This is a genomic window from Aquabacterium sp. (assembly GCF_036279655.1).
GTDB lineage: Bacteria > Pseudomonadota > Gammaproteobacteria > Burkholderiales > Burkholderiaceae_C > Aquabacterium.
In genome coordinates, this window is record NZ_DASUIT010000060.1 from 57672 (window position 1) to 114908 (window position 57237).

The following is a 57237-nucleotide window of genomic DNA, read 5'->3' on the forward strand; positions in this document are numbered from 1 at the left end:
GTTCCCGGCCTGGGCTGGGCGGCACACCGTGCGGCCACCCTGCGCCAGACGCAAAAAGCCCAGCGCAGCGCGCTCCAGGAGGCCCTGACCACCCTGGACGCCCTGGCCACCCAGGATGAACTGACAGGCCTGGCCAACCAGCGACACATGCAGGCAGTGCTGCAGGCCGAATGCAAGCGGCACGCGCGCAGCGGCCGCCCCTTCTGCATCGCCCTGCTGGACATCGATCAACTGCAGGCCGTCAATGAACGACATGGTCTGGCCCAGGGCGACGAGGTCATCCGCCAACTGGCCCGCGTGGGCAGCAGCCACCTCAGAGCGTCGGACATGATGGCCCGCTGGTCGGGCGAGGAGTTCATGATCCTGATGCCCGAAACCCCGCTGGACGGGGGCATGCGCTCCCTGGAGCGCCTGCGCGAACATCTGCGCACCCGCTGGGGCTACTACCACGATGGTCGCTGGGTGCCCATGAACTGCACCGCAGGCCTGACCCGTTACCGCACCGGCGAGACCCTGCAGCAGATGCTGCACCGGGTGGATCAGGCGCTGCGAGAGGCCCGCGCCAGTGGCCAGGATCAGGTCGTCAACTCATGAACCTTGCCCCCACCCACCCCAAAGCCACGACCGCGCTGCTGGCGCTGGCCATCATCGGCCTGGTCGGGCTGTACACGGCGGTGCCCGATCTGCGTGATGCTGCCCTGCCCCTGCTCACCCTGGTGCTGATGGGCGGACTGTTCAGCCTGCGGCCGCGCGAAGTCCGGATCCTGGCGGGCGCCACCATGGTCCTGCTGGCACTGGCCGTGATCGCGCTCTGGCGGCTGGACAGCAGCCGCTTCGACCCGATCCAAGAGGGCTTGTCGGCGCTCATGGTCCTGGCCATGATCCCCGCCGTGGGCTTTGCCGTGCAGGGCTTTGCCCAGCGCATGGCGCATGCCGAAGCAGAGCGCCAGGCCTTGACCAGCGCTCTGGCCGACATGAGCATGGCCGTCACCTGCGACCCGCTGACCGGGCTCTACAACGATCGGCACATGCGGGAATGCATGGCCCAGGAGGCACGACGTTGCCAACGCGCGGGCACGCCTTTGAGCGTGGGGGTGATGGACATCGACGGCCTGCGTCGCTTCAACGAGCAACTGGGCTTTGATGTGGGCGATCAAGCCTTGCGGCTGTGGTCACAGACCGCGCGCGAGGTGTTCCGTCAGACCGACGTGGTGGGCCGCTGGCGTGCCGAGCAATTCATCGTGCTCTTTGCTGACAGCAGCACCGAGCAAGCCGCACTGGGCATCGAGCGCCTGCGGGAGTCACTGAGTCAACGCCATGTCGGGCACCTGCCCTGCCCGGCCTTCTCGGCTGGCCTGGTGGACTGGCCCGCCGAGGAGCCGATCGACGCCGTCATCGAACGCGCCTGTGCCGCCCTGCGTCAGGCCAAGTCCGAAGGGGGCGCCCGTTGCGTGGTGGGCAGCCGGGATGCGGCCCTGCCCACCTGATCGCCCCCAGGCTCACAAGCCCATCAGGTGCTTGCGAAAGAACGCCGTCTGACGCGTGACCACCTGCTCGAACAGGGGCCCGGTATAGGGCGCAAAGTGATCGGCCCCCGGCAGTTCGACGTAGTCCACGCGCTTGATCTCCTTGACCATGTCACGCACGCCGTCGATGGGGATGAGGCCATCTTTTTCGGCCGCCATCACCAGGGTCGGCGCCTGGATGTTCTTGGCCGAGTTGGCGGGCGTGAACCAGGGCAGGGTCATGAAGATGCGGGCCGCCACCTTGTTCTCGGCCTCCTGCCCCGGGGGTACCAGCTTCTTGTAGCCCTCCTCGCACTCGTCGCAGATCAGGGCCGAGAAAGCATCCTTGGCGATGATGGGCACATAGATGGGTTCCTCCTTGTCCGAGCGCATCAGGTCGCGCAGGCCATACCAGGCCGCCAGTGGCTGGTACTTCAGAGGAAAGCGCAAACCACTTTGCAGGCCGCTGACAAACGGCACCTGCGCGCTGACGGCCTTGACGATGTCGGGCCGCTGCGCCCCCACCACCAGCACCTGACCGCCGCTGTAGGACGTGCCCCAGATGCCCACACGCTGCGCATCGACATCGGTGCGCGCACGCACCGCGTCCAGCGCAGATGACCAGTCCTTGACATGGGCCTGCCCGTCCACCACGCGGCGGGGCTGCCCGCCACTCTTGCCAAAACCTCGGTAATCAAACCGCAGCACGGCAAAACCGGCCTTCACGAAGCGATCGGCAAACGGCAGCAGTCCCCAGTCCTTGTGGGCACCGAAACCATGCGCCATGACGATGACGGGCGGCTTGCTCACCCCCTTGGGCAGCCACCACTCCGCATCGCAGGTCGTGGCCTGGCAAGGGAAGGTCGCGGGCACCACCGTGTGCGTGGCTGCCACAGGCGCCGTGGCCGGGCTCTGCGCCAGGGCGCTGGACGATGCCAGCAGGAAAGCACCGGCCCAACCAGCCACTCGTGTCGTGTTCATCTTGGAGACTCCTCGATACAAAAGCATTGGTACCAATCAGTACCAACAAGGTACGCCACAGTACCAACACCGAGGCGGTACTGTCAAGTACCATTGACGACAATGACTGTCGCCGCCGAAGCCTCTTTGCCCGCACGCCAGCGCCTGATCGAGGCCCTGGCGCAGACGCTGGCCACCAAACCCTATGCCGACACCACGGTGGCGGACGTGGTGGCCCAGGCGCGGGTGTCCAAACGCACTTTCTACGAGCAGTTTGAGAGCAAGGAAGCCTGTCTGCTGGCCCTGTGCGACACCCTCAGCCAGGAGATCATGGCGCGGATCGCCGCCAGCTACGACCACGAGGCCGACTGGGTGGAGCAACTGCGGCAGGTCACGCACGACTATCTGGCGCATCTGCAAAGCCACCGCGCGCTGCTGCGCCTGTTCTTCATCGAGCTCTACAGCCTGGGACCGGCGGGCCTGCAGGTGCGTCGGCGCATCCAGGGCACCTTTGCGGATTTCCTGAGGATGCAGGTGGACATCGCCCGCCTGAAAGAGCCCTACAAGCGCCCGCTGGAGGCCGACATGGCCCTGGCCGTGGTCGGCGGCATCACCGAACTGATCCTGCACGCCATCGAAACCGATCAGACCGACCAGTTGACGGCACTGACCCCGACCATCACCAGCTTCGTGCAGGCCGTGCTGGAATCGCTGGTGCCGCTGGAGCACCGGCTCGCCCCACCGGCTGCCTGAACTCTCTCAGCTCTCGTTCACACACCGGGCCTCGATGGCCCCCAGGCGCTCGATCTCGATGCGCACGGTGTCACCTTCCCGCAGGAACTTCGGGGGCTTGAAGGCCGCGCCTACGCCACTGCAGGTGCCCGTGAAGATCATGTCGCCCGGCTCCAGCGTCATCACGGCGCTGAGCTGTGCAATCTGGTCCCAAACGCTGTGGATCATCAGGCGGGTGTGGCTGTGCTGGCGCAACTCGCCATTGACCCAGCAGCGCATCTCCAGCCCATGCGGATCGCCCCCCAACTCATCGGCCGTGGTGATCCAGGGCCCCACCGGGGCATGGGTGTCGAAGCTCTTGCCCAGGGTCCACTGCGAGGTGCGCTTCTGGATGTCACGCACCGACACATCGTTGCCCACCGCGTAGCCGAAGACGACCTCATGGGCGCGCTCGACCGGCACATGGCGACAGCGCTGCCCGATGATGACCACCATCTCGGCCTCGTAGTCCGTCATGGTCGAGATGCGCGGCAACACGATGGGATCGAAGGGGCCGTGGATGGCATTGGCCAGCTTGGGAAACCAGATCTGGTGCTCGGGCACGGTGCGCGATTCGCCAATGATGGACTCCTGGACATGCTCCAGATAATTGAGGCCAATGGCCAGGGTCTTGCCCGGGCGCGGCACCGGCGCCTGCAGGTGCACCTCGGCCAGGCGGTGATCGGCAGGTGCACCCTGCAGCGCCACCACACGCGCCTTGAGCTCCGGCCAGCGCGTGATCAGATCGATCATGGGCTGATGCGGCGCCAGCGTGCCCCCCAGGGCACGGCCCAGCGAGACGATCTCGTCCCCACGGACCAGGCCGACATCGCTGCGGCCCGCCAGGTCATATGTACACAGATGCATCACAGGTCTCCGTTTGAGAAGCGAACACGCGAGGTTTCAGGCCTCACGCAAGCAGTCCACGATCTTGAGCCGCGCCGCGCGCCAGGCCGGCACAAAGCCCCCCACCAGCCCCATGGCCAGGGCAAACAGCAAGGTCTGTACGGCGATCGCCGGGGTCAGCGTGAACTGGAAGGCCAGCTCCGAAAAGGTCTGAAAGTTGACGGTGGAGATGTTCACGGTCTGCATCAGAGACGCCGCCGCCAGCCCGATGACACCCCCCACCAGGGACAGCAGCAGCGACTCCCCCATGAAGGCCATCAGCACGGCCGAGCGCCGAAACCCCAGCGCCCTGAGGGTGCCGATCTCGCCCACGCGCGAGGCCACCGAGCCGAACATGGTGATCATGGCGCCCACCACGGCCCCGATCGAAAAGATGATGGACAAGGACAGGCCCAGCACGCGAATGAAGGTGGCCAGCATCTCGGACTGATCGGCATAGAAGCGCACCTCGGGCTTGGCCTCCAGCAGCAGGCGCGGGTCACGGTCGATGCGATCACGCACGGCCTCGAAGCCCGCCGGATCGGCCAACTTGAACACCACGCTGGAAAACATCTGGCGTCTGAAGGCCGGCATCATCTGATCGGCATCGCCCCAGATCTCCGAATCAAAGGCGCTGCGACCGGCATCGAACACTCCCACCACATGCCAATCCCGCCCGGCAAAACGCAGCGTCTCGCCCAGGCCCGCCCCCTCGAAACCCTGCGCCACCGCGCGGCCCGTGACGATCTCGCTGGTGCCCGGGCGGAACATGCGCCCTTCGATGAAGCGCACCTGCGGCCGCAAGGCCAGCCCCTGCACCGAGGTGCCCCGCACCGTGACATTGCTCAACTTGCCCGAGCCCCGCTTGGGCAAGCTGTTGAGCACCACCGGCTCGCGCGACAGCAGCTTGCGCCCCAGGCCATCGGTGGCGATGCCCGGCAGGCTCTCGATCACAGCAGCCTGCTCGCGCGCGATGCCCGAGTTGATCTCGGCCCCCGCGCCCTTGCGCAGCACCATGACGTTGTCGTCCTGCCCGGTGGCCACCAGCGTGGCCTCGATGCCCTGCCCCATCATCAACACCGTGGCAAAGACGTAGACCACCAGGGCCATGCCCAGGGCCGTGAGCAGGGTCGTGACCCGGCGCACCCACAGATTGCGGATGATGTAGCTCAGGGGGACAGGGCGCGCGCGCATGATGGGCAGCAGTCTAAGGGACAGCCCCCACCTCCGCGCGCACGGCGGCTCACGCCGCGCCGGTCATCAGTTCCAGCTGCTGGCCAGCACCTTGCTCAGTGCCGCCTGGGTGGACGGTGGCAAGGTGGTGACGCCATCGGCCGGCACTTCGAACTTGGCCATGGCCGTGACCAGGGCATTGACCTTGCTGGCCGTCAAGGTCTGTTTATCGCTGGCGGTGATCTTTTCGATCCGGTTGGCCGAGCTGGCATACCAGCCCTCGACCGTCACCGCATCGTCGGTCCCGATGATGGCGATGTTCAAGTCATCGCCAGTGCGCGTCAGCCACAGTTGATCGGAGCGGGCATCCTGGACCTGAAGGACATCGGTGGTGAACCAGCTGCTGTCCTGATCGACGATCACGTCCTGACCATCGCCCCGGGCGAAGCGGTAGGTGTCTCCGCCCTTGCCACCGATGACCCGGTCCGCGCCCAAACCACCCGTCAGCGTGTCTGCACCCGCGCCGCCGTCCAGCAGGTCATCACCCGCAGCGCCCTGCAACTGGTCATTGCCGCCCAGACCGGTGAGGGTGTCGTCCAGCCTGTCGCCCACCAGCAGGTCCCGGCCACTCGTGCCGGTCAGTGTGAGCCCCTGAGTCACGGTGAAACCGGACCACTGGGTGCCGTCGGCAAACCGCACCAGCTCGATCTGACCGCCGCCCACCTCCAGGGTGTCGGAGCTCACGGTGGAGGTGACCAGCAGGCGTGAGGGGTCGGCAGCCATCTGTCGCACGATCAGATCCTGCGCACGGATGCCCACGCCAAACTCGACCACGTCCCCGCCCGAAGACGGGATCATGCCGGGCACCTCCTCGATGCGGTCCTGACCAAAGCCCTGCTCGAATACATAGGTGTCCGCACCACCGGTGACGAAGCTGCCGTAGCCATAGATCACCGGATCCCGCATGTAGTAGCCGTTGTCGATCAGGACGTCGTTGCCCGCCCCGCCCACATAACGGTCCTGGCCCCAACTGCCGACCAGGGTGTCATCGCCCGCCAGACCGGTGAGCGTGTCATTGCCACTGCTGCCCACCAGCGAATCGGCCGCATCTGTCCCGACCACGGCGCGGTTGGTCACCGCCAGCAGGTCCGCCGCCCCCAGGGCCGAGCCATCGGCAAACTCGATGCGCTCGATCACCCCGACCTTGAGCTGACCGTTGTCGGTGTAGGCGCCATGCACCCGGATCGTGCCCTGACCGTTGCGCTGCGCGATGACCAGGTCGCCCAGGTTCTCGCTCAACACGAGGCTGCTGGCACTCGTGTCGTCCGTGAAGCGAATCACATCGCTGCCGGCACGGTCGTCGATGAGAATGGCGCCAGGGCCTGCCACCGCCTGGAAGCTCTCCCCCGGGCCGTAGCTGGTCTGGGTGTAACTGGCCTGCACATGGGCCGACAGATCGCTGCCCCAGCCCTGCCCGAACACATAACTGTCATCACCCGACTGATCCACGAAAGCGTCGCTGCGCGTGCCCGCCACATAGGTATCGTTGCCCGATGCGCCCACGAACACATGCACGCCATCGTTGCGCGACACCAGGGTGGCATCACCGGAGGTGCCGCCGATCACCAGGCCCGTCTGTTCGGCCGTCAGGGTCTGGGCGATGAAGTCGGCACGCGTCCACACCACGCCATCACCAAAGGTCAGCGAATCGGGAATGGGCGAGCGGGTGATCTCGCCGGGCAGGTCAATGTAGGCCAGGGACTGAGGGCCGCTGGTGTTGACCACGCCAGCAAACACGATCTGATCGTCCTGCCCTTCGAAGGACAAGGTCCAGACCGATCCGTTCACGCCATCGTTGTGCAGGCTCAAGCGTGCATTGGCCGAGGTATAGGCCGGGCTCAAGGTGATGGCATACGGGGCGGGCGACTGGGGCCCGTAGGCGTAGCGAATGGTGTCGGTGCCAAAGTCATCGTCCAGTGCAATGACGGGGGCGCCCACGGGGGAGATCGAAAACGTGTCGTCGGCAGGGGTGCCGGTCAAGGTGTCAGCCATGGTCTAGGGTCCCGGATTTGATGTAAGTGGTGTGGACGCGCTGCATCACAACGCGCACTCCAGCAGCCTATCGGGCCCATCGCCGCATCGCCCTCGGGACATACGCCTCCCCTCTTTTGGGGGATGGCGCATCCAGGACGCTCAGGCCACGTGCCTGAGCCCCTGCACGATGTCGATGCGCGACATCTTCCAGGCCGGCCATGCTGCAGCCACCAGCCCCACCAGCAAGGCCGCCAGCACCTGCAAGAGCATCGTCCCCATCGACACGTTGAACACGGGGAACAGCGACCCGGTGGCCTGCATGAACGCCTTCGCCACCGGGATGGTCACCGCCAGGCCGATGGCCCCACCGATCAGCGCGATCAACAGGCTCTCGCCAAACAGCAGCTTGACCACAAAACCCGGCCCGAAGCCCAGCGCACGCAAGGTGGCGTACTCGGCCAGGCGCTCGCGCGCGGTCATCGTCATGGTGTTGGCCATCACCACCATGATGATGACGATGATGATGAAGCTGACCGCCTGCAGGGCCAGCAAGATGGTCTCGCTCATGGACACGAAGCTGAGCTGGAAGGCCTTCTCCGTCTCGGTCAGCGTCTCGGCGTTCGAGTTGCGAAACAAGGCATCGATGCGGTGCGACACCAGCGGTGCGTCATCCGGGTCCTTCAAACCCGCCACAAACACCCCGGCATGGTCGGCCATGCTGCCCCCGCCAGGCAGCTTGCGGATGCCCTCGGCCAGGCGCTTCCAGTGCACGAACATCTGTTGCTCGTCGGTCTTGTTGTCCCGGCCCTGGTAGATGCCTCGGATCGTGAAACGCCAGTTGCCGGGGTAGATGGTGCCGCGCAGCGTGATGCTGTCGCCCAGCTTCCAGCCGTACTTGGCCGCCAGCTTGCGCCCCACCACACAGCCCTGCAGATCCCGCATGAAGTCCTGCCGCTGTGCCTCGGGGATCACGAACTCCGGGTAGAGCGCCAGGTAGCTGGGCGCATCCACGGCAAACTGCGCAAAGAAATTGGACTCGGTGATGTAGACCCCGCCAAACCAGTTGGCCCAGGACACCCCGCGCACCCCATCGACCGCCTTGATGCGCTCGGCATAGTGCATGGGCAACGGGAAGGTCAGCGAAATGGCACTGCGGGTGACCAGGCGTGCACTCGACGAGGCATCGACCCCCGCATACCAGGCATCCACCGTGGTGCGCAGCAGGCCAAAGGCACAGATGGCCACCACCAGGCCCACCAGGGTCAGCGAGGTGCGCAGCCGATGCCGAAAGGCGTTCTTGAGCAGCAGGCGCAGCAGGAACACGTCAGTGCTCCCGAGCCGCCGATGCCATGGCCTCTTCGGGCACCAGCACGCCTTTTTCCAGATGGATCAGGCGCCCGGCACAGGCCGCCGCCTTGGGGTCGTGCGTCACCATCACGATGGTCTTGCCCAGCGTGCGCTGCAGATCCTGCAGCAGCTTGAGGATCTCCTCGCCGGTGTGCCGATCCAGGTCGCCCGTGGGCTCGTCGGCCACGATCAGGGTCGGGTCGGTCACCAAGGCGCGGGCGATGGCCACACGCTGCTGCTGCCCCCCTGACAGCTCGTTGGGACGGTGGTCCAGGCGGTCGCTCAGGTGCACCATCTCCAAGGCAGCGTGTACATGCGCATGGCGCTGCTTGCGCGACAACCCCGTCAGCAACAAAGGCAGCTCCACGTTCTCGAAAGCCGTCAGCACCGGCATGAGGTTGTAGAACTGAAAAATGAAGCCCACATGGCTGGCACGCCAATCGGCCAGGGCGCCTTCGCCCAGGGTGGCAATGTCCACGCCGGCGATCTCGATGCGCCCCGAGCTGGGTTGGTCGATGCCCGCGATCAGATTGAGCAAGGTGCTCTTGCCGGAGCCACTGGGCCCCATCAAGGCCACGAACTCGCCACGCAGCACGTCCAGCTGAATGTCGACCAGCACGTCGATGCGCTGGCCACCCCGCTGATAGGACTTGCTCAGATCACGGATGCGGATGAGGGACTCGGCCATGGCGGGCCTCAGGGCTTGGCGGCAGTGAGCCGGCCCCCGGGCTGGAGCCGATCGGTCGGACCGCTCACCACCTTGTCACCCGACTGGATCGCGCCGGCCACCACAGGGATGATCTCGACCACCTCCCCCAGGGTGCGACCTCGCCTGACCGCCACGGCTTGCGCCGTCCAGGTGGCAGCATCGCCCGCGCCATCGACCTGGATGCGCCAGACCACCTGCCCCCCATCGCGCGCCTGCAGGGCTTGCGGGTTCACGGCCAGCACCGGACGCTGGTCTGCCTCGGTGATGGCCCGGGACAGGAAGCTGACCTTGGCGCTCATCTCGGGCAGGATGCGGGCATCCAGTTGATCAAAACGGATCTTGGTCATCACCGTGGCCTTGGCGCGGTCCACCGTGGGCACAATGCCCCCCACCTGGCCGCGGAAACGCGCGTCGGGCAGGGCATCGAGCACGATCTCCACCGGCTGGCCCACGCGGGCCTTGCCCACACTGCTTTCGGACACATCGGCCTCGACTTCCAGCGTGCTCATGTCGGCCATGGTGACCACCGCCCCTTGCGACCCGGCCGCATTGGAAAATGGCGTGATGATGTCGCCCACATTGGCGTTCTTGACCAGCACCACCCCATCGAAGGGGGCGCGGATGGCCGTGAAGTCTTCGTTGACCTGCTGCACCTTGACCTGGGCCTGAGCCGCGCGCACCGCCGCCTGAGCCGCCTGCACAGATGCACGGGCCGCCTGGGCACGGGTCTGCACGGCATCCACCGCCTGCGGCGAGATGAAGCCCTGCGCCTGCAGGCCCTGGCTGCGCTTGAGTTCGGCCAAGGCGTTGGTGAGCTCCACCTCGGCCTGGCGCACCCCGGCTTCGGCCTGGCGCACGCTGGCCTCGGCAGCGGCCATGGAGGCCTGCACATCGCTGGCATCCAGGCGAGCGATCACCTCGCCCTTGCGCACCGTACTGCCTTCACGCACATGGAGCTCGACCAGTCGGCCTGTGGCCTTGGACGCCACCGCGGCACGCCGCTGGGCCACCACATAGCCCGAGGCCGTCAGGTCCACATACTGCTGGGAGGGCGTGCTGGTGACCACGGCAGTGATCTGCACAGGGATGGCACGCGGCGACAGCCACCACGCCACCGCAGCGATGAGCAGCACGACACCCAGCACGATCCAGCCCACGGGCCAAGGCCTCCGGCCTGAAGCGGTGGGCCCTCGGTCGATGCTCAATCGGTTCAGGGGAGACGCGCCATCGGCTGGAGTGGTCATGGGGCTGTGCCTCAGGTCTCAGGTAGGGTTCGTGCGCGCAGCAGCAGCGTTCAGAAGCTGTCGCGTCTCCTGCGCCACCCGACGTGCGGCGCTCGCGTAATCATCGCCGCTGCTGGCGTACAAGACGGCGCGCGAGCTGTTGACAACGATCGGCCCGGTGACCTCACCGGCCGCATTGCGGCGCAAGCCCGCCTTCACGGTGGCCTCGGCATCACCGCCCTGCGCACCCACACCGGGGATCAGCAAAGGCAGCGTGGGGGCCAGCTCGCGCACCCGTGCGATCTCTTCAGGGAAGGTGGCACCCACCACCAGGCCCAACTGGCCCGTCGTGTTCCAGGGGCCCGCCGCCTGGGCGGCCAGGTGCTCATACACACGGGGCTGGCCCGGCACATCGGCCAGGCGCAGGTTCTGCAGATCGGAGCCCCCGGGGTTGGACGTGCGGCACAACAGGATCACGCCCTTGCCTTGGAACTTCAGGAAAGGCTCGATGGTGTCAAATCCCATGAAGGGCGACAGGGTCACCGCATCGGCCTGGTAACGCACAAAGGCCTCGCGGGCGTACTGCTCGGCCGTGCTGCCGATGTCCCCGCGCTTGGCATCCAGGATCACGGGCACCTGGGGCGCCACGCGCTGCATGTGCGCCATCAGGCGCTCCAACTGGTCCTCGGCCCGGTGGGCGGCAAAGTAGGCGATCTGCGGCTTGAACGCGCAGACCAGGTCCTTGGTGGCGTCCACGATGGCCGCGCAGAAATCAAAGATGCGCTCGCTCTGGCCCTTCCAGGCCCCCGGGAACTTCGAGGGCTCGGGGTCCAGGCCCACGCACAACATGGAGTCGTTGATCTGCTGGGCGTGCTGCAGGCGGTCGATGAAGCTCATGGCGGCCCGTCCCGATCAGATGCGCTTGGCCAGGGCCTCGGCCGTGCCCACGTAGTTGCCCGGCGTCATGGCCAGCAGGCGCTGCTTCTCGGCCTCGGGCAGCTCCAGGGTCTGAATGAAGGCCTGGATCGACTCGCGCGTGATGGCCTTGCCACGGGTCAGCTCCTTCAGGCGCTCATAGGGGTTAGGCAGAGCATAGCGGCGCATCACCGTCTGGATGGGCTCGGCCAGCACTTCCCAGGAAGAATCAAGGTCATCGGCCAGGGCCTGGGGGTTCACTTCCAGCTTGCCCAGGCCACGCGCCAGGCTGTCATAAGCCAGCACGGCATAGCCCAGGGCCACGCCCATGTTGCGCAGCACGGTCGAGTCGGTCAGGTCACGCTGCCAGCGGCTGATGGGCAGCTTCTGGCTCAGGTGCGTCAGCACGGCGTTGGCCAAGCCCAGATTGCCTTCGGCGTTCTCGAAATCGATGGGGTTGACCTTGTGCGGCATCGTGCTGGAGCCGATCTCGCCCGCCTTGGTCTTTTGCTTGAAATAGCCCAGGCTGATGTAGCCCCACACATCGCGTGACCAGTCGATCAGGATGGTGTTGGTGCGCGTGACCGCATCGAACAGCTCGGCCATGTAGTCGTGCGGCTCGATCTGGATGGTGTAGGGGTTGAAGGTCAAACCCAACTGGTTTTCAATCACCGACTGACTGAAGGCTTCCCAGTCCTTGTCCGGGTAGGCCGACAGATGGGCGTTGTAGTTGCCCACGGCGCCGTTCATCTTGGCCAAAAGCTTCACATCGGCGATGCGAGCACGCGCGTTGACCAGACGGGCCACCACATTAGCGATTTCCTTGCCCACGGTGGTGGGGCTGGCCGTCTGGCCATGGGTGCGGCTGAGCATGGGCAGCGCGGCCATCTCGTGGGCCATGCCCTTGAGGGTGGCGATCACGCCATCGATCACGGGCAGCAGCACCTCATCGCGCGCGGCTTTGAGCATCAGGCCATGGCTGGTGTTGTTGATGTCTTCGCTGGTGCAGGCAAAGTGCACGTACTCGCTGGCCTTGAGCAGCTCGGCGTGGCCTTCGAACTTGCCCTTAAGCCAGTACTCCACCGCCTTGACGTCGTGGTTGGTGGTCTTTTCGATGTCCTTGATGGCCTGGGCATCGGCTTCGGCAAAACGGGCCACCAGGCCACGCAGATAACCGCGCGAAGCCTCGGACAGGGCCGCGAACTCCGGCAGGCCGGCATCGGACAGGGCAATGAACCACTCCACCTCGACCTGCACACGGCGGTGCATCAGACCGAACTCCGACAGGAGCGGGCGCAGGGCAGACACCTTGGAGGCATAGCGACCATCCAGAGGCGACAGGGCAGTGAGGGCAGAAAGCGTCATGGCAGCACGTCGGGCAGGCACCCGGTCAAATGAGGGTCAACCCGACATTGTACGAACTTGCCCGCCCACACTCCAGCCCCGCGATCCGGCGGGGCGGCTCATGCCTCGAAGCGCGAGACGAAAGACGGCTGGGTGCTCAACCCCGGACCATCGGGCATCAGCGTGGACACGGGCAAGGCCGGCGGGGGCACATCGCTCTCGCGGCAAGGCCAGTGCGCCAGCAACACCTCGGGCTCGACGCGGCTCCAGACCACCAGCGACTGCATGCGCAGGCGGCGGTTGGAGATCACCGCCCAGGGCCAGTACAGACCCAGGCTGAGGATCACCCCCCACACATTGAGCGCCCGCTGCCGCACATAAGGCCCCACCGGCACCTGGCTGCGAAAACGCAGATAGCGGTTGCCGGTCTTGTTCCAGACCAGGTTGATCAGGCGCGCCTCCAGATAGGGCACCACCAGCGACAAGACCACCACGCCGGCCAGCACGCCGCACACGATCGCCCCGCGATCACTGACCGGACGGTGCAGCAGCAACCAGCCTCCCACGCCCATGAGGGCGACGCCCCCCACCAGCGACATCACCAGCAGCATCCAGACCGCCACACGCGCGAACACGCCCAGCATGGCCACACGCGTGCCCTGCCAGAGCAGGCGCATCGGCCCCAGGCGGATGTGATGCTGCCGGTACTGAAAGAGGTTCCAGTAGCGCACAGGCAGATAGAGCAACCAGGCGGCCACCAGGGCGCCCGTCATCCACCAGCCCTGCTGCAGATGGCCGTGCCAGCTCAGCAAGGCAGAGCACAAGGTGCTCACCCCCAGCACCAGGGTCACCAGCGTAGCCCGGTACACCCCCTGCCAGGGGCCATCGAACCACAGACGTCGCCCGCCCCAGGCCACCGACGAGACACGCTGCAGCACCTTCAGGTAGATCAGCAAGGGCCAGACCGCGCCGCACATCGCCAGTGCCAGCAGCCCCGCCCAGGGCGAGCCCATGGCCGCCACCGCCACGCCCCCCCACAAGACCACGGTGACCAGCATGCGCGGCCACAGCACCCTTGGCGGCAGGCGGAAATCCAGCCGATGCCCTGCTACCTCGGTATGACGCAACAAATAGCGTTGCGAGCGGCGATACGTCCAGGGCCAGGCCAGGCCCAGGGTCAGCAACACGATCAGCACATTGCCCAGCCAGACCCGCGCATACCCGGCGGGCGTGCCATCGAAACGCACAGGCCACTGCAGCACCACCCCATAGGGCAGACGCGGCACCTCTCGGGGCACAAAAGCCTGATGTCCTGGCGACGAGACGTGCCCCGAGGTGGCCGCTGGCGTCGTGTGCGACACAGGCACGGACACAGTCACCTCAGGCCCGGACAAGGTACCGGGCAAGGTGGAGCCGATCGGGTGAGGCGCCCGTGATGCAGAACGGGAAGCGTCAGAGGTCATCATCAGTGGTCAATCACTGTAACCGTGCCACGCACCCCATTCAGCACAAAAGCCCCCCCACGATGGGTGAACGTCGCCCGGAACAAACAGGGGGACGCAGGTGTTTTGTAAAATGGCCGTCAATTTGCACATCACGGCACAGAATGAAACTGATCGGATCCCTCACCAGCCCGTTCGTCCGCAAGGTCCGCGTGGTCCTGGCCGAGAAAAAACTCGACTACAAATTCGAAGTCGAGGACGTCTGGTCGGCAGACACCAAGATCCTGGAGGCCAACCCCCTGGGCAAGGTCCCCTGCCTGGTCATGGAAGGCGGCGAAGCCCTCTTTGACTCGCGGGTCATCGTCGAGTATGTCGACACCTTGTCCCCGGTCGGCAAGCTGCTGCCCCTGAGCGGGCGCGAGCGTGTCGAGGTCAAGACCTGGGAGGCCCTGGCCGACGGTCTGCTGGACGCCGCCATCCTGGCGCGCATGGAAGCCACCTGGCCCGGGCGCACCACCGAACAGCGCAGCCAGGCCTGGATCGATCGTCAGATGGGCAAGGTGCAGGCCAGCCTCAAGGCCATGAGCCTGGGCCTGGGGGACCGCACCTGGTGCACCAGCAATCACTACAGCCTGGCCGACATCGCCGTGGGCTGTGCCCTGGGCTACCTGGACTTCCGCTTCCCCGACATCGCCTGGCGCACCGACCACCCCAATCTGGGCAAGCTGTTCGACAAGCTGGCACAACGCACCAGCTTCATCGACTCGGCCCCTCCCGCAGCCTGAGGCGCGTCAAGCCTTGGCCTGCAGCTCAAAGCTGCCGGCCTGGGCGCGGTGCCAGTACTGCTCGAACACCGGCTGAGGCCAGGGCCCTTGCCCGGCTTCGGCCGCCAGCAATTGCCCCTCGGCCGTGAAGGGCAGCAGGTTCGACAGACGGTGCACCACGTGCCCTGCCCCACGCCGCACGATGTGATCCGCGGTGATCTCATGGGGATGGTGCAGACCGGCCGCCTGCACCAGCTCCTTGAGCGCATGCAGGGTGTTCTGGTGGTAGCGGTAGACCCGCTCGGTCTTGTCAGGCACCACCAGCGCGCGCTGACGTGCCGGGTCCTGCGTGGTCACCCCCGTGGGGCAATGCCCGGTATGGCAGCTTTGCGCCTGGATGCAGCCCAGCGCAAACATGAAGCCACGCGCACTGTTGCACCAGTCGGCCCCCAAGGCCATCATGCGAGCGATGTCAAAGGCACTGACCACCTTGCCCGCACACCCCAGCTTCACGCGGTGACGCTCACCCAGCCCCACCAGGGTGTTGTGAACCAGCAGCAAGCCCTCCTGCAGCGGCGCGCCCACATGATCAGTGAACTCCAGCGGCGCAGCACCCGTGCCGCCCTCGGCGCCATCGACCACGATGAAATCAGGCCACAGCCCGCTCTCGCGCATGGCCTTGACCATGGCAAACCACTCCCAAGGGTGGCCAATGCACAACTTGATGCCCACCGGCTTGCCACCCGACAAGGTGCGCAGGCGCTCGATGAAACGCACCATCTCCAGCGGCGTCGAGAACGCACTGTGACTGGCGGGCGACACGCAATCCTTCCCCACGGGCACGCCACGTGCCTCGGCGATCTCGGGCGTGACTTTGGGGCCCGGCAGCACCCCGCCATGCCCGGGCTTGGCGCCCTGGCTCAGCTTGATCTCGATCATCTTGACCTGCGGCTGGGTGGCGTTCTCGATGAAGCGCGCCTCATCGAAGCTCCCTTGCGGCGAGCGGCAACCAAAATAGCCTGAGCCGATCTCCCAGATCAGGTCCCCACCGCCCTCACGGTGGTAGCGACTCACCGAGCCCTCGCCGGTGTCATGCGCGAAGTGCCCCCGCGCCGCGCCGTGGTTCAGGGCCAGGATGGCATTGGCGCTCAGCGCGCCGAAGCTCATGGCCGAGATATTGAACAAGCTGGCGCTGTAGGGCTGCGTGCACGAAGAGCCCGCCGCCCCGATCAGCACCCTGAAATCGTGCGACGACACCTCGGTGGGCGCCACCGAATGACTCAACCACTCATAGCCCTCGGCCGTCACATCCTTTTGCGTGCCGAAGGGTCGTTTGTCTGGCGCCCCCTTGGCCCGCTGATAGACCAGCGAGCGCTGCTGACGCGAAAACGGCGCCGCCTCGTTATCGCCTTCGATGAAGTACTGGCGCATCTCCGGCCGGATGAACTCCAGCAGATAGCGCAGGTGCCCGATCACCGGATAGTTGCGCAGCACCGCTTTCTGGGTCTGCCGGACATCGCGGATGCCCAGGCAAAAGAGCAGCCCCATCAGCACCGACAGGGCATACCAGAGCACACTGCCACGCGCGGCCCCCAGACTCAGGCACAAGCCGCCCAGGATCAGGGTCATGGCCCAGGCCCCGTAGCGGATCGGCACCCTGTTACTCAGGCGCATCATCCAGGTCGGCATCGAACTCCCCTTCGCAACGATCGACTTCCCCATCCAATGTACGCAGATTCGATCCATTCACCTTGTGAAACACCGGGGCATATGACGGGCAGACGATTGGATCGAGGCTAAGACCAGCCTCAGAAAATGGCGAGTATGTTAAGGTAATACCTTCCAATACTGGATGCTGTCATGACATCTGCCAATGTTCGACCCGTTGCGGTCAAGATCGACCCTGACATCAAGGCCCGCGTCAAACGCCTGGCCGACGCTCGCCATCGCACCCCGCACTGGCTGATGCGCGAGGCCATCGAGCAATACGTGGAGCGCGAGGAAAAGCGTGAAGCGTTCCGCCAAGACGGCATCAAAGCCTGGGAGGCTTACCAGCGCACGGGCTTGCATGCCACGGCTGATGAGGCCGATGCATGGCTGGCTCAGCTCGAACAGGGACAAGACACTGAGCCGCCTGAATGTCACGTTTGATCTGGTCACCCCAGGCGCTGCGCGATGTCCAGCGCCTTTATCGTTTCTTGGCGGTGCACAACCTCGATGCAGCAAAGCGCGCCATCAAGGCCATTCGTCAAGAGCTCAAAGTGCTTGGTCATCAGCCTGCCATCGGTCGACCCATGCAGGACATGGAGCCTGAGTATCGCGAGTGGCTGATTGACTTCGGCGACGGCGGATATGTCGCGCTGTATCGCCTGGCGGGCGATGAAGTCGTGATCCTGGCCGTGCGCCATCAGCGCGAAGTCGGCTACTGATTGCCTCCGAGGTGCGCTGACGGCCACGATAGCGGTTTAGCGCTACACTCAAAGCTACAGCGCCGATTTGTCCGGCTTGCGGGCGCTCAAGAAATACCGCTAAAGAAGGAGCCTGACACCGGCCCCTGCTTTCCCAGCGCGGCCGGTTTTTTGTTTGAAATTGACAGCCATGTCCACACTCGGGGTCGTCACCCCCCAGTCCATCACCTTCGGCACCCCGCTCGAATTGCAAAGCGGTGCGGTGCTCAAGGACTACACCCTGGTGTTTGAAACCTACGGGCGCCTCAACGCCGACCGCAGCAATGCCGTGCTGGTCTGCCACGCGCTCAATGCCTCCCACCACGTGGCCGGTGTACATGCCGATGTCAACGGCCAGCCCCTGCCCCGCTCCGAGGGCTGGTGGGACAACATGGTGGGCCCCGGCAAGCCCGTGGACACCAACAAGTTCTTCGTCATCGGCATCAACAACCCCGGCTCCTGCTTTGGCTCGACCGGCCCGATGCACGTCAACCCCGACACCGGTCGCATCTACGGCGCCTCCTTCCCGGTGGTCACCGTCGAGGACTGGGTCAATGCCCAGGCCCGCGTGCTCGACACCCTGGGCATCGAGCGCCTGGCCGCCGTGCTGGGCGGCAGCCTGGGTGGCATGCAGGCCCTGAGCTGGACCCTGCAATACCCCGAGCGGGTGCGCCACTGCGTGGCCGTGGCCACCGCGCCCAACCTGTCGGCCCAGAACATCGCCTTCAACGAAGTGGCACGCCGCGCCATCGTCACCGACCCCGACTTCCACGGCGGTCACTTCTATGCGCATGGTGTCGTGCCCCGCCGCGGCCTGCGCGTGGCCCGCATGATCGGCCACATCACCTACCTGTCGGACGACGTCATGGAGACCAAGTTCGGCCGCGAACTGGTGGGCCGCGAGCGTGGCGACGCCCCCCACTACAGCACCCAGGACATCGAGTTCCAGATCGAAAGCTATCTGCGCTACCAGGGCGACAAGTTCAGCGACTACTTCGACGCCAACACCTACCTGCTGATCACCCGCGCGCTGGACTACTTCGACCCGGCCCGCACCTTTGGCGGCAAGCTCAGCCTGGCCATGGCCCGCGCCATGGCCAAGTTCCTGGTGGTGAGCTTCACCACCGACTGGCGCTTCTCACCGCAGCGCTCGCGCGAGATCGTCAAGGCCCTGGTCGACAATGGCCGCGACGTGTCCTACGCCGAGATCGACGCCCCCCACGGGCACGACGCCTTCCTGCTGGACGACGCCCGCTACATGGGCGTCATGCGCGCCTACTTCGACCGGATCGCCCGTGAGCTCCTGGCTGAATCGGCCACCACGCCGGAGGTGGCCGCATGAGCGCCGTGATGACCCATGTGGAGCGCCTGCAGCGCCTGGCCGAACTCGTGCCCGAGGGCTCCCGCGTGCTGGACCTGGGGTGTGGCGGAGGCGAGTTGCTCGCCCTGCTGTGCAGCCAGCGCCATTGCAGCGGCTACGGCATCGAACTGGACGACGCCAAGGTGCACGAATGCGTGCAGCGCGGTGTCAACGTCATCCAGCGCAACCTCGAAGAAGGCCTGAGCCTGTTCGACGACAACTCCTTCGATGTCGTGCTGCAGCTCGACAGCCTGCAGAACCTGCGCAACACCGAGGCCATGCTGCGCGAGACCGCGCGAGTGGGCCGCATCGGCATCGTCAGCTTCCCCAACTTCGCCCACTGGCCCCACCGCTGGAGCGTCCTCAAGGGCCGCATGCCCGTGAGCAAGTCGCTGCCTTACCAGTGGTACGACACCCCCAACATCCGGGTGACCACCTTCAAGGACTTTGCCGCCCTGGCCCACAAGAACGGCCTGCACGTGCTGGAATCCTTCGGCCTGCACGAAGGCCGGGAAGTCCGCCGCTGGCCCAATCTGCGCGCCAGCACGGCGGTCTTCAAGTTCGAGCGGGGCGGCTGAGCCCTCCCGCCCGAGCTGCCCGATCAGAAGCGGGTGCGGATACCGAAGGCCACGGTGTTGCCCGCCTTCCAGCCAGCCTGACCTTCGTCGTCACGCATGTAGACGGCATAGACGTCGGTGCGCTTGGACAGGGTGTGGTCGTAGCCCAGGCTGAAGATCTTGTGCTTGATGTCGCCTGTGCTGTTGTCCTCCTTGCTCTCGCCGTAGGACGCCAGCACCTTGCCACTCGTGCCCACCGGCACCGCGGCGCCCAGCTGGAACAGCGTGGTCTTGATGTTGTCGGTCGCGGCGGCAAAGTCCGATCCCTTGAACTGACCATACTGACCAAAGACCTTGGCCACACCGAAGTCATAGCTCACCCCCACCAGACCGAAGGTCTGCTTGGCAGGGTCGACCAGATTGCCCTTGGGGGCCTCGGCCGACTTGACGGTCTGATAGCCCACCCCGATGGCGAAGGGGCCAGCGCTGTAGCTGCCCATCAGGCCCACGCTGTTGCCTTCGGTCTCGGACTCGGCCAGTTGCACCTGCACTGCACCAGAAAAACCCGACAGATTGGGCGTGTAGTAGGCGATGGCATTGCTCCATGCCGAATCGCCCTTGTCATTGCCGGCGGGGCCACCGAAGGTCAGACGCACCGTGGGCGAGAAGCCGAAGGATCCACCATAGGGGTTGAACATCAGGGCCTGCTGGAACAGGAAGTTGTCCATGCGACCCAGCACCACTTTGCCGAAATCACCGGCCAGGCCCACATGGGCATTGCGACCCCAGAACACATCGGCATTGCTGCGACCCGATGCGCCCGAGTCCATGCGCAGGAAACTTTCCAGCGAGAACACGGCCTTGAGGCCACCGCCCAGGTCTTCCACACCACGGAAGCCGATGAAGCTGGTGGTCATCTTGCCGGACTCCACCTGCGTCAGGCGGGGGCTGTCGCCACTGCCGTTGTACGAGTTCTCAAACGAGCCGAAAGACAGGTCGAGGATGCCGTACATCGTCAAACTCGATTGGGCAGACGCACCAGAACACGCAAAGGCCGTCAGCGCCATGGCCGCCGCAGAGGCGATCCGATTCTTCATAAGGGACATGGATACTCCTGATTCACGAACACAAAGTGCCGCACACAGATGTGCAGTCACTTCATGAGTGAGCAGGACTTGTGCCGGGAAATATGACCGTTTTATGAACCAGTTGCGTGCAAATGGCACTGTTTGAGCACGCATAGACACCAACAAGATGCAAATGTGTCTTTTGCCCGTGCAAGAAAAAAGCGCCCCGAAGGGCGCTTTGAATGATCAGATCACTGCCGAAGCAGCGAAGATCAGAAGGAGTGACGGACACCCACCATGAAGCTGTTGCCAGTGGACTTGTTGGTGGCACGTTCGCTGGTGAAGGCGGCGTACAGACCGGTGCGCTTGCTCAGCGAATGGTCGTAACCCAGCGAGAAGATCTTGTTCTTCAGGTCGGTCGTGTCTTCCTTGAGTTGACCGTAGGACACCATGACATTGCCTTGAGCCGACACAGGGATGGTGGCGCCAATCTGGAACAGGGTGTCATCCACCGAAGTGTCAGCATTGTCCACATCGGTGTACTGGAAGAAGCCCTTGGCCACGCCAAAGTCATAGCTGGCGTTCAGGCTGTAGACCTTTTGCTCACCTTCGTAAGCACCAGTAGCGTTCTCGCCGTGGTCAGCATACACCGCCATCAGGCTCAGAGGGCCAGCGTTGTAGGCAGCACCCAGGGTGAAGCTGTCCTTGGCGCCATCGGCAGAAGACTCCTTGGGCGACCATTGCAGCGTGGCGGTGAAACCACCCAGATTGGGCGTTTCATAGGTCAGCGAGTTCACCCAGCCGGTGTCGGTCGTCAGCGCATTGTCAGTTGCAGCCACACCCAGGCTCAGGCCATAGTAATGACGCATCGTGGGCGACAGCAGCATGGAGCTGCCGAAGGGGTTGTAGGCCAGACCAGCGACGAACAGGGGGGTGTCGTACTGACCAATGGCCACCTTACCAAAGCCACCGCTCAGTGCGATGTTGGAGCCACGGCCCCAGAAACCACCGGCGTTGTTGCTCAGGTAGTCACCCGTGTCAGGACCGATGAAGGTCTCGAGCGTGAACTCAGCCTTCAGGCCACCGCCCAGATCTTCAGAGCCAGAGAAGCCCAGAAAGCTGGTCATCAGACCGCCACTGCCCACATGGGTGACCGAGTCACCACCGGCCGACTCCAGCGAACCCACACCCAGGTCCAGGTAGCCATACACCTTCACTTGTGCCTGAGCCACGGCGGCCAGGGCCATCAGGGCAGCACCGGCAACGATCTTCTTCGAAAACATACACTTCTCCTAAAAGTGGGATGAGAGATAAGGGACAACCTGAGATAACTGTGATTGCCTTGGGGATTGATTGTGCGAGAACACTCAAGCAAGATCCAAGCCAGATTGACCCACAATGGTGCATCCGAAGAAAATCAGGCAAAAAAGTGGCCTGAAAGAGACACTTTTAGCCATTTGTGTTTCTTTCAGGCAACAAAAAAGCGCCCCGAAGGGCGCTTTTGACTGAATCAGGCCGAAGCCGTGAATCAGAAGGCGTGCTTGATACCAACAGCGACGTTGTTCAGAGTTTCCGAACCGCCGTCAGCGCTGATGCGCAGGCTCTTCAGGCCAGCGTAGGCGCTGGTGCGCTTGCTCAGAGCGTGGTCGTACACAACAGACAGGTCACGCAGCTTGAGATCGGTGTCATCCAGCTTGGTCTGAGCAAACGAAGCCAGGACGGTGCCTTGAGCCGAGACAGGAATGGCCGTACCCAGTTGGAAAGCCTTGGTCTTGAAGCTGCCGCCGTCGCCCTTGTACTTGTTCTGACCGAACTGGCCGAACAGCTTGGCAGCGCCGAAATCGTAGCTAGCACCCAGGCCCCAACGATCGTAGTCAACGTTGGCGGTCGGCAGCGTCACGAGCGTGGCGAGCGTTGCACCCAGGGCGGTTTCGTTAGCGAAGAAACCAGCCAGGGCACCTTCTTGGGTGGAGTAGTTGAAGCCCACAGCCAGGGGACCAGCAGCGTAGTTCAGAGCCAAGCCGATGGAGTTGTCCACGCCGTCTTGCTCAGACATGCCAGCCTGAGCTGCCACGGTGAAGCCCGACAGGTTGGGCGACGTGTAGGTGATGGCGTTGGCATAGTTGCCGTAGGCGTTCGTGATCTGCGACGTGTTCATCAGGCCAGTCACAGGGAAGGGGTTGTAAGCGGCGTTGGCCAGGAAGCCCAGCGAGCGCGAGTTACCCAGCTTCACGGTACCGAAGTCGCCAGCCAGACCCAGCTCGGAGGTGCGGGCCCAGAAACCGTTGTCGGAGGAAGCACCGATGTCAGCACCGATGTCGCTTTCCAGCACGAAGAAAGCCTTCAGGCCGCCACCCAGATCTTCTTGGCCCTTGAAGCCAATGAAGGAACCGGTGTGCACGCCGGACTCAACCTTGGCGATGGAATCGGTTTCACCGGTGGTGGTGTTGAACTCTTCGAACGAACCAAACGACATGTCCACGGTACCGTAGACATTCACTTGAGCTTGAGCAGCCACGCCAGCCATCAGAGCGGCAGCAGCAATCAGGGTCTTCTTCATCATTGCAATCTCCATAAGGGATGAATCTTTGTGTGAGTGCATTGTGACAAGGCGAATTGCCAGGGTTACCCCCCAGACCTCAAAAAGCCCCCTTTTGTGGGGCATGAACGCACCATTTCGTTGCCACCAAGCAACAAAGTGGTGCAAAACCGCCACAAAACCCGCCCAAACGACCTCACCCAAAGCCGTTGAACGGGGTGGACTAGGCCTGCAAGACCCCCAGGATCTGCTCGCCATAGGCCTGCAGGCGCTTGCCGCCCACCCCGCTGATCGAGCCCAGCTCGCCCAGGCTCTGGGGCGCGATGCGCGCCATCTCCACCAGGGTGGCGTCATGGAACACGACATAGGCCGGCAGGTTGTGCTCCTTGGCCACACGGGAGCGCCAGGCCCGCAGGGCCAGCAGCCGCTCCTGGGCCATCGGATCCAGATCGGCCGGCACCGGCGAGGCCTTGCGGCGGGGGTTGCCCGTGCCACCTGAGGCGCGGCGCGGGGCCTCGCGGGCTTCGCGCAGGACCAGTTGCACCTCGCCCTTGAGCACCGCGCGGGCACTGTCGGTCAGGCTCAGGGTGTTGAACTCACCTTCGGCCACCACATGGCCCAGCGCCACCAGCTGGCGCAGCACGGCGCGCCAATGCTGCTCGCTCAGGTCGGCGCCGATGCCGAAGGTGCTCAGGCTCTGGTGCCCATATTGCTGCACCTTGTCCGTGAGCTTGCCCCGCAGGACATCGATCAGGTGCCCGGCCCCGAAGCGCATCTTGCCGTGCTGCCAGAAGCGGTAGATGCCGCTGAGCATCTTGCGCGCCGCCTCGGTGCCGTCCCAGGTCGCGGGTGGGTTCAGGCAGTTGTCGCAGTTGCCGCAGGGCTCGCTGGCCTCGCCAAAATAGGCCAGCAGGCGCACGCGGCGGCAGTCGTGTGCCTCGGCCAGGGCCAGCAGAGCATCCAGCTTGTGGCGCTGCACGCGCTTGAATTCCTCGCCCGCCGGGCTGTCGTCGATCAGGCGGCGCTGCTGCACCACGTCGGCCAGACCGTAGGTCAGCCAGGCCTCGGCCTCGGCACCGTCGCGGCCCGCACGGCCCGTCTCCTGGTAATAGGCCTCGATGTTCTTGGGCAGGTCCAGGTGGGCCACGAAGCGCACATCGGGTTTGTCAATGCCCATGCCGAAGGCGATGGTGGCCACAATGATGACGCCGTCCTCGCGCAGGAAGCGGTCCTGATGACGCTGGCGCACCCCCGCGTCCAGCCCCGCGTGGTAGGGCAAGGCGTTGAGCCCCTGCTGGCACAGCCAGGCCGCGGTTTCTTCCACCTTGCGACGCGACTGGCAGTACACCACCCCAGCCTCGCCCTCGTGGTCGTCACGGATGAAGCGCAGCAATTGCGCCCGGGGGTTGTCCTTCTCAACCAGCATGTAGCGAATGTTGGGCCGGTCGAAACTGCTGATGAAGACACGGGCATCCTGCAGTTGCAGGCGCTCGATGATGTCGGCGCGGGTGAACTCGTCGGCCGTGGCCGTGAGGGCCACACGCGGCACATCCGGGTAGCGCTCGTGCAGGACATTCAGGCCCAGATACTCTTCGCGGAAGTCGTGGCCCCACTGGCTGACGCAATGGGCCTCGTCAATGGCGAACAGGCTGAGCAGGCCGCGCTCGCGCAGGGAATCGAGCTGCGCCAGGAAGCGCGGCGTGGTGATGCGTTCGGGGGCCGCATAAAGCAGCACCATCTGGCCCGACATCATGGCGCGTTCGATGCGCTGCACGTCGTCCAGCGTGAGGGTGCTATTAAGAAAGGCCGAGGCCACTCCCACTTCATCGAGCGCCCCCACCTGGTCGTGCATCAGGGCGATCAGGGGTGACACCACGATGGCCACCCCTTTGCCGGCGCGGTGACGGGCGATGGCCGGTATCTGATAGCACAGGCTCTTGCCGCCCCCTGTGGGCATGAGCACCAGGGCATCCCCCCCTTCGGCCACGTGTTCGACAATGGCCTGCTGCTGCCCCCGAAAGGCGGGGTAGCCGAACACCTCTTGCAGGATGGCCAGGGGTGCGGTGGAGGTCATGGGCAAAGGAGAGGCTTCAGGTCGTCGAGGAGGGCGCGGCACGCGCAAGGGCCGCAAGGGCCGCAAGGCCCTGCATTGTGAGGCCTGCCCTGGGAGGCTGCCCCCTCCCCCGTCGGGACGCCCCCCACTTGGGGATGGCGGCACCCGCCGCTCGAGCCATAATGCCCAGGCCATTCAAGGGCAACTAACCAACGAACGCTTTTATTTACCAACCGACATAGGAAACAGGCCATGGCCTCGATCAACAAAGTCATCATCATCGGCAACCTCGGTCGCGACCCTGAAGTGCGCTACACCCCCAACGGCGCAGCGGTCTGCAACGTTTCGGTGGCCACCACGCGCAACTGGAAAGACAAGAACAGCGGCGACAAGGTGGAAGAGACCGAATGGCACCGTGTGGTGTTCTACGACCGTCTGGCCGAAATCGCGGGCGAATACCTGAAAAAGGGCCGCTCCGTCTACGTCGAGGGCCGCCTCAAGACCCGCAAGTGGCAGGACAAGGACGGCAAGGACAACTACACCACCGAAATCGTGGCCGAGAACATGCAGCTGCTGGGCGGCCGTGAAGGCAGCGGCGGTGGCAACTACGGTGGCGGTGGCGCCCAAGGTGGCGACGAAGGCTTCAGCCGCGAACCCGCGGAAACCAGCCGCCCGGCCGCACGCCCGGCGCCAGCCGCCTCGCGTCCTGCGCCCCAGAAGTCGTCCACCGGCTTCGATGACATGGATGACGACATTCCGTTCTGATCGACCCTGCACACAGCCCAGACCCACAGGCCCGCGGCAGCACATGCCCCGGGCCTTTGTCTTGCCTGGATCACCAGGGCAGTTTGCCCGTCAGCGTCTGCCAGAGCATGACCCAATCGCCCATGAAGCTGTAGAGCGGGTATTCAAAGGTGGCAGGCTTGTTGTGCTCAAAAGCAAAGTGCCCCACCCAGGCAAAGCCATAACCCAGCAGCGGCAGCAGCCACAGGGCCATCCACTGCCCGGTGGTGATGACCGAGACCAGCAAAGCCAGCACCAGGAGCGAGCCCACCACGTGCAGGCGGCGGCACACCCGGTTCTCATGCTGGGACAGGTAGAAGGGGTAGAACGCCTGGAAGGATTGGTAACGCTGCATGGCCCGCAGCTTGACCGATCCTGGCTGCAAAATCAAAAGGGTTTGCGATAAAAAAACCGCCCTGGCGTGAACCAGGACGGCTTTCAAGTGATCAGCAAGCACCTCAAGGATGTCGCTGCCAGTACCGCGGTGGCGGCGCCGGACATGTTATGCATTGCTCCCCGAGCAGGGCCCGATTCAGCCAAGGCTCCGTCTTTTTTGAGCATCCTAGGGCCACACGCCCCTCAAAAAGCGCAAAAATGCATCTTTGACATCGCAAAATCGCCTCACCCCCCGAGAGTGAGGTAGTTCACCCCGTCCCCACCGTGACCGAGCCCTCCCTTTCACCCGACGCCCCCCCTCAGGACAGCCCCCTGCATGAGCAGGTCCGGCGCACCCTGGAGCGCCATGGTGTGCAAGCACGCCAGCAGGCCACCCTGGTGGCCGAGCTCTGTCGCATCTCTGTAAGCCAGGCCCGGCGCAAGCTGCAGGGCGCGGTGTGGCTCTTTGACGAGATCCAGACCCTGGCCCGCCACTGTGGCTGCACCCTGGATGAGCTGACCCAGCCCACCGGCGATGCCACCCACCCGAACGGCACGCTTCAGGCTGCCACGGCCTGCTTCGACAGCCAGCAATGGTCCTGCCAGATCGTGATCGGCCGCCTGCTCGCGCCCAGGGAGCAAGGGCGGGTCACGCTGCAGGCCGTGCGCGATGGCTCGAGCTGGCTGGCCGGACCGGGTGGCACGCTGGCGCGTCTGCGCCCGGATGCGCCGCGCTATGCCGTCGAGCGCCTGGTGATGACGGCGCACGATGCGCGCCCCACCGTGCGTGTGGCCGTCATTGACGACGATGCCCTGGCCGCCGAGAGCCTGTGCGATTGGTTTGATGCCGCCGAGATGCGGGCCACGGCCTTCACATCGGCCCCCGCCATCCTCAATGCCAACCCGATGCAGTTCGATGCCTTTGTGGTCGACTTCATCCTGGCCGGCGGGGTCAACTCCCGCGCCCTGATCGAACACATCCGCATGGTGCGCCCGCAGGCACCCATCGCCTTGCTGACCGGCCACCTGCGTGATGGCCGCGCGTCGGAAGACGAGCTGACCACCATGATGCGCTCCCACCAGGTCATGTTCTTTGAAAAGCCCGTGCGCCCCGCCGTCCTGGCGGCTGCGATCCAGAACAATATGGATCGCCAACACGGGATCCAGGATGACTAGTCAGCCGACACGCGCCATCCGCAAGCCGGCGCCGCTGGGGTCTCTGGGCCCCTTGTGGGTCGACCCCTCGCAGGTCCCCTTGCTGGTGTGGTTGTCGGCACTGGTGTCGGTGGCGACCTTTGTCATGTGGGGCTTCGAGATCCAGCACTCGGAGATGAGCGCCTGGAACCGCTTCGGCTCGCCGCTGGTCGGCGTGGTGCTGGTGGTCAACACGGTGATCCTGGCCTTGCGCTCCAGCTGGATCACTGCGGCCACCCTGAGCACGATGGTGACGTGCAGCGTCTTTCTGCTGGGCCTGCTGATCCAGAACCTGTACTTTCCGCTGGCCAGTCAGAGCTACCTGACCATGCTGATCGCGCAGTACAACCCGGTGTTCTACCTAGCAGCGTTTGCCATGTTCAAGAAGGGGGCGCCGCTGGTGTGCTGGGCCCACTATGGCGCCATGACGCTGATCGTGCTGAGCAGCTTGCTGTGGCCCACCGGGTCGGAGCCCATCGAGGTGTTCCAGGCCAAGATCATGCTGATCGTGATCCAGCCCAGCTACATCGTGGCCCTGAGCTTTCTGGTCCGGCTGCGCGACGAGGTCACGGCCAAGGAGCGCGCCGCCCAGCGCGACAAGGAAGAGCTGCTGGCCATGATGTCGCACGAGATCCGGGGGCCGCTGCAGACCATGCTGTCGTCGGTGGATCTGCTCTCGGCCAAGGTGAGCGACACGGCCTCACGTCGCGCACTGGAGCGCCTGAACATGGTCACCCAGCAGCTCGATCGACACCTGAAGGATCTGGTCGAGTTCACGCGCCTGGACAACCCGGAGCTGGCCATCGAATACCAGGCCTTTGACCTGGTGGCCCTGATCGACGCGGTGATCGAAGACAACGCCCATGCCTGCGCGGGTCGGGTGCTGAGCCTCCACGGCCCCGACTGGCAAGTCTGCTCGGCCGAGGAGCTGTCCCGGTGGCGCAGCGCCCTGGGTGACTCCCAGCGCGTGAGGCAGGTCGTGAACAACCTGGTGAGCAATGCGCTCAAGTACACGTCGCGCGGCACCGTCACAGTGAGACTCTCGACCCCCCTGGAGCAGCCTCAGTGGGTGCAGATCGATGTGAAGGACACCGGAGCGGGCATCCCCACCGATCAGTTGCCCCTGGTGTTCGAACCCTTTGTGCGCCTGAAATCACCCGATCTGCCCAAGGCCGAAGGCAGTGGCCTGGGTCTGGCCATCACCGCCCGCCTGATCAAACGCCTGGGTGGGCGCATCCAGGCCACCAGCGCCCTGGGCCACGGCAGTTGTTTCACCGTGGTGCTGCCCCTGCAGCGCTGAGCCTCGCATCAGGCCATGGCACACTCGCCCACATCCCCTCCTGTCCGAGCCTGAGCATGTCCACACACGATCTGCCCGATCCCCGCGCACCCTTTTGTCCCGCTCACCTGGGCACCCCCCTGAGCCCGTCGGCCACGCGGGTCATGCTGCTGGGTTCCGGCGAGCTGGGCAAGGAGGTGCTGATCGCCTTGCAGCGCCTGGGCGTCGAGACCATCGCGGTGGACCGCTATGACCAGGCCCCCGGCCAGCAGGTGGCCCACCATGCGCGCACCATCACCATGAGCGATGCGGCGCAGTTGCGCCAACTGATCGAGCTGGAGCGGCCTGTGCTGGTGGTGCCGGAGATCGAGGCCATTGCCACGGAAGAATTGCAGTCTCTGGAGGCGCAAGGGCTGGTGCGTGTGGTGCCGACCGCCCGCGCCGCTCGCCTGACCATGGACCGCGAAGGCATCCGCCGCCTGGCGGCCGAAACCCTGGGGCTGCCCACCAGCCCCTATGTCTTTGCCGATTCGCTGGCGCAGTTGCAGGCCGCCATCGACGATCAGATTGGCTACCCCTGCATCGTCAAGCCGGTGATGAGTTCATCCGGTAAGGGACAGAGCAAGATCGATGGCCCCGAGGATGTCGCCGCTGCCTGGGCGTTCGCCATGGCCGGTGGCCGCGTCAGCCACGGCCGCGTGATCGTGGAAGGCTTCATCGACTTCGATTACGAGATCACCCAGCTCACCGTGCGCGCCCTGGGCGCCGATGGCCAGATCGAGACCCATTTCTGCGAGCCCATCGGCCATGTGCAGGTGCAGGGCGACTATGTCGAGAGCTGGCAGCCCCACCGCATGGACCCCGTGGCCCTGCAGCGCGCACGGGACATCGCCAAGGCCGTGACCGACGATCTGGGCGGCCAGGGGCTGTTCGGCGTGGAACTCTTCGTCAAGGGCGAGCAGGTCTGGTTCAGCGAGGTGAGCCCCCGCCCGCACGACACGGGTCTGGTCACCCTGTGCACCCAGGTGCAAAGCGAGTTCGAGCTGCATGCCCGAGCCATCCTGGGCTTGCCGGTGGACACCCGTCTGCGCTCACCCGGGGCCTCGGCCGTGATCTACGGTGGGGTGGAGGCGCAAGGTGTGGTGTTCGAGGGCGTGGCCGACGCCCTGTCCGTGCCGCAGACGGACATCCGCCTGTTTGGCAAACCCGAGAGTTTCGAGCGCCGCCGCATGGGCGTGGCGCTGGCCTATGACGCGGATGTCGAGGTGGCCCGCACCCGGGCCAAGGATGCGGCCAGCCGGGTGAAGGTCAGGACGCGCTGATCAACTGCTTGTTGCGCTCGACCTCGTCGGCCATGGCGCGCAGCGCATGGACCAGGGGTTGATTCAGGGGGCCGGCGCGGGACATGAGCGCCGGGATGTCGAGCAATTCGATGTCGGCGTAATGCACGGCGATCACCTTCTGCTCGGCGAGGTTCTTGAGCGCGCGGTTGATGGTCTGGCGAGACACCCCCATCATGCGCGCCAGGTATTCCTGGGGCAGACGCAGGTGGCGCTTGAAGGACATCGGGTAGTTCATGCCGAAGTTGGTCGAGGCCATCAGCATGCGACGCGCCAGTTGCTGCTCCAGCGGCAGGCTGGCGCTGTCTTCGATCATCACGGCCAGCATGCGCATCTTCAGGCAGACCAGGCGGGCCAGCTCGCGCCAATACTGCGGGTGCTCGTTCAGCCACGGCTCCAGCAGGGAGCGCGAGACCACCAGCACCGAGCTGACGACATCGGCCACCGCATCCTGACTGCGCGGTAGATGATCGATCACGGCGATCTCGCCAAACCACTGGTAGGGCTCGACGTACATGCTCAGGACCTTCTTGGTGTCGCCCTCGGTATCGAAGGAGCCGAGCTTCAGGGCGCCGGAGAGCACACAACACAGCGCCTCGTCCTTTTCGCCTCGTGAAAAAAGTCGTTCTCCCGCTTTGAGACTGACCACACGCGATTTCTCGACGAGCACCTGCTGCAATGGCAGGCTGCACGAGGCGAACCACAGGTGTGAGCGCAGGGCCGGCAGCAGATGCTGAGAGGTGTTATCGATCATCTTGGTCATTAGCGCGACATCATTAAGCGGAGCATGGGCCGCCATCAATCCCCTCTATAGAGGGATCACTTGCTTTGTGAAAACGCGCGTAGCTTTAATACAATTGTCTGTAATAAGACATTCTTTTCCGTGATGCCGGTATAGCATCAAACGATCCACCATTACCGTGTAGTCCCACCATGAGCACCAAAGCCCCTGTTCACCCCGGTGAAATCCTCCGCACCCAGTTCATGGAGCGCTACAGCCTGTCGGCCAGTGCGCTGGCGATTCGCCTGCATGTGCCCGCTCCGCGCGTGAACGACATCGTGCGCGAACGCCGCGGCATCAGCCCGGATTCGGCCCTGCGCCTGGCGCGCTTCTTCCGCACCACCGCCCAGTACTGGATGGACCTGCAGACGGCCTATGACCTGGGCGTGGCCCAGGCCCAGGCTGGCGAGCAGATCGCCCGCGAGGTGCAACCCGCCCTGGTCGAGATCAAGGACGCGGCCATCGCGGCCTGATCCCGGCGCCGGAAGGCGTTCCAAGGCCCACACGGCTCACTGGAACGCCACTTCGGCAAAGCTGCGCAGCTTGCGGCTGTGCAGTTGCTCCGCACGGTTGCTGCGCAGGCGCTCGATGGCCCGCAGCCCGATGCGCAGATGCTGATCCACCCGCTCACGGTAGAACTGGTTGGCCATCCCGGGCAATTTGATCTCACCGTGCAGGGGCTTGTCGCTCACGCACAGCAAGGTGCCGTAGGGCACTCTGAACCGGAAGCCATTGGCCGCGATCGTCGCGCTTTCCATGTCCAGCGCCACCGCACGGCTCTGGCTGAAGCGTCGCTCGGGCTCGCGGTGCGGCATCAACTCCCAGTTGCGGTTGTCGGTCGAGGCCACCGTGCCCGTGCGCATGATGCGCTTGAGTTCATAGCCTTGCAGCTGGGTCACATCGGCCACCGCCCCTTCCAGCGCCAGCTGGATTTCCGCCAGCGGCGGAATGGGCACCCACAGGGGCAGGTCTTCGTCGAGCACGTGGTCCTCGCGCACATAGCCGTGGGCCAGCACGTAATCACCCAGTTGCTGCGAGTTGCGCAGGCCCGCGCAGTGGCCCAGCATGATCCAGGCCAGCGGGCGCAAGACGGCGATGTGGTCGGTGATGGTCTTGGCGTTCGAGGGCCCCACCCCGATGTTGACCATGGTGATGCCGCTGCGGTCGCGGCGGATCAGGTGATAGGCGGGCATCTGCGGCAGGCGTGCCAGGGCAGCACCGAGCTCGTCGCCCACTTCGGCGGGCAGACCGACACGGCGGGTCAGGACATTGCCCGGCTCCACGAAAGCGATGTAGTCATCGTCATCCCGGGGCTGCGCGGGATCGGGCGCGCGCTGCATCAGCTCTTGCGACAGTTGCACGAACTGATCGATGTAAAACTGGTAGTTCGTGAAGAGCACGAAGTTCTGGAAATGTTCGGGCGAGGTGCCGGTGTAATGACGCAGCCGGTGCAGTGAGTAGTCCACCCGAGGGGCCGTGAACAGGGACAGCGGGCGGGCCGCTCCGCCCACGGCGGTGTGGGTGCCGTTGGCGATGCCATCGTCCATCGAGGCCAGATCCGGCAGATCGAAGAGATCAGGCAGCAGGGCACGACGCTCGGGCGTGAGGTGCCCTTCGATGTGCTCGTTGTCGGCCAGCGAGAAGTGCAGTGGGATGGGCTCGGCGCTCAGGCCCACCTCCAGGTTCACGCCGTGGTTGACCAGCAGCAACTCGAACTGTTCGCGGTAGTAGTCGGCAAACAGATCCGGGCGTGTCAGGGTGGTTTCATAGATGCCCGGGCCCGCCACGAAACCGTAGGCCAGGCGGGAGTCGGCCCGCGCCACGGTGTCGGTGACCACACGCACAAAGGGGTATTTGGCTCGCACCGGTCCACTGAAGACCTCGCCATTGACGAAGCGCTTGAGCGCGTCTCGCAGATAGGCCACCTGGGCGTTGTAGAGGGCCAGGACCTGCTCACAGGCCGCCTGGGCGTTGTCAAACCGTTGGGAGGGGCTCTTGGGCGCCTCCGTGAAACCTGCATTCATCCAGAGCTTTCCCGATGCGAAGCGATGCTTCATTGTCCACCGCATCGCCGCTCAGGACTTCATGCCCATGCCCCGCCTCGTGATGCCTGTCGCAAGATGTGGTCAAACACCGACAGGCGGGCGAGCCGAGGGCAGGCTGGCCAGCATGCGCACCAGGTCCTGCTGCCGACCGGCCTCGGTCTTGTGGAGCACCGAGCGCACCTGCGAGCGCACGGTGGGCAGGGACACGCCCTGCTCCTGGGCATACACATCCACCGACTGGCCGCGTGTGAGCGCCTGGGCCAGGCGCGCCTCGGCCTGAGTGAGCCCGAACATCTGCATCAACTGGGTGGCCGTGACACAGCGCTGCGCATTGGGCACGTTCACCAGCACCAGTGCGCAGGCCCGTGGATACAAGGCCGTCAGGTGTTGATCACACCCGGCGGGCAAGCGCAGCACGGTCACGCCGCACCAGGGAGAAGCCGTGCTGTCTGCGCGTCGGAGCACCAATCCATCGGGCACGCCGGTCGCGATGACACGGGTCACGACGTCGTCCAGCGCCGCCGGCGCACCCACCGCCGGCCGCACCCGCAGGCCATGGGACACCAGCCAGCGCCCTTCACGCTGGAGCGCCCGGGCACGCTGATTGGCAAACAGGATCTCGCCCCGGGCGTCCAGTGCAAATACGCCCTGGTCCAGGGCATTGAGCCCGCCCTCGCCCAGCTCGGCCAGCACGCCCGCCCCTTCATGCTGGACCAGCAAGCGCGCCACCCGTTGCAGGTGCGGCACCAGAGATTGCGCACGTTCGACCTGGTCTGCCGAGAAGCTCTCGCGCCCGACCGCGTGATAGAACGTGGCATAGAAGTTGAAGCGCTCGTTGCGATACAGGTGGGCCACCATGGTGTGCCGACGCCCGCGTGGCAGGAGGAACTTCTGAAAGAACTCGTTGCGGCTCACGAAGCGATCATCGAAGTACTGCGCACAGGTCATGACCTGCCCCATCGGAGCGCCGCTCATCAAGGACCAGCGAGGATCCAGCTGCTTGTAGTGGTTCAGATACTCCGGATCCACCGCATCCATGCCGCCTTGTTCATTGACCACAGCCATGCGAGGCTCAACACAGGAACGGTCCCAGCCAATGAAGTAGGACGAATCCACGCCCAGCCAGGCCGTGACCTGCCGGATGGCCCCTCGCAGACGCACCGGATCCAGGACGGACTCATAGAGCTCGCCGATCAGATCGGAAAATTGCGTGACCTCTTGCCGAATTGCGGCCATGGCCCACCCCCTCATCCCTGTGACTGGTGACAAATGTGCTGGTTTGCGCTGAAATAGCAGGACCGCTGTCTCACGGTCCGTCAGCCGTCGCGAAGCCGGGACTCAAACGAGGACCGTTAATCTCAGCACGGCAACCATACTACAGTCGCAGGTCGAGCTTGTGTGCATCCGTGTCCCCGCCTCTTCATCTGTGTGAAGGGGCGGGGGAGCGTGACTCAGGGCTGCTGAGGATCGGCCATGAAGGCAATGCGATGCAGCCCCGCCGCCTGCAGCATCCCCAGCACCTCGGCCACACGCCCATAAGGCACGGCCCGATCCGCCTTGAGATGCACCTCGGTCTTGCCGCCCTTGAGCGGCTCCAGACGCGTGCGCAGTTCCTCGAAGGCCATGACCTCCTCGTTCCAGCGCAGCTCGCCAGACGCCGTCAGCGTGAGCTTGAGGGCCTGGGGGTTGGGATCCTGAGGTTGGGTGCCCTCGGTCTTGGGCAGGTCCAGCTTGAGGCTGGACGTCATCAAAGGCGCGGTGAGCATGAAGATCACCAGCAGCACGAGCATGACGTCGATGAGCGGCGTCATGTTGATCTCGCTCATGGGCGACGAGCCCTGGGTGCGCTCCAGACGTCCGAAGGCCATGTCGCTGATCTCCAGGGGGCGCTCAGGCGCTCGCCAGCAGGGTCTCGCGCAGGTCATGCGCGAACCCTTCCAGATCGGCCTCGCAGGCCGACACCAGCTTGCCGAAGATGTTGTAGGCCAGCACGGCAGGAATGGCCACGGCCAGGCCGGCTGCGGTCATGATCAGGGCCTCGCCCACCGGGCCGGCAACCTTGTCCAGGCTGACCGAGCCTTCGGTGCTGATGGCCATCATGGCGTGGTAAATGCCCCAGACGGTGCCAAACAGCCCGACAAAGGGGGACACGGCGCCCACCGAGGCCAGCAGCACCTGCCCGGCCTGCAGGCGGGCCAGCACCTCGTGCAGGCTGTCACGCAGACGTCGGGTGAGCTGAGCCTGGGGTTCGGCCCGAGCTTCGAGCGAACCCGCAACCACGGACTGGCGTGCAGCCTCGACCAGGGGCAGCAGCACGCGCTCGCGGTCCATCGCGGCCAGTTGCTGCTGAGCGGTGTCCACGTCCGTGGCACGCCAGAAGCTGGCCATGCCTTGCGCCAGATCCCGCCGTGCACGGCCCAGCACCAGGGCCTTCCAGACGATCACGACCCAGGCGGACACGGACATCAGCAGCAGCATGGCGGCCACTGCCAGGGACACCGCGTCGCCCTGCTCCCACAGGTGTTGCAAACCGTCCATTGGGGCGCCGTCTTACTTCAGGCCCAGCACGTCATCCATGCCGAAGAGCCCGTGGGGCTGATGCGCCAGGAAGCGCACGGCCCGCAAGCTGCCCTGGGCATAGGTGGCGCGGCTGGAGGATTTGTGGGTGATCTCGATGCGCTCGCCGATGCCGGCAAACAGCACGGTGTGGTCGCCCACGATGTCACCACCGCGCACCGTGGCAAAGCCGATGGTGCTGGGGTCACGCTCGCCGGTCACGCCTTCGCGGCCATAGACCGCGCAGTCCTGCAGGTCACGGCCCAGGGCCTCGGCCACCACTTCACCCATCTTCAGGGCGGTGCCGCTGGGGGCATCGACCTTGTGGCGGTGGTGGGCCTCGATGATCTCGATGTCATAGCCCGTGTTGAGGGCCTTGGCGGCCTGACGCAACAGGTTCAGCACCACATTGACACCCACGGCCATGTTGGGGGCCATGACGATGGCGATGTCGCGGGCGGCGTCTTCGATCTCGGCCTTCTGCTCGCTGGTGAACCCGGTGGTGCCAATGACCAGCTTGATGCCGTTCTCACGGCAATGGCGCAGGTGGGCCATGGTGCCTTCAGGACGGGTGAAGTCGATCAGGAACTGCGACTGGGCCAGGCCCTGCCCCAGATCGTCGGCGATCAGCACCCCGCTGCGCTGGCCCAGAAAGGCCACGGCATCAGAGCCCAGGGCCGGGCTGCCAGGGATGTCCAGTGCACCGGCCAGGGTGCAGTCAGGGGCGGCCAGCACGGCCTCGACGAGCATGCGGCCCATGCGGCCGCTGGCGCCGGCGATGCCCACGCGGTAGGAGGTGTCGTTCACGGTGGAGTTGGAGCTCATGGGTGGGTCAGCAAGACGGGAGACCGGCTCAGCGGCGGCCAGATTCAAGCGGGGGGTAGTCGCGGACGGCGCCTTGCGGCACCTTGGGCTTGTTGTCGACCTTGGGGGGCACCGGCAAGGCCGCAACCTGCGCTTCGGTCAGATCGGGCGGGGCCGCTTTGAGTTCTTGCGGGCGGGAGATCGAGGCCACGAACTCGCGCTCGGTGGGCAGGGTGTCGGACTCGAAACGCTCGACCACATTGTTCTTGAAGAACACGGTGACACGGCGCTGCTGAGGTGTGACGCCCTGGCGGGCGATGGTGAAGACGTAATCCCAGCGGTTGTCGTGGAAGACATCGGCCAGCAGGGGCGTGCCCAGGATGTCGCGCACCTGGGTGCGACCCAGACCTGGCTGGATCTGGGCCATGACTTCCTGCGTGACCACATTGCCCTGCACGACTTCCATGCGGTAGGGCTTGAGCAGACCGAACATGGTCTCGGGGCTGCTCAGGGTCGAATCGCGCAGCGAACTGCAGCCCGTCAGCCACAGCGGCAGCAGGCCGGCCACCAGCAGCAGGCCCAAGGAGGGCGTTGCACGGCGCGCAGCTCGTGAAGGGAGTGTGGTCAACAACACAGGACGGCGTCCTTTCAGACAAAAAATGGTGGCGAAGACCCCAGGCGGTGCACGTCCGCGGTCATCCCGATATCATCAGCCATTCTAGCGGGGCCTTGACACCCTGCTCGACCCGAGAAAGACCGCCATGAACCACGCCGACGAAATCAAGAACAGTGGCCTCAAGGCCACCCTGCCCCGCATCAAGATCCTGGATGTGTTCCAGCAGGCACAGCAGCGCCACATGACGGCCGAAGATGTCTACAAGGTCCTGCTGGCCGAGGGCTCGGACATCGGCCTGGCCACGGTCTACCGGGTGTTGATGCAGTTCGAGCAGGCCGGCATCCTCAGCCGCAACCATTTCGAAGCCGGCAAGGCCGTGTTCGAGCTCAACGAGGGCAAGCACCACGACCACCTGGTCTGTGTGGTGTGCGGCAAGGTCGAGGAGTTCTACGACCCGGAAATCGAGCGTCGTCAGGCGGCCATTGCCGAGGAGCGGGGCTACACCCTGCAGGACCACGCCTTGTCGCTGTACGTGGTGTGCAATCAGCCGGAGTGCCAGAAGGCCCACCACGGCCACGGCCGCTGAGGCAAGCCGCCAGCTCAGTCGAGCACACCGCGCTCCATGGCGCGCTGATGGCGGTCGATGAATTCCTTGTAGGTGTCGATGCCACGCAGTTGCAGCACGGTGTTGCGCACGGCAGCCTCGACCAGCACGGCCAGGTTGCGGCCGGCGTCCACGGCGATGACGACCTTGCGCACCTGCACACCCATGACCTCTTCGAACAGAGGCTCGTAGGGCAGGCGCTCGAACTCGCGCTCCATGGTTTCCTTGCGGACCAGGTGCACGATCAGCTTGAGGCGCATCTTGCGGCGCACCGCTGTTTCACCAAAGATGGCCTTGATGTCCAGCAGACCAATGCCGCGCACTTCCAGCAGATTGCGCAACAGCTCGGGGCAACGGCCTTCGATGGCACTGCGCGAGACACGGTAGAGATCCACGGCATCGTCGGCCACCAGGCCGTGGCCGCGCGAGATCAGCTCCAGCCCCAGTTCGCTCTTGCCCAGGCCGGACTCACCTGTCAGCAGCACGCCCAGGCCCAGGATGTCCATGAAGACGCCATGGCGGGTGATCCGCTCGGCGAAATGCTGGGTCAGGTAGCTGCGCAGCACGTCAATGACGTGACCGGCCGGCTCAGCCGTGACAAACAGGGGGATGCCGGCCCGGCCACACATGGCCACCAGGCGATCGGAGGGGGTCTGGTCGTCGGCCACCACCACCACGGGCGGCTCCAGCGTCACGATGCGCTGGATGCGACGCTCCTGGTCTTCGGCGTTGGAGCTGTCGAAGTAGGCCGATTCACGGCGGCCCACGATCTGCACCCGGTAGGGGTGGATGTAATTGAGGTAGCCCACCAGATCGGCGGCGGACTGGGCGGTCTGCACCGCCTCTTCGTCAAAACGGCGCTCGGGGTGGGCATGGCCTGCGATCCACTCCCAGCGCAAGGCCTGGCGATTGGCCTCGAACAGGACTTCGGCACTGATGATGGCGAGATCTTGGACGCTCACAGAAGGCTCGGTTTGACCTGTCGATGGAAGTGGGAGGGCATCAGGCCACCGACTTCAGCGGTTGCCAGCGCTCGATCATCTCATGCACCTTGACCGCGTCGGTTTCCGTCTTGAGGCGTTCACGCAACTCGCGGTCGGACAGCAATTCGGCGATCTCGGAGAGGATTTCCAGGTGACGCTGGGTGGCGGCTTCCGGCACCAGCAGGAAGATCAGCAGGTTGACGGGTTCGTCATCCGGGGCATCGAAGGGGATGGGCTGGCTCAGACGGATGACGGCTGCCAGCGGGTTCTTGAGGCCCTTGATGCGGCCATGAGGAATCGCCACGCCGTGGCCCAGCCCGGTCGAGCCCAGTCGCTCACGAGCGAACAGGTTGTCGGTGACGGTGGCGCGCGCGATGGAATGATGATTCTCGAACAGGAGACCAGCGTGTTCGAAGACGCGCTTCTTGCTGCTGGCATCCACATCCACCAGCACTTGGCCGACGGGCAGGATGGCGGAAAGTCTGTTCATCATGTAACAGAGGGGGCGACGGTGGAACACCTTGTCCCCCACTTCCTGGATGGCTGAGCGGCGGATTATAGGAACCCGTGACGTCCACAAACAGTGCCTGAACACCACCGGGTTGAGGGATTCTGCACCTTTTGCTGCACTGCAGCAAGCAGGAGGATCTGCAATTCCAGAAAAACGTGCACAAGACCACAACGCAAAACCAGTGTGCCTTGATGACAAAACACCAAGGCATGAAAAACGGCCCCTAAGGGCCGTTAACTTGGTGCCTCGCTGCGCGGGCGACCCTGCATCAGGTCACACCAAGCATAGGTCAGTACGTTCGTGCGACATCATCTTATGCATTGACATCCCAGTTGACATCTCCCTGACGCTTGAGCGATGAGTGATGGTGATCCTGAACGCGATCCTTGTGGCGGCAGACCTGGCGGTCGAGCCTGTCCATGAGTTGATCGATCGCGGCATAGAGGTCTTCGTGCGAGTTCTCCACAAAAATGTCCTTGCCCTTGACGTGCAAGTTGACTTCAGCCTTCTGACGACGATCCTTTTCCTTTTGCTTTTCAACGCTGAGCAGAACCGTCACGTCCACCACTTGGTCAAAGTGTCGGGTAACACGATCTAGCTTGGTGAGCACATACTCACGCAGAGCCGGGGTAACTTCCAGATGGTGGCCACTGATCGTCAGATTCATACCGCCTCCTTTCGAGGGCAGAGAGTTGAAACACCCGATGGACCGCTCGCTTGGCTCAAAGTTCCAAGTCATGGCGCCTTGGCGCTGGGCCTGCAAAACTGTCAACCGGAAGACCAGTTTGCCCCTCTTTCAGGTGGATGACAAGGGCATGACACGGGTGTTTTCATGGATCTATTTTTCGATCACTTGAGCTTCGTTAACAAAAGCCGATTTCTGCTTGAAACCGGCCCGAACAGCCCTCATCTTGGCGCTGGCGCGGTCACACTCATGGGGCCTGTGTGCACCCGCAGCCGACCGACCCACCACACCATGATCAGGGTTGTGGCCAAGGCCAGCCAGCCGCAGCGCTCGTAACCCAGCACCTGCCCGCTGGGCGAGCGCGACACCAGCACCCCGCCGATCCAGGCGGCCACACCCATGGTGGCCGATTGCAGGGCGCTGTTGACACTCATGAAGCCCCCCCTCAGCTCGGCCACGGAGGCCGCGGTAAGCAAGGCCATGCCCGGCACCATGCGCCCTGACACGAACACAAAGAAGCCCGTGGTCACCAGCAGCAACACCCCCATGGGCACGGGCCCCAGATGGGTCAGGGCCAGCATGGGCAGCACGGCGACCAAGGACAGCAGCCGGAACATGAGGACCTTGCCCCAGCGATCGGCCAGACGCCCCCACAGACGCGCGGTGAACAAGGTGGCCACACCCCCCGCCAGGTAGATCCAGGGTACCTGGTCCTGCCTCAGGCCGACATTGGTGGTGGTGAAGATGGTGATGTAGGGAATGATGGAAAAACTGCCCAGCACCATCAGGGACGACAGACCGAAGGCACGCCAGTGATTGGGTTCGGCCACCACGGCCCGCAGGCGCTGCCATGGCCCTTGACCAGCCTGCCCGGCCAGATGTCCCGACATGCCCGGCACCGTGCGCCAGACCGCCAGCCACAGCACGGCCGATACGGCGGCGATGCTGAAAAACGGCATGTGCCAGCCCCAGCGACTGGCCAGCCACAGCGACAGGGGCACGCCAGCCACCGTGGAAATGGAGAACGCGGACATCACCACGCCCATGGCCTGGCCGCGCCGCTCGAAGGGGATCACATCCCCCACGATGGTCTGCACCAGGGCGCCCAGCACCCCGCCAAACACGCCCGCGGCGATGCGCGCGGCCATCAGGGTGCCAAAGGTGGGGGCCAGACCACAGGCCAGCGTGGCCAGGGTGAAACCGGCGTAGAGCACCAGCAGCGCCCGAAGACGGTCAAAGCGATCGATCATCACCGAGGCGATCAACCCCGAGGCACCAGCTGCCAGGGAGTAGGCCGACACGAGCGTCCCGAACTGGGCATCGCTGAGATGGAACAGGGTGGTCAGTTGCGGCCCCAGGGGCATCATGACCATGAAGTCGACGATGTGGGTGAACTGGACAGCGGCCAGGGTCCACAGCAGCAATCGCTCCTGGCCCGGCGAAAGCGTGGTGGGGTGCATCCGACCAGTATGCCCGCATGCCTGAACCCATATGAGACCGCAGGCCATCCCTAGTTCAAGGTCTCGCCAAGACTGCAACGCTGTGCCTACATTGTGAAATGACCAGTCAACCTGCGGAGCCCTGGGCGGGAGCCCCCTATGAAGCGCCTATTCATCAGCTACCGAGGCACGGATGGCCGCAAGGTCGCTGATCGGCTGGCGCAGGCGCTGATCCAGCGCTTCGGCACCGAGCAGGTCGCTCACCACCCGCGTGAACCCTGGGACGCGCACTCCTGGCACGACGAACTCCTCCATGCGCTGGGGCGTCAGCCCATCGTGCTGGTGGTGCTCACGCCCGATCTGTTTGGGGCCCGATCGTCCAGCGGCCAGGTCTGCATGGAGGATCCCGACGATCCCGTGCGCCGGGAGCTTGAAAGCGCGCTGCTGACACGCGCCACCCTCATCCCCTTGCTGACCGATCAGGTGCTGATGCCCGATGCAGCCCATCTGCCCTTGAGCCTGCGCCCCTTCACCGAGTGCCAGCCCCTGCATCTGCACAGCTCGCACTGGAGCGAGGATCTGGAGCGGCTGTGCACCGAACTGCAATCCACCGGGCTCACGCGCCCCCTGGGCGGCGATCCACACCGCCACGCCAGCAGCCATGCCTGGCCCCTGGCCGGGCTGGTGCTGGCATCGTTCTCGCTGCTGGGCGTGCTGATGGTCCTGAGCCGGGACGTCACCCCTGGCGCCAGCCCCACGGCCGAGCAGGTCCTGGCGCAGCGCGACATGCCACTCGACCAGGCGCTGGCCCCCACGGCGGCAGGGCAGCCGAGCCTGAGCGGCGACTGGGTGGCCACCCTGGGCGACGGCAGCAAGCTGCCCTTCACCGTCACGCAGAAGGGCCCGCGTGTCTCGATGTCAACGCCGCGCCTGCTGATTGCCACCGACCCGCTGGCACAGCGCATCGCGGCATGGGCACTGCCCCGGCCCGATGAGCAGATCACGGACCTGCGCCTGCATGCGGAAGGCACCCTCAACGGATCGGCCATGGAGCTGTTCCTGACCCTGGAGACCGGCGATGGCCGCTTCGTGATCGACAAAGGGGATCTGGAATTGCTGATCAGCGAAGATCAGCAAGGCATGAGTGGCGGCCTGCACTTCAGCAAGAGCAGCCCCACCGCCATCGCCCTGCAACGCCCTTGAATGTTCTTCTCTCACCTTTGACACACTCCCATGACCTCTTCCTTGCGCATTGATGACAAACACCGACTGGTCGGCGACCAGGTCACCTTCCGGGCCACGCCCAACCATGGTGGGGTGCTCAAGCCGCGGTACCTGGTGATGCACTACACGGCGGGCCGCTCGGCCGCCAGCTCGGTCGAATCCCTGTGCACGCAAAAGCCTTCGGGCAATGCCTCGGCGCACGTCGTGCTGGGGCGCGATGGCAGCATCGTGCAACTGGCCCCTTTCAATGTCGTGACCTGGCACGCGGGCGTGAGCCAGTGGAATGGTCTGATCGGCCTGAACAACCACTCCATCGGCATCGAGATGGACAACGCCGGGCAACTCAAGAAGGTGGGCAGCCAGTACCAGGCCTGGTTCGGCAAGGTCTACCCCGATGACGAGGTGCTGCTGGCCGAGCACAAGCATGGCGGTGGCATCCAGCCCTGGCACACCTACACCGAGGTCCAGATCGAGCGGGCGCTGGAGTTGGCCGAGTTGCTGGTGGCACGCTATGGCCTGGAGGACGTGCTGGGTCACGAGGACATCGCCCGTGGTCGCAAGGCCGACCCAGGCCCGGCCTTCCCCCTGGCCAGCGTGCAGAGCCGCGCCCTGGGCCGCACGCAGGATGAGCCGGCGCACTTCGTGGTCACGGCCACCTCGCTGAACATCCGATCGGCCCCCGATGCGGCGGCCACGCCGGTCGCCGCGCCCTTGAAGAAGGGGACCGAGCTGATCCTGCTGGAGCCCCTGGACCGTTGGAGCCGCGTCGAGGTGATCGGCAAGACGGACCTGGAGGGCTGGGTCAGCAACAGCTACATCCAGGAGATCCAGCCCGCGTCTCAGCGCTCGACCCCGGCGGCCAAGAAGGCAGCCGCACGCCGCCGCTGAGGCCCCGTGGCGGGCGTGGCCTTCACGCCCGCGCCGCGCACCTCGAAATGCACGGCGTCCACCACCTGGGGCCCTCGGCGCAGTTCCAGCTGGTGCCGTCCGGGCCAGGGCAGCCAGGCATGGCGCTCGGCCTGTGACAGGCGTCGGCCGTCCAACCACCAGCTCAGGCCACGCGCCTGCTCCGACCGGGTGAACAGCACACGCTGCACCTGCGGCGGCATGTCCGGATCGATCGCATAGATGGCCCCATCCTGAGGGTTGAGGATGGCGCGCCCCGGCGGGGTCGCCTGCACCTGCCACAGTGCCTGCTGGGTGCCTGCGATGAACCACTCCTGTCGGGCTGGCTCCGGCGTCGGCCACCCCTGGAACGCGATGGCCTGGGCCACCAGGCCTGCGGGCGCTGCCGGCGCGCGCGAGGGCTGCGCCCGGTGCAGCTCACTGACCAGACGGGACCACACCGGCGCGGCGCCCGACACCCCGCTGACCTCGTGCATGGGCTCGCCGCTGGCGTTGCCCACCCAGACGCCCACGGTGAAACGATCGGTGAAACCCACGCACCAGTTGTCGCGCATGTCCTTGCTGGTGCCGGTCTTGACGGCGGCAAAGCCCCTGGTGGCCAGCACGCTGTCCAGGCCAAAGGTCGATGCGCGTGCATTGTTGTCGGCCAGGATGTCGGTGACCAGAAAGGCCGCTTCGGGCCTCAAGACCTGACGGAACACGGGGCGCGTGTCCGGACCGCTGCGGCTCAGCCGGACCGGTGACCACCCGCCGCCACGCGCCAGGGTGCGATAGGCATTGCTCAGATCGCGCAGGGTGACCTCGGCACCGCCCAGCGCCAGCCCCGGCCCGTAGAAGCTGCCGGGCTCTCGCAGGCCCAGACCCAGGGCGTTGAAGCGCTGGGCGACGGCCTCCGGCCCCAGCAAGGCGCCCACCCGCACGGCCGGGATGTTGAGGCTGCTGCCCAGGGCCTGACGCACGCTGACCCAGCCCTTGAAGCGATGGTCGTAGTTCTGGGGGCGGTACACCCCCGATGCGGTGGGCAGTTGCACCGGCGAATCGTCCAGCAGGCTGGCGGGTGTCAGCACACGGCGCTCGAAGGCCAGCTCGTACACGAAGGGCTTGAGGGTCGAGCCCGCCTGGCGGCGCGCCAGCACGCCATCGACCTCGGGGGCCGAGGCCAACGCACCGGCCGAGCCGACCCAGGCCAGCACCTCGCCACTGGCGTTGTCGAGCACGATCACAGCACCGTCTTCGACCTGGCGCTCGTGCAGCTCGACCAGTTGCTGGCGCAACACGGCCGTGGCCAGGCGCTGCACGCGGGCATCGAGCGTGGTGGGCCACTGGGCCGGCCAGGCGCGTGTGCGCCCCCAGCCCGCGCGGCGTGCCTCATCGATCACCTGCCGGGCGGCGTGCGGCGCCAGTTGCTCACCCAGGGGCATGCCACCGCGACGCTGCAGTGCCGACTCGGTGAGCAGGCGCAGACCATCGCAGGCGGAGGCGGCGCCTTGCATCGTCTGCCACACCTGGCAGGCCCGCTGCGCCACCTGGGCCGCAGACGCATTGGGGCCCCGCACCAGCGCGGCGGTGATGGCCGACTCACGCAGGTCCAGCGCCGAGGGGTGCTTGCCGAACAGGGTCTGAGACAGGGCGTTGATGCCCACCAGTTCCCCTCGCAGCGGGACCAGGTTGAGGTAGGCCTCCAGGATGTCGCTCTTGCGCCAGCGGGCGTCGATCTGGCGCGCGCTCCAGGCCTGCCCGATCTTGCCCACAACGCTGCGCCCACCCGCAGGTCGGGCATGATCGGCGTCCAGCAGGCCGGCCAGTTGCATGGTCACGGTGGAGGCACCCCGGGTGCGCTCGTTCCAGAGATTGCCCCAGGCGCTGGCGGCCACGCCGCGCCAGTCGACACCGCTGTGGGCCCAGAAGCGCCGGTCCTCGGACAGCACGATGGCCATGCGCAAGGACGCCGACATGTTCTGCAAGGGCACCCAGGGCAGGCGGCGCGCGTGCTCGTCGACCCGCACGGTCTGCATGGGCAGGCCTTGGCGGTCCAGCAGGACCAGATCGCTGGGACGGTGCGCACGACGCACCTCATCAAAGGTGGGCAGATTCGCGCGCACCGGCCAGGCACACGCCCACAGGGCGCCCGCCACGAACACGGCACGCCATGGCCTCAAGGCTGCACCTCCACGGGCTGGTTGGGCAACTCACCAAAGGTCTCGGGGGCATACATGGCCTCGATGCGCGTGGGTGGCAACTGGAATCGCCCGGGGTTGTTGAGGCGCACCGTGTACTCAACCACATGCCGCCCCTTGGGCAGCCAGGCGAAGTAACCCCGCCAAGCCTCGAAGCTGCGCTCGATGTAGACCGGCCAGAAGCCCTCGGACCGCTCACCCGACGTGGCCAGTTGGGAGTCGCGGCCCAAGCCGCTGCCCAGCACGGTGGCGCCAGCCGGGATGGGATCGCTCAGTGCGACCCAGGTCATGTCGGACTGGGCATCGATGCTCAGGCGCACGCGCAACACCGTGCCACGCGGCAGGGCACCGGCCGGCAGGTCCTTGAGCGCGTTGCCATCGAGCACCTTGAGCTCGCGCTGAACGCGGTAGCCGGCCGACAGGGGCGCCTTCAAGGGCACGGCCGCCAGGGTCTGCACGGTCAGCCAGGGTTTGCCGGAGCCTTGTTGCTGCACTTGCAGGGGCAGGGTGGTCCCCACGGGCCTGGCGGGCCAGGGCATCAGGCCCACACTGCCTTGCGGCGCCCCACTCCAGGCATGACGCAGGGCGGACGTGGCCAGGCTGGACTGCGTGACGCCGGCCACCGGCGTGCTTTCAAAACGCTGCGAGAAGCGGTCGAGCGCGAGCGAGCCCCACAGATTGGCGGTCGTGGTCATCCAGGCGCCCTGCCGCTGACGCCCCAGCGAGCCCACCACCAGGCGGGGCAGCTCGTCCTTCCAAGCGGGGCGGTCCATCACCGCCAGGATGAGTTTGGCGGCATTGGCGTCGGCGTTGTCCATCAGCCACCACCAGAAGTCATCGGCCTCGGTCGAGAACTTCAAGGTCGTGCCTGCGTAGGTCAGGCGGGCGCGCAGCACCTGCTCGGCCTCCTGCAGGCGCGCGTCGCGCTGCGGCACGGTGTTCAGGCGCTGCAGGATGTTGAACCAGTCGATCACCGCCGCGGTGGGCCAGGTCTGAGGGGCCAGGATCAGAGGCTCCAGCATGCGGGCGTCGGCGCGACCGTAGCGGCTGAGGGCCTCGATGGCGGCGAGTTTGCGCACCGTGAGGTCCAGCGTCTGCGGGCGGCCCGGGGGGCTCCAGCTGTCACGCATGACGCGCCCCTGCACGAAGTCACTCAGGCCCGCCAGCATGGTGTCGCGTGCAGCGCCGGGCAGCTCGAAGCCCGCCTCGTGTGTCGCGGCCAGCACATAGGCCGTGAGCCGGTCACTGCCTTGCGGCGCCGACCCACCGGAGGGCGGGAAGTAGCTGGCCAGGCCATCGCTGTCCAGATAGCTGGGCAAGGCGCGCGCTACCTGCTCCCACATGGCCGCATCTTTCAGCCCGACGGCCTTGGAGGTCTTCTGCTCCAGGCACACGAAGGGATAGGTCTCGAAATAACGGCGGATGCCGGGCAAGGCCCCGGTCAGGCGGGGCTGCAGGCCCACCTGCACGCCGCCACGCGGGCGCACGCCCTCGGCAGAGGCCTGGGTGAGAGCGCCCGCCGGCGCGGCCACGGGCACCGTGACCGTGCCCTCGACCTGCCGCAAGGTGGCGGCCCAGACGCGAACCGGCACGGCGCTCTGCACGCGCTGCGACAGCGTGAGTCGATCCACACCCTGCACCCCGGCCGTGGCCCCCACCTGGAGGGCCGAAGCCTGCCACTGCAGGGCCGTGATCTGCGCGGGCACCGTGACGGACCAGCGGATCTCGCGGGCACCACCCGCAGGCACCTGCACACGCTGCGGTGGCAGGGTCAGGGCCTGATCGGGCAGGCCTTCGCCCCGGCCGAGGCCTTTCAGATCGGCCTGCACCGTCATGGGCTGGGCCGTGGTGTTGCGCAAGGTGAAGATGGCCTGGAACTGGTCGCCTTCGCGCACCAGGGGTGGCAGGCCCGACAGCATTTGCAGGTCCTGCGTGACCTGGATGCTGGCATGGCCGGTGCCGAAGGTGTCGATGCCCTGGCGCGATGGCAGCCCCTGGGCCACGGCCACCAGGCGGAAGCTGGTGAGCGAGTCATTGAGCGGCACCTGGATGAGCGCTTCACCCCGCGCATCGAGCGTGACGGCCCCCTGCCACAGCAGCAGGGTCTCGAACAGCTCGCGCGAGGCGCTGTGGCCACCACCGCCCCCCGGGGCCACGGCCTTGCGTCCGTAATGGCGCCGCCCCACGATCTCGTTTTGCGCTGTGCCCGTTTCAACGGCCCAGGCGCGCTCGCGCAGCATGGCATCCAGCAGTTGCCAGGAGTCGTTGTCGGCCAGGGACAGCAGCGCTTCATCGACGGCAGCAAAGGCGATTTCACCCGACACCGGTCGGCCCTGGTGAGTCACGCGCACCTTGGCACGCACCGTCTGGCGGATGCCATAGCGGGCCTTGTCGGGGATCACCTCGACACGCAGCTCATGCTGCGCACGACCGATCTGCAGTTGCGCCACGCCCAGCTTGAACGCGGGCTTGGAGAGGTCCACCATGGCGGTGGGCATCTGGAAGTCGCGACCTTCGCCGCGGAAGGCTTTCCACCATTGCAGCGGTGTGCGCCAGCCCCAGGTGAAGAAGGAATACCAGGGCACCTCATGCACGCGCCCGCGCACCGCCATCACGCTGACGAAGACATTGGGGGCCCAACTGCGGGTGGTGGGAATGGGCAATTCGATGGTGGGATCCTCGCCTTCCAGCGTCATGACCCGGGTGTCGATGATGCCCTCGCGCTCGACCGACACCAGCACCGTGGCCTCACGAAAGGGCATGCGCACCTGCAGGCGCGCGACCTCGCCGGGCTCGTAACTCTTTTTCTCGGGCAGCACGTCCATGCGGTCGTCATCGTCCTGCGAGAACCACAGCTCGCCCTGGCGCGTGATCCACACGGTGGTGGCCGCCTCGCTGACACGGCCCTTGGCATCGGCGGCCTGCGCGATCAGCTCGACTTCACCCGCCTGATCGATCTCGGCCTCGCACAGCAGCAGGCCGCGGGCGTCGGTCTGGCCACTGCAGACCTGGCCGAGGTCTTTCACCTCGGTGCGGTTGTCGTAGCTGTAGAGCCCGCCGACGATGCGCTTGCGCGCACTGATCTCCTGACTCAGCCGCGCCTGCACCTTGACCTTCTGGCCCGCGCGCGGCTTGCCCTGCGTGTCCAGCACCAGCGCCTGGAACTTGACCGTGCCACGGTTGCTGGCCCAACTGCCCGCCTTGAGGCCCACCACGACCTCCGCTGGCCACAGCGGCACCTCGGTGCCCACGGTCTGCACCTCGCCATTGGGGTCATTGAAACTGAGCTCGGCACGCACACTCATGGCGCGCCGGGTGGGCGGCAGACGGGGAATGAGCACCCGTGCCGCGCCGTCCTTGTCCGTGATCAGGGGCAGGCGATCGGCCAGCAAGCGATCGCCCGAATCCTCCGCGCCCTCGCCTTCGTCCCCCTCCATGGCAGGCTGCGCGCGGGTCTGGCGCGACGGCTGGAAATTGAACTCGGGGTAAGGCGCGAACTGCAGCCAGCGCTCGCGCAGGACCGCACTGACACGGCCTGGCGCCTGGGCCATGGCGCCGCCGGAGAGGAAGCTCAGTTGCGCCTGCAAGGGCAGCTCGGTCGGCGCGATCTGCGCCGCACCCGGCCCGCTGAGGCGCGCCTGGATCAGGGGCAGACGGAACTCCTCCACGCGGAAACGTCCGCTGGTGGTGCTGCGTTCACCCCGTGAACCCTGGCTGATCAGTTGGATGTCGTACACCCCCAGCTTGGCCTCGCGCGGGATGGCCCAACTGGACAGGGCCGAACCGCCGGCACGCCACTGCAGCGGCAGGACGACTTCGTCGCCACTGCCCTGGTGCACCAGCTTGAGCTGGCTGGGCCAGCGGTCTTTGGGCAGGGGGGCCAGGCCTTGCCGCGTCTCCAGGCGCATGAAGTGCTTCATGGACACGGTCTCACCGGCGCGCAGCAAAGCGCGGTCGGTCACCGTGTGCAGCCGCACGCCGGTCAGATCACCGTCATAGCGTGGTGAATCCGTGGGCACATGGAAGCGCCAGGGCTCCACCCCTTTTTGCCAGCTCGAAAAGGCGAACGCAACGTCCTGCTGGCCCTTGTAAGGCCCTTGCGCGATGCGTTGACGCGCCGTCACGAAGAGACCGTGGTCCACGGGGCAATCGTAGCCTCCGGCATCCAGTGGCTGATCGATGCGCGCCAGGCCCTGGGCATCGGTGCGCCCCTGCCACAGCAAGGTGCCATGGCAGTCATGCACCCGCAGATCGACCGCGGCCACCGGTCGGGCCTTGTCCAGCGAGGTCACCCACACGGCACTGCTGTCGCGACCATGCTTGATGTGCACGCCGAGGTTGGTGACGAGCACCCCCGTGCGCACATACATGGGTGCAGGACGCGCCAGCAGAGCGGCACCCAGACGGGGCGATTCGATCTCGACCACATGGTAGCCCGGGCCCTGCAGGGGCAGGCCGATGACTTCAAAAGGCCGTGGATCGTCCTTGTCTGGGGCAGGCACGCTCAGGCGGCGGGCCGCTTTGTCATCCTTGAGCAGGGACAGCTCACGCGAGCCGATGCGGCGTTCGACCTCGTAGCGGTGCGTCTTGCCGCGCTCATCGGTCTCAACCCGCCACTCATGCCACTCGGCCCGGGGCCGACCCAGCTCCTCAGCGCTGAAGCTGGTTTCGTGGTGGCGGCGCACACGGGCCATCCAGTTCAGGATATCGGCATCACCTTGCAGGACCTTGGTGCGCGCGGCCAGGGCCTCTGCCTGGCCGGTGCGAACGCCCTGCACCCGCAGGTCGCGCTCGACATGACGGACCGTGAGGGGTAGCACAGGCGGCTGCCCGGGCTCGGCCTGCAACTCGATCACGCCAAACGGCGCGGTGGCGAACTTGGCCAGCGGGGGGGTGCCCCCCGTGCGCACCGCCAGCGGGAAGGTGCCGGCATTGGCCGGGCTGCGGCCACTGGCATCCTTGAGTTGCCGGGGCAGAACAACACGCAGCGCTGCGTTGTCCGGCAAAGGCGGCTTGAAGCTCAAGGCATCCACTTCCTCGCGTCGATCGTCCTTGTCAAACTGGGGCTTGAGCTCGGGGCCCTGGGCGGGCACGATGCGCACCTGCTCGGCCAGTGCACGGGGCACGGGCGAGGAGAAATTCACCGTCAGGGGGCGGATGGGCAGACACGGGCCCTGGGCACGCTCACGCTCGCAACTGAACTCGACCAGGAAGGCCCGCCGGACCTCGAAATCAAAACGCTGCGCCTGCTCGGTGAGCAGTGTCGGCAAGGCCTGTGCGGCAATGCCCTCGCCCCAGACCAGGCTGGCGGACCTGCCGGCGGGCAGAGGCCGTTGACAGGTCAGCAAAAGCAGGTTCGCATCGGGAGCACGCACGCCCTGCGCCTGGATGACGGCCTTGCGCTCGGCCCCCGTGACCACCCGCACGGGCAGGCGCTCGCCCACACCCTCGACCTGGCAATAGGCCTGGCGCGTCACCGTGTCCAGCAGGGCAGGACCGCTGAGCTGCAGCAGCCAGTGCTGCTGTTCTTCGATCTCGCCCTCTTCAGGCCACAGGCGGACCACGGCCGGCCCGCCGGTCTGGAATGTGGCCTGAGGCGCACGCGTCAGCGCCCCGGCGGCAGTGAGGCGTGGCGCCCAGCCCGCACGAGGCCGAATGGTGCAACGCACGCCAGGGCTCAGATCGGATTCGAAATCGTAGGCCCAGACGCGGTCATTGAGCCAGCGCCCCTGCCCTCGGGGCACCTCGCCCTGGCAGTTGACACTGTAGGGATCATCCTGGCGTGGGTCTCCCAGGGGCACCACGGCCTGATCGAACTGCACCACGACCTGGCGGGCCTGACCCACCGCACCTTGCGGACTGATGGCCCGCACGCCTGCAGCAGAGGCCCCGGAGGCGGCCATCAGGCACAGGCCGGCCCAGACCAGGGCACGCCATGGCGCCACACGCTTGTTCATGGTGGAATCCCCTTGAGGACACGTCAGGCAGACGTGCCTGTTTCTCTATGACACTGACGGTCAGTGTAGAGGAGGCGGGGGGCGAATCAGCACCTCCAAAAGGAGGGATGAAAAGGAGGGATGCTCAGGCCGCGATGCTGCGCACGACAGGCTCATGCATCGCCTGCGGGACCGTGCCCACCAGGCCCACGGCCACGTAGTCGACATACCAGTCCATCAACTCGAAAGCGCGCTCGCTGTAGAGGCGGGTCATGCCCAGAGAGGGGTGGCGTCCGAGCAGGCTGATGTCGGCCAGGCCATGGATGAGATTGCTGACGAACATGACCACCAGGAAGTGCAAGGCGTCGTCGGAGCGATGCGGCACCAGGGGGCTGAGCATGACCTTGATCTCGCTGATGTGAGACCAAGCATGCGCCAGCAGCATGCCATTGCCGCTGTGATGCGGCTGCCAGGTCAGGCGGGACAGGAAACGGACGGCCTGACGCCCGTCGCGCCCCGACGTGTAGGTCAGGATCATGGGCATGGCGGTCAGGCGCACGACTTCGTGCACGGTCAAACGCCCTTGTTGCTGCGCCTCGGTCATGGAGACCAGCGCCTGGTCCTGCAGAGGTTTGAGCAAGGCTGCCACGTGTTCGAACACGGCCGTGACCAGGCCGTCCTTGCTCTGGAAGTGGTAGTGCACCGCCGAGGGGTTGGACTGGCCGGCCGCCGTCACGATCTGCCGCAGCGACACCCCGTCGATGCCATGCTTGGCAAACAGGGCCAGGGCAGCGCGCACAATGCAGTCGCGGGTGTCGCTTTCAGCTGCGGCCACCTTGGTGCTGCGCACCCGGCTGGGAGAGGTCGTTGGAGCGGTCGTCGTCATATGAACGCATTCTGTAACGATCCGAGCCTTTAGGACAGGGCCTATCAGGGACAGTCCTGCCCCTTGATCTTGGGGGCGGGATAGCCCCATATGCACGACAATGCGCGGCATGACTTCGCGCGCCTCTGCCCTCGCTCCCGCATCCTACCTCACCCGCCAGGGCCTGCCCCTGGCCCTGATGGCCGTCCTGGCACCCACCTTGCTGGCCCTGGACGATCCGCCGTCGATCACCTTTTACAACCAGGTGCTGGGGGTGTTCGGCTGGGGGCTGTGGATGGCCTGGCTGGCGCGCCAGAGCGCACACCTGCCCGCCCAGCGCACGCAGCATGGTGGCGCGCTGACGGCCATCTCGGCCGTGCTGTGGCTCACGGCCGGATCGGCCCTGGGTTCGGTGTGGGCCACTGGCCTGCCGCTGGGCCTGGGCCTGATGGCCGCCACGCTGGCCCTGTCGGCCTGGTGGGTGCTGCACAGCGCCTGGCGGGCCGCGCACCGCATCGACGTGGCCGAACTCATGGACCTCTTTGCCCTGGGGCTGGCCTGGACCGGGGTCGTCAGCGTGGCGCTGTCGATCCTGCAGGTCTTTCTGCCCGAGTGGTGTGATGGCCGCCTGATCGCCGAGCCCTCGGTCGTCGGGCGGGCCGTGGGCAATCTGCGCCAGCCCAATCACCTGAGCACCTTGCTGATCTGGTGCGCCTGCGGCGCGGCCTGGCTGGGTCGACGGGGCCGCTGGCCGCGCGAGGCCGCCATGTTGCTCATCGTCATGTGCATCGGGGGGGTCGTGTGGTCGGCCTCACGCACGGGCATGGTGGCCATGCTCCTGCTCACCCTCTGGGGGATCCGTGACAAGCACTTGCCACGCCCCCTGCGCTGGCTGCTGATCGGCGCCCCGCTGGTGTACGGTGCCTGGTGGCAGGGCATGGCCTGGTGGGCCCACCTGGGCAGTGGTCACGCTTTTGCGGCCGAGGCCCGCCTCAACGATGGCAGCGACATCTCCAGCTCGCGCTTCAAGATCTGGGCCAACACCTGGGAGTTGATCCAGGCCCACCCCTGGACCGGCGTGGGTTGGGGTGAATTCAACCTGGCCTGGACCTTCACCGAGTTCCCCACCCGGCCCGTGGCCTTCTTCGACCACACCCACAACCTGATCATGCAATGGGCGGTGGAGCTGGGCCTGCCCTTGACGGTGGTGCTCATCGGCTTGAGTGCCTGGGGGCTGCTGGCCCTGTGGTGGCCGTGGCGCAGCGAATACCCGCATCACCAGGAACGCGACGGCGTGGTGGCCGTCACCGCCACCATGGTGAGTCTGGCCGCCCTGCACAGCCTGCTGGAGTACCCGCTGTGGTACAGCTACTTCCTGCTGCCCGCCGCTTTTGCCTTTAGCCTGGGCCTGGCAGCGGCTGCGCGCACACGTGCGCTGGCGGCCGGTGCCACGCCCGACGACGGGGTGCCGCCCACCGGCCAGGGCTGGCAGCCCGCAGCGGCAGGCCTGGCCATGGCCCTGGGCGCGGTCTGGTGCGCGGTGGACTACCAATGGGCGGCGAACATCTACGCCCCCCGTCCCTGGGCAGGCCCCTTGAGCGAGCGCATCAGCGCGGGCCAGCACACCGTGTGGTTTGCCTATCAGGCCGACTATGCCCATGCCACCGGCCCCGATGAAGACGAGCCCAGCCTGCCGCCGCAGGCCTTCCGTCGCACGCTGCACAACCTGGTGGACGCGCGCCTGATGATCGCCTATGCCCGCTCGCTGGCCGAACATGGCGAGGTCGACAAGGCCCGCTACGTGGTGCAGCGACTCAAGGAGTTCCGGCGAGACACGGGCGATGAGTTCCTGTCCGTGTGCGATGACGCCCCGGCCAGCGGCCCGGATCGCCCCTTCCAGTGCGATCCGCCCACGCGCAGCTACACCTGGCGTCAGGTGCTGCCGCGCTGATCGTCCCGACGCCAGTGGCCGCTGCGGCCGCCGGATTTTTCCAGCAGGCCGACGTCGGTGATGGTCATGCCGCGATCGGCGGCCTTGCACATGTCGTACACGGTGAGCAAGCCCACCTGCACGGCCGTGAGCGCTTCCATCTCGACCCCCGTAGGGCCCACGGTCTGCGCCGTGACGCGGCAGACCACGGCGGGCTGTGCCTCATCGAGCTCGAATTCGACGGCCACACGCGACAGGGGCAAGGGGTGACACAGAGGGATCAGATCCGCCGTGCGCTTGGCGCCCTGGATGGCCGCGATGCGCGCCACGCCCAGGACATCGCCCTTGCCTGCACGCCCCTCGGAGATCATGGCCAGCGTCTCGGGGGCCATCTCGATGCGCCCCTGGGCCACGGCCACCCGCATGGTGGCGGGCTTGCCAGACACATCAACCATGTGGGCCAAGCCCTGTTCGTCAAAATGGGTCAACACACTCATGCGATGATCTTTCGGGAGGAGACCGCAGGTTGCGGGATGTAAAGCTCGGGTGACCAGGGCGACCATTGTGGAACCAAAATGGCCGGTTCAGCCTCCAGCTTGCATCTACTCAGCTCACGCGATGGCGACCCACACCGTTACTGCTCCGCTCCGCTCCCTGGCTCTGCTGCTGGGCATCGGCCTGACCGCCCTGCCCCTGGGCCTGCAGGCCCAAGGCCGCATCAGCGCCGCCGGCACCCTGGTCGATGCCCCTCTGCCGGCTCTGGGCGACAGCAACTCCCAGTCGCTCAGCCCCGCGGCCGAGCGTCGCCTGGGCGACCGCATCATGCGCTCCATCCTGCGTGATCCCGATGTCATCGACGATCCGCTGGCACGCGAGTACGTGCAGGCCTTGTGGAGCGCCCTGCTGAGCAGCGCCCGCCAGCGGGGTGATCTCAGCGAAGACCTGGACACCGTCTACGCCTGGTCGCCCTTCCTGATCCGCGACCGCTCGGTCAATGCCTTTGCCCTGCCGGGGGGCTACATCGGCGTGCACCTGGGCCTGCTGTCCATGACGCGCAGCCCGGACGAGCTCGCCTCGGTGCTGGCCCACGAACTCAGCCACGTCACTCAGCGGCACATCGCCCGCATGATGAGCCAGGCCAAGCAAACCTCCTGGGTCAGCATCGCCTCGATGGTGCTGGGCGCCCTGGCCATGAGCCGCAACCCCGAGGGGGCGCAGGCCCTGATCGTGGGCGGACAGGGCCTGGCCGCGCAAGGACAGCTCAATTTCTCGCGCGACATGGAACGCGAAGCCGACCGGGTGGGCTTCGGCGTGATGGGTGAAGCCGGTTTTGCGCCGGCCGGCATGATGCAGATGTTCGAACAGCTGCAGATGGCCTCTCGCCTCAACGACGATAACAACTACCCCTACCTGCGCACCCACCCACTGACCACCGAGCGCATTGGCGAGGCACGCGCCCGCATGGGGGGCAGCGGCCTGCAGATCCAGGCCATCGACCCCGCCAGCCGCAGCGAGGCCCTGCAGGCGCTGTCCCTGCGCCACGCTTTGATGGCCGCACGTTCACGCGTGCTGATGGACACCCGCAGCGCTTCGCTGCAGCCCTGGATCAAGCCGCCCAGCCTGCCGCCTGGCGCCAGCCCCACCGCCATCCTGGCGCAGCACTACACCCGGCTGGTCGCCGCCACGCAACTGAAGGACCGTGCCCACGCCGACGACGCCCTGTCACAGGCGCGTGCCACCTTGGCCCCGCTCAAGGACGGCCCGGCACGCGAAGCCCGGCGCATGCTGGCCCTGGCCGAGCTGGAGGCTCTGCTGGCCACCGGCCGCGTGATGCAGGCGCAGAGCCTGCTGGGCGACGGCCTGCTGCCCACAGCGTCCTCCCTGTCCTTGGACGCCCGCCCGGAAGTCATCCTGCGCGCACGCATCGCCCTGAGCCTGCCCGACGCGCGAGACAACCGCCGGGAATGGCAAGACGCCGCCGGTCGCCTGCAGACCCTGGTCAGCCTGCAACCGGACGATGCCACCGCCTGGTCACTGCTGAGCAGCCTGTGGAGCCGCCTGGGCCAGCCGCTGCGCGCCGTGCGTGCCGAAGCCGAGGCCACGGCCGCCCAGGGCGATCTGCAAGGCGGCATCGACCGCATCGATGCCGCGCGCAAACGCTTTGCGCAGACCAGCTCGGCCGACCTCATCGAGCTGACCGTGATGGATTCACGGGCGCGCCGCTGGCGCCAGACGCAACGCGATGACGCCAGCGAAGATCTGAAATAGGCGCATCCCGCCGCCTCCGTCGCCCCGATAACCTTGTTGCAGATCATGTTTTTGCCTTGTTGATGCGAATGATTCTTATTATCATAAGCACATCAACAACACAGCATGCTCACCGAGCCAGGAACATCACGTGGACACCCGCCAGATTGCCAGCGTCAAGACCCGGCTCTTGAGCCTGTTGGACGACGTCCTGATGCATGACGGTTATGGGTCGATCCAGGTGGATGTGCGCCTGCTCAAGAAAGGGCAGAAGGAAGTGATCCTGTGCTGCGGCAAGCAGTACCGCTATGTCGTTGATGTTGTCATGCCGGCGCCGGTCATCGGCGCGGCACCTGACACCCTCTGAGCGCGGGAGGCGCTAGGGGTTTTTCCAAGATGGTCTTTTGTGTTCGTGTGTTGCCTTCGTGGGGAAGGGGCTGCGGTCTGTTCATCCCTTCATCGATTCAAGGTGTCACATGTCCCTGTCTTCTCGCTATTCCCTGGTCAGCGCACTGGCCATGGTGGGCGCTCTGAGCGCCCCCACCATCGCACAAGCCACCGGTGCCCAATGGGACTCTCCGGCCGCCGGCTTCAGCGGCAACGGCGCCACCAGCGCCTCCCCCTGGGTGGGCAGCCCAGCCTCCGGCAGCGCGCTGGCGGAGTGGAACTTCATCCACAGCACCACGGACCTGAGCCCCGACATCGTCGGCAGCGGTTCGCTGGTGGAAACCACAGGCAGTGCCTTTGCCACCAGCGGCGGCAACATCTACAGCTTCTCGGCCGCCACCAGCTTCACTGCCACGATCGACGCCCTCGCCGCAGGCACCTGGGATGTCTACCTGCGTGTGGCGACCCTGGGCAC

At 65.8% G+C, this 57237-nt stretch carries 51 protein-coding genes (2 of these 51 running past the window's edge); 20 read left to right on the plus strand and 31 right to left on the minus strand.

From position 1 onward, the window contains the following. A protein-coding gene (locus VFW84_RS07065; protein ID WP_329679741.1) for a GGDEF domain-containing protein crosses the window boundary here: on the plus strand, nt 1-594 show its 3' portion. Its footprint begins 540 nt before the window's first position; 594 of the gene's 1134 nt are visible here — the last part of the coding sequence; the start codon falls outside the window, past its left edge; it ends in the stop codon at nt 592-594. Next, nucleotides 591-1487, plus strand: coding sequence for a sensor domain-containing diguanylate cyclase (locus VFW84_RS07070; protein WP_329679742.1), 897 nt, complete (start codon nt 591-593; stop codon nt 1485-1487). The genes VFW84_RS07065 and VFW84_RS07070 overlap by 4 nt, the downstream gene beginning before the upstream one ends. A 12-nt stretch (nt 1488-1499) precedes the next feature. On the opposite strand, the gene VFW84_RS07075 is transcribed toward VFW84_RS07070, so the two are convergent. Continuing rightward, nucleotides 1500-2486 (minus strand): alpha/beta hydrolase, encoded by a 987-nt coding sequence (locus VFW84_RS07075; protein ID WP_329679743.1) that lies wholly within the window; start codon nt 2484-2486, stop codon nt 1500-1502. A 102-nt stretch (nt 2487-2588) separates the two neighbouring features. On the opposite strand from VFW84_RS07075, the gene VFW84_RS07080 reads away from it, so the two are divergent. Beyond that, entirely contained in the window at nt 2589-3218 is a 630-nt protein-coding gene (locus VFW84_RS07080; protein WP_329679744.1) for a TetR/AcrR family transcriptional regulator, read from the plus strand. 6 nt (nt 3219-3224) lie between these two features. Here VFW84_RS07080 and VFW84_RS07085 read toward each other — a convergent pair whose 3' ends face one another. The 9 genes from VFW84_RS07085 to VFW84_RS07125 form a co-directional block, all read right to left on the minus strand. Continuing rightward, nucleotides 3225-4103, minus strand: coding sequence for a fumarylacetoacetate hydrolase family protein (locus VFW84_RS07085; RefSeq protein WP_329679745.1), 879 nt, complete (start codon nt 4101-4103; stop codon nt 3225-3227). A 36-nt stretch (nt 4104-4139) separates the two neighbouring features. Further along, a complete protein-coding gene (locus tag VFW84_RS07090) occupies nt 4140-5315 on the minus strand; it encodes an ABC transporter permease (protein WP_329679746.1) in 1176 nt (391 codons plus the stop codon). A gap of 66 nt (nt 5316-5381) precedes the next feature. Next, entirely contained in the window at nt 5382-7346 is a 1965-nt protein-coding gene (locus VFW84_RS07095) for a calcium-binding protein (protein ID WP_329679747.1), read from the minus strand. A gap of 141 nt (nt 7347-7487) precedes the next feature. Continuing rightward, nucleotides 7488-8651, minus strand: coding sequence for an ABC transporter permease (locus VFW84_RS07100; protein WP_329679748.1), 1164 nt, complete (start codon nt 8649-8651; stop codon nt 7488-7490). Nucleotide 8652: 1 nt separating this feature from the next. Further along, nucleotides 8653-9363, minus strand: a complete 711-nt coding sequence (locus VFW84_RS07105) for an ABC transporter ATP-binding protein (protein ID WP_329679749.1) — start codon at nt 9361-9363, stop codon at nt 8653-8655. An 8-nt stretch (nt 9364-9371) separates the two neighbouring features. After that, nucleotides 9372-10628, minus strand: a complete 1257-nt coding sequence (locus VFW84_RS07110; protein ID WP_329679750.1) for an efflux RND transporter periplasmic adaptor subunit — start codon at nt 10626-10628, stop codon at nt 9372-9374. An 18-nt stretch (nt 10629-10646) separates the two neighbouring features. Further along, the gene (pyrF, locus tag VFW84_RS07115) at nt 10647-11504 is read right to left on the minus strand and encodes an orotidine-5'-phosphate decarboxylase (protein WP_329679751.1); all 858 of its coding nucleotides are present in this window, start codon (nt 11502-11504) and stop codon (nt 10647-10649) included. Between the two features lie 15 nt (nt 11505-11519). Next, nucleotides 11520-12887, minus strand: coding sequence for an adenylosuccinate lyase (gene purB / locus VFW84_RS07120; RefSeq protein ID WP_329679752.1), 1368 nt, complete (start codon nt 12885-12887; stop codon nt 11520-11522). Between the two features lie 98 nt (nt 12888-12985). Then, a complete protein-coding gene (locus tag VFW84_RS07125; RefSeq protein WP_329679753.1) occupies nt 12986-14332 on the minus strand; it encodes a DUF898 family protein in 1347 nt (448 codons plus the stop codon). Nucleotides 14333-14472: 140 nt separating this feature from the next. On the opposite strand from VFW84_RS07125, the gene VFW84_RS07130 reads away from it, so the two are divergent. Then, nucleotides 14473-15093 (plus strand): glutathione S-transferase N-terminal domain-containing protein, encoded by a 621-nt coding sequence (locus tag VFW84_RS07130; RefSeq protein WP_329679754.1) that lies wholly within the window; start codon nt 14473-14475, stop codon nt 15091-15093. A 6-nt stretch (nt 15094-15099) separates the two neighbouring features. Here VFW84_RS07130 and VFW84_RS07135 read toward each other — a convergent pair whose 3' ends face one another. Continuing rightward, nucleotides 15100-16761, minus strand: coding sequence for an FMN-binding glutamate synthase family protein (locus VFW84_RS07135; RefSeq protein ID WP_329679755.1), 1662 nt, complete (start codon nt 16759-16761; stop codon nt 15100-15102). 171 nt (nt 16762-16932) lie between these two features. On the opposite strand from VFW84_RS07135, the gene VFW84_RS07140 reads away from it, so the two are divergent. The 4 genes from VFW84_RS07140 (at nt 16933) to metW (ending at nt 19457) form a co-directional block, all read left to right on the plus strand. After that, nucleotides 16933-17223, plus strand: a complete 291-nt coding sequence (locus tag VFW84_RS07140; RefSeq protein WP_329679756.1) for a CopG family ribbon-helix-helix protein — start codon at nt 16933-16935, stop codon at nt 17221-17223. Then, complete coding sequence (locus VFW84_RS07145) at nt 17211-17501, plus strand: type II toxin-antitoxin system RelE/ParE family toxin (protein ID WP_329679757.1); 291 nt, start codon at nt 17211-17213, stop codon at nt 17499-17501. Before VFW84_RS07140 ends, VFW84_RS07145 begins: the two co-directional genes overlap by 13 nt. Nucleotides 17502-17670: 169 nt before the next feature. Then, entirely contained in the window at nt 17671-18861 is a 1191-nt protein-coding gene (gene metX, locus VFW84_RS07150; RefSeq protein ID WP_329679758.1) for a homoserine O-succinyltransferase MetX, read from the plus strand. Further along, entirely contained in the window at nt 18858-19457 is a 600-nt protein-coding gene (gene metW / locus VFW84_RS07155; protein ID WP_414638922.1) for a methionine biosynthesis protein MetW, read from the plus strand. Before metX ends, metW begins: the two co-directional genes overlap by 4 nt. 23 nt (nt 19458-19480) lie before the next feature. Here the strand turns inward: metW and VFW84_RS07160 are convergent, their stop codons facing one another. The 4 genes from VFW84_RS07160 to recQ all read right to left on the minus strand — a co-directional run bounded on the left by VFW84_RS07160 (nt 19481) and on the right by recQ (nt 25116). Beyond that, the gene (locus VFW84_RS07160; RefSeq protein WP_329679759.1) at nt 19481-20542 is read right to left on the minus strand and encodes a porin; all 1062 of its coding nucleotides are present in this window, start codon (nt 20540-20542) and stop codon (nt 19481-19483) included. Between the two features lie 233 nt (nt 20543-20775). Beyond that, on the minus strand, nt 20776-21786 hold the full coding sequence (locus VFW84_RS07165; RefSeq protein ID WP_329679760.1) for a porin: 1011 nt from the start codon (nt 21784-21786) through the stop codon (nt 20776-20778). A 245-nt stretch (nt 21787-22031) separates the two neighbouring features. Further along, nucleotides 22032-23066, minus strand: a complete 1035-nt coding sequence (locus VFW84_RS07170) for a porin (protein WP_329679761.1) — start codon at nt 23064-23066, stop codon at nt 22032-22034. 199 nt (nt 23067-23265) lie between these two features. Continuing rightward, nucleotides 23266-25116 carry a DNA helicase RecQ gene (recQ, locus tag VFW84_RS07175; protein ID WP_329679762.1) on the minus strand — a complete coding sequence of 617 codons (1851 nt, stop codon included), beginning with the start codon at nt 25114-25116 and terminating at the stop codon, nt 23266-23268. Between the two features lie 231 nt (nt 25117-25347). Between recQ and ssb the strand changes: the two genes are divergently transcribed. Continuing rightward, on the plus strand, nt 25348-25860 hold the full coding sequence (gene ssb / locus VFW84_RS07180; protein ID WP_329679763.1) for a single-stranded DNA-binding protein: 513 nt from the start codon (nt 25348-25350) through the stop codon (nt 25858-25860). Between the two features lie 70 nt (nt 25861-25930). Here ssb and VFW84_RS07185 read toward each other — a convergent pair whose 3' ends face one another. Next, a complete protein-coding gene (locus VFW84_RS07185) occupies nt 25931-26233 on the minus strand; it encodes a DUF962 domain-containing protein (RefSeq protein WP_329679764.1) in 303 nt (100 codons plus the stop codon). Nucleotides 26234-26538: 305 nt separating this feature from the next. On the opposite strand from VFW84_RS07185, the gene VFW84_RS07190 reads away from it, so the two are divergent. The 3 genes from VFW84_RS07190 to purT are packed head-to-tail and all read left to right on the plus strand — an operon-like array spanning nt 26539 to nt 30048. After that, nucleotides 26539-27429: a helix-turn-helix domain-containing protein gene (locus VFW84_RS07190; protein WP_329679765.1), complete on the plus strand. Its 891-nt coding sequence runs from the start codon at nt 26539-26541 to the stop codon at nt 27427-27429. Then, complete coding sequence (locus VFW84_RS07195; RefSeq protein WP_329679766.1) at nt 27422-28747, plus strand: HAMP domain-containing sensor histidine kinase; 1326 nt, start codon at nt 27422-27424, stop codon at nt 28745-28747. The genes VFW84_RS07190 and VFW84_RS07195 overlap by 8 nt, the downstream gene beginning before the upstream one ends. A 56-nt stretch (nt 28748-28803) precedes the next feature. Then, nucleotides 28804-30048: a formate-dependent phosphoribosylglycinamide formyltransferase gene (gene purT, locus VFW84_RS07200; RefSeq protein WP_329679767.1), complete on the plus strand. Its 1245-nt coding sequence runs from the start codon at nt 28804-28806 to the stop codon at nt 30046-30048. Here purT and VFW84_RS07205 read toward each other — a convergent pair. Then, nucleotides 30035-30820, minus strand: coding sequence for a Crp/Fnr family transcriptional regulator (locus tag VFW84_RS07205; RefSeq protein WP_329679768.1), 786 nt, complete (start codon nt 30818-30820; stop codon nt 30035-30037). The two genes, purT and VFW84_RS07205, sit on opposite strands and share 14 nt — an antisense overlap. Nucleotides 30821-30999: 179 nt before the next feature. On the opposite strand from VFW84_RS07205, the gene VFW84_RS07210 reads away from it, so the two are divergent. Further along, nucleotides 31000-31320, plus strand: coding sequence for a HigA family addiction module antitoxin (locus VFW84_RS07210; RefSeq protein WP_329679769.1), 321 nt, complete (start codon nt 31000-31002; stop codon nt 31318-31320). A 36-nt stretch (nt 31321-31356) separates the two neighbouring features. Here the strand turns inward: VFW84_RS07210 and VFW84_RS07215 are convergent, their stop codons facing one another. The 6 genes from VFW84_RS07215 to VFW84_RS07240 form a co-directional block, all read right to left on the minus strand. After that, nucleotides 31357-32871, minus strand: a complete 1515-nt coding sequence (locus VFW84_RS07215) for an AMP nucleosidase (RefSeq protein ID WP_329679770.1) — start codon at nt 32869-32871, stop codon at nt 31357-31359. A gap of 102 nt (nt 32872-32973) precedes the next feature. Beyond that, on the minus strand, nt 32974-34128 hold the full coding sequence (locus tag VFW84_RS07220) for a hypothetical protein (protein WP_329679771.1): 1155 nt from the start codon (nt 34126-34128) through the stop codon (nt 32974-32976). Nucleotides 34129-34343: 215 nt separating this feature from the next. Beyond that, nucleotides 34344-34760 carry a biopolymer transporter ExbD gene (locus VFW84_RS07225; RefSeq protein WP_329679772.1) on the minus strand — a complete coding sequence of 139 codons (417 nt, stop codon included), beginning with the start codon at nt 34758-34760 and terminating at the stop codon, nt 34344-34346. Nucleotides 34761-34782: 22 nt separating this feature from the next. Continuing rightward, a complete protein-coding gene (locus VFW84_RS07230) occupies nt 34783-35430 on the minus strand; it encodes a MotA/TolQ/ExbB proton channel family protein (protein ID WP_329679773.1) in 648 nt (215 codons plus the stop codon). Nucleotides 35431-35442: 12 nt separating this feature from the next. Further along, nucleotides 35443-36273: a 4-hydroxy-tetrahydrodipicolinate reductase gene (gene dapB / locus VFW84_RS07235; RefSeq protein WP_329679774.1), complete on the minus strand. Its 831-nt coding sequence runs from the start codon at nt 36271-36273 to the stop codon at nt 35443-35445. A 28-nt stretch (nt 36274-36301) separates the two neighbouring features. Next, on the minus strand, nt 36302-36886 hold the full coding sequence (locus VFW84_RS07240) for an outer membrane protein assembly factor BamE (RefSeq protein ID WP_414638923.1): 585 nt from the start codon (nt 36884-36886) through the stop codon (nt 36302-36304). A gap of 127 nt (nt 36887-37013) precedes the next feature. Between VFW84_RS07240 and fur the strand changes: the two genes are divergently transcribed. Beyond that, on the plus strand, nt 37014-37454 hold the full coding sequence (gene fur / locus VFW84_RS07245; protein ID WP_329679776.1) for a ferric iron uptake transcriptional regulator: 441 nt from the start codon (nt 37014-37016) through the stop codon (nt 37452-37454). A 14-nt stretch (nt 37455-37468) separates the two neighbouring features. Here the strand turns inward: fur and hprK are convergent, their stop codons facing one another. The 4 genes from hprK to VFW84_RS07265 form a co-directional block, all read right to left on the minus strand. Beyond that, a complete protein-coding gene (gene hprK / locus VFW84_RS07250; protein WP_329679821.1) occupies nt 37469-38413 on the minus strand; it encodes an HPr(Ser) kinase/phosphatase in 945 nt (314 codons plus the stop codon). 61 nt (nt 38414-38474) lie between these two features. Further along, complete coding sequence (locus VFW84_RS07255; RefSeq protein ID WP_329679822.1) at nt 38475-38945, minus strand: PTS sugar transporter subunit IIA; 471 nt, start codon at nt 38943-38945, stop codon at nt 38475-38477. A gap of 334 nt (nt 38946-39279) precedes the next feature. Continuing rightward, the gene (gene hpf / locus VFW84_RS07260; protein WP_329679777.1) at nt 39280-39633 is read right to left on the minus strand and encodes a ribosome hibernation-promoting factor, HPF/YfiA family; all 354 of its coding nucleotides are present in this window, start codon (nt 39631-39633) and stop codon (nt 39280-39282) included. A 239-nt stretch (nt 39634-39872) separates the two neighbouring features. Beyond that, the gene (locus VFW84_RS07265) at nt 39873-41111 is read right to left on the minus strand and encodes an MFS transporter (RefSeq protein WP_329679778.1); all 1239 of its coding nucleotides are present in this window, start codon (nt 41109-41111) and stop codon (nt 39873-39875) included. Nucleotides 41112-41249: 138 nt separating this feature from the next. Here VFW84_RS07265 and VFW84_RS07270 point away from each other — a divergent pair, with 138 nt between their 5' ends. Together VFW84_RS07270 and VFW84_RS07275 are read left to right on the plus strand one after the other, a co-directional pair. Beyond that, the gene (locus VFW84_RS07270) at nt 41250-42293 is read left to right on the plus strand and encodes a toll/interleukin-1 receptor domain-containing protein (RefSeq protein WP_329679779.1); all 1044 of its coding nucleotides are present in this window, start codon (nt 41250-41252) and stop codon (nt 42291-42293) included. A gap of 30 nt (nt 42294-42323) precedes the next feature. Then, nucleotides 42324-43202, plus strand: coding sequence for an N-acetylmuramoyl-L-alanine amidase (locus VFW84_RS07275; protein ID WP_329679780.1), 879 nt, complete (start codon nt 42324-42326; stop codon nt 43200-43202). Here the strand turns inward: VFW84_RS07275 and pbpC are convergent. The 3 genes from pbpC to VFW84_RS07290 form a co-directional block, all read right to left on the minus strand. Further along, entirely contained in the window at nt 43154-45379 is a 2226-nt protein-coding gene (gene pbpC, locus VFW84_RS07280; protein WP_329679781.1) for a penicillin-binding protein 1C, read from the minus strand. The genes VFW84_RS07275 and pbpC overlap by 49 nt on opposite strands. Continuing rightward, nucleotides 45376-51354 (minus strand): alpha-2-macroglobulin family protein, encoded by a 5979-nt coding sequence (locus VFW84_RS07285; protein ID WP_329679782.1) that lies wholly within the window; start codon nt 51352-51354, stop codon nt 45376-45378. Before VFW84_RS07285 ends, pbpC begins: the two co-directional genes overlap by 4 nt. Nucleotides 51355-51478: 124 nt before the next feature. Next, nucleotides 51479-52219 carry a helix-turn-helix domain-containing protein gene (locus VFW84_RS07290; protein WP_329679783.1) on the minus strand — a complete coding sequence of 247 codons (741 nt, stop codon included), beginning with the start codon at nt 52217-52219 and terminating at the stop codon, nt 51479-51481. Nucleotides 52220-52328: 109 nt separating this feature from the next. Between VFW84_RS07290 and VFW84_RS07295 the strand changes: the two genes are divergently transcribed. Beyond that, nucleotides 52329-54149: a PglL family O-oligosaccharyltransferase gene (locus VFW84_RS07295; protein WP_329679784.1), complete on the plus strand. Its 1821-nt coding sequence runs from the start codon at nt 52329-52331 to the stop codon at nt 54147-54149. Here VFW84_RS07295 and moaC read toward each other — a convergent pair. Continuing rightward, nucleotides 54131-54625 carry a cyclic pyranopterin monophosphate synthase MoaC gene (gene moaC, locus VFW84_RS07300; RefSeq protein WP_329679785.1) on the minus strand — a complete coding sequence of 165 codons (495 nt, stop codon included), beginning with the start codon at nt 54623-54625 and terminating at the stop codon, nt 54131-54133. The two genes, VFW84_RS07295 and moaC, sit on opposite strands and share 19 nt — an antisense overlap. Before the next feature lie 121 nt (nt 54626-54746). Here moaC and VFW84_RS07305 point away from each other — a divergent pair, with 121 nt between their 5' ends. From VFW84_RS07305 to VFW84_RS07315, 3 genes are all read left to right on the plus strand, one after another. Next, nucleotides 54747-56396 carry a M48 family metalloprotease gene (locus VFW84_RS07305; protein ID WP_329679786.1) on the plus strand — a complete coding sequence of 550 codons (1650 nt, stop codon included), beginning with the start codon at nt 54747-54749 and terminating at the stop codon, nt 56394-56396. Nucleotides 56397-56526: 130 nt separating this feature from the next. Further along, the gene (locus tag VFW84_RS07310) at nt 56527-56742 is read left to right on the plus strand and encodes a hypothetical protein (RefSeq protein ID WP_329679787.1); all 216 of its coding nucleotides are present in this window, start codon (nt 56527-56529) and stop codon (nt 56740-56742) included. A gap of 109 nt (nt 56743-56851) precedes the next feature. After that, nucleotides 56852-57237, plus strand: the 5' portion of a protein-coding gene (locus tag VFW84_RS07315; RefSeq protein ID WP_329679788.1) for a PEPxxWA-CTERM sorting domain-containing protein. 307 nt of this gene lie beyond the right edge of the window; only the first 386 of its 693 coding nucleotides appear in the window; its start codon is at nt 56852-56854; its stop codon lies beyond the right edge, outside the window.

Bases quoted from the DNA above. Each gene is read 5' to 3' on its own strand.
- VFW84_RS07070 (WP_329679742.1), top strand. From the start codon at position 591: ATGAACCTTGCCCCCACCCACCCCAAAGCCACGACCGCGCTGCTGGCG.
- VFW84_RS07075 (WP_329679743.1), bottom strand. From the start codon at position 2,486: ATGAACACGACACGAGTGGCTGGTTGGGCCGGTGCTTTCCTGCTGGCA.
- VFW84_RS07080 (WP_329679744.1), top strand. From the start codon at position 2,589: ATGACTGTCGCCGCCGAAGCCTCTTTGCCCGCACGCCAGCGCCTGATC.
- VFW84_RS07085 (WP_329679745.1), bottom strand. From the start codon at position 4,103: ATGCATCTGTGTACATATGACCTGGCGGGCCGCAGCGATGTCGGCCTG.
- VFW84_RS07090 (WP_329679746.1), bottom strand. From the start codon at position 5,315: ATGCGCGCGCGCCCTGTCCCCCTGAGCTACATCATCCGCAATCTGTGG.
- VFW84_RS07095 (WP_329679747.1), bottom strand. From the start codon at position 7,346: ATGGCTGACACCTTGACCGGCACCCCTGCCGACGACACGTTTTCGATC.
- VFW84_RS07105 (WP_329679749.1), bottom strand. From the start codon at position 9,363: ATGGCCGAGTCCCTCATCCGCATCCGTGATCTGAGCAAGTCCTATCAG.
- VFW84_RS07110 (WP_329679750.1), bottom strand. From the start codon at position 10,628: ATGACCACTCCAGCCGATGGCGCGTCTCCCCTGAACCGATTGAGCATC.
- pyrF (WP_329679751.1), bottom strand. From the start codon at position 11,504: ATGAGCTTCATCGACCGCCTGCAGCACGCCCAGCAGATCAACGACTCC.
- purB (WP_329679752.1), bottom strand. From the start codon at position 12,887: ATGACGCTTTCTGCCCTCACTGCCCTGTCGCCTCTGGATGGTCGCTAT.
- VFW84_RS07125 (WP_329679753.1), bottom strand. From the start codon at position 14,332: ATGATGACCTCTGACGCTTCCCGTTCTGCATCACGGGCGCCTCACCCG.
- VFW84_RS07130 (WP_329679754.1), top strand. From the start codon at position 14,473: ATGAAACTGATCGGATCCCTCACCAGCCCGTTCGTCCGCAAGGTCCGC.
- VFW84_RS07135 (WP_329679755.1), bottom strand. From the start codon at position 16,761: ATGCCGACCTGGATGATGCGCCTGAGTAACAGGGTGCCGATCCGCTAC.
- VFW84_RS07140 (WP_329679756.1), top strand. From the start codon at position 16,933: ATGACATCTGCCAATGTTCGACCCGTTGCGGTCAAGATCGACCCTGAC.
- VFW84_RS07145 (WP_329679757.1), top strand. From the start codon at position 17,211: ATGTCACGTTTGATCTGGTCACCCCAGGCGCTGCGCGATGTCCAGCGC.
- metX (WP_329679758.1), top strand. From the start codon at position 17,671: ATGTCCACACTCGGGGTCGTCACCCCCCAGTCCATCACCTTCGGCACC.
- metW (WP_414638922.1), top strand. From the start codon at position 18,858: ATGAGCGCCGTGATGACCCATGTGGAGCGCCTGCAGCGCCTGGCCGAA.
- VFW84_RS07160 (WP_329679759.1), bottom strand. From the start codon at position 20,542: ATGTCCCTTATGAAGAATCGGATCGCCTCTGCGGCGGCCATGGCGCTG.
- VFW84_RS07165 (WP_329679760.1), bottom strand. From the start codon at position 21,786: ATGTTTTCGAAGAAGATCGTTGCCGGTGCTGCCCTGATGGCCCTGGCC.
- VFW84_RS07170 (WP_329679761.1), bottom strand. From the start codon at position 23,066: ATGATGAAGAAGACCCTGATTGCTGCTGCCGCTCTGATGGCTGGCGTG.
- recQ (WP_329679762.1), bottom strand. From the start codon at position 25,116: ATGACCTCCACCGCACCCCTGGCCATCCTGCAAGAGGTGTTCGGCTAC.
- ssb (WP_329679763.1), top strand. From the start codon at position 25,348: ATGGCCTCGATCAACAAAGTCATCATCATCGGCAACCTCGGTCGCGAC.
- VFW84_RS07185 (WP_329679764.1), bottom strand. From the start codon at position 26,233: ATGCAGCGTTACCAATCCTTCCAGGCGTTCTACCCCTTCTACCTGTCC.
- VFW84_RS07195 (WP_329679766.1), top strand. From the start codon at position 27,422: ATGACTAGTCAGCCGACACGCGCCATCCGCAAGCCGGCGCCGCTGGGG.
- purT (WP_329679767.1), top strand. From the start codon at position 28,804: ATGTCCACACACGATCTGCCCGATCCCCGCGCACCCTTTTGTCCCGCT.
- VFW84_RS07205 (WP_329679768.1), bottom strand. From the start codon at position 30,820: ATGATCGATAACACCTCTCAGCATCTGCTGCCGGCCCTGCGCTCACAC.
- VFW84_RS07210 (WP_329679769.1), top strand. From the start codon at position 31,000: ATGAGCACCAAAGCCCCTGTTCACCCCGGTGAAATCCTCCGCACCCAG.
- VFW84_RS07215 (WP_329679770.1), bottom strand. From the start codon at position 32,871: ATGAATGCAGGTTTCACGGAGGCGCCCAAGAGCCCCTCCCAACGGTTT.
- VFW84_RS07220 (WP_329679771.1), bottom strand. From the start codon at position 34,128: ATGGCCGCAATTCGGCAAGAGGTCACGCAATTTTCCGATCTGATCGGC.
- VFW84_RS07225 (WP_329679772.1), bottom strand. From the start codon at position 34,760: ATGGCCTTCGGACGTCTGGAGCGCACCCAGGGCTCGTCGCCCATGAGC.
- VFW84_RS07230 (WP_329679773.1), bottom strand. From the start codon at position 35,430: ATGGACGGTTTGCAACACCTGTGGGAGCAGGGCGACGCGGTGTCCCTG.
- dapB (WP_329679774.1), bottom strand. From the start codon at position 36,273: ATGAGCTCCAACTCCACCGTGAACGACACCTCCTACCGCGTGGGCATC.
- fur (WP_329679776.1), top strand. From the start codon at position 37,014: ATGAACCACGCCGACGAAATCAAGAACAGTGGCCTCAAGGCCACCCTG.
- VFW84_RS07255 (WP_329679822.1), bottom strand. From the start codon at position 38,945: ATGAACAGACTTTCCGCCATCCTGCCCGTCGGCCAAGTGCTGGTGGAT.
- hpf (WP_329679777.1), bottom strand. From the start codon at position 39,633: ATGAATCTGACGATCAGTGGCCACCATCTGGAAGTTACCCCGGCTCTG.
- VFW84_RS07265 (WP_329679778.1), bottom strand. From the start codon at position 41,111: ATGCACCCCACCACGCTTTCGCCGGGCCAGGAGCGATTGCTGCTGTGG.
- VFW84_RS07270 (WP_329679779.1), top strand. From the start codon at position 41,250: ATGAAGCGCCTATTCATCAGCTACCGAGGCACGGATGGCCGCAAGGTC.
- VFW84_RS07275 (WP_329679780.1), top strand. From the start codon at position 42,324: ATGACCTCTTCCTTGCGCATTGATGACAAACACCGACTGGTCGGCGAC.
- VFW84_RS07285 (WP_329679782.1), bottom strand. From the start codon at position 51,354: ATGAACAAGCGTGTGGCGCCATGGCGTGCCCTGGTCTGGGCCGGCCTG.
- VFW84_RS07290 (WP_329679783.1), bottom strand. From the start codon at position 52,219: ATGACGACGACCGCTCCAACGACCTCTCCCAGCCGGGTGCGCAGCACC.
- VFW84_RS07295 (WP_329679784.1), top strand. From the start codon at position 52,329: ATGACTTCGCGCGCCTCTGCCCTCGCTCCCGCATCCTACCTCACCCGC.
- moaC (WP_329679785.1), bottom strand. From the start codon at position 54,625: ATGAGTGTGTTGACCCATTTTGACGAACAGGGCTTGGCCCACATGGTT.
- VFW84_RS07305 (WP_329679786.1), top strand. From the start codon at position 54,747: ATGGCGACCCACACCGTTACTGCTCCGCTCCGCTCCCTGGCTCTGCTG.